Origin of the sequence: Kitasatospora sp. SC0581 (assembly GCF_048159585.1) — a bacterium.
Taxonomy (GTDB): domain Bacteria; phylum Actinomycetota; class Actinomycetes; order Streptomycetales; family Streptomycetaceae; genus Kitasatospora.
Genome location: NZ_JBLRWA010000001.1, coordinates 568227 through 625897 on the forward strand (window position 1 = coordinate 568227; position 57671 = coordinate 625897).

The window sequence follows — 57671 nt, forward strand, 5'->3', positions numbered from 1 at the left end:
GGCGCAGGAGTTGGACCGCGAGGTGTCCGATCCCGCCGGCCGCGCCGACCACCACGGCCGATCCGCCCCCGGCGTAGCCGAGGCGCTTGTACAGGAACTGGAAGGCGGTCAGCCCGGCCATCGGGACGGCGGCGGCCTCGACGTGCCCGAGGGCGGCCGGCTTGCGCGCCAGGTCGGCGGCCGACGCGACGACGTACTCGGCGTAGCCGGACGGGCGGCCGGGGAAGCCGAGGAGTCCGAAGACCTCGTCGCCGACGTTCCAGCCGGTGTCGGGGCCGCCGAGCTCCGCGACCACGCCGGAGACGTCGGTGCCGAGGGTCAGCGGCAGCGGCCAGTCGGGCCGCCGTTCGGCCGGGATGGTGGTGAAGCCGCTCCGGACGTACCAGTCGGGCGGGTTGACGCCCACCGCGTGGACGCGGACCAGCACTTCTCCGGCCCCCGGGACGGGCCTCGGCACCTCCTCGTACCGCAGCACCTCGGGCCCGCCGTAGGCGTGCAGCCGGACGGCTTTCATCGTGTTCTCCGTGGCCATGTGTTCTCCCCCGACGCAGGACGGACGGGCTCCGACTAGAATCCGGAGCGCCGCTCCGGAAAGCTAACCGGAGCAGTGCTCCAGTTGTCAACGGCGAGGAACCCCATGCCCCTTGAACCGCAGACGGCGCCCCGCGCCGACGCCCAGCGCAACCGCGACCGGATCCTGGCCGAGGCGGCCGCCCTGATGGCCGACGAAGGCACCCAGGCCTCCCTGCGGGACGTCGCCCGCCGCGCCGGGGTCGGCCTCGGCACGCTCTACCGGCACTTCCCCACCCGCGAGGACCTGCTGGCGGCCCTGCTCGGCCGCCGCTTCGAACTCCTCACCGCCCGCGCCGACACCCTCGCCGCCGCCGAACCGGCCGGCCCCGCCCTGACCACCTGGCTCCACGAGTTCCTCGACGCCGCCGCCTACCGGGGCCTGCCCGCCACCCTGATGGCCACCCTGCAGGACCCGGAGTCCGCCCTGCACGCGAGCTGCCTGCGGATGCGCCAGGCGGGCGGGCGGCTGCTCGCCGTCGCCCAGCAGGAGGGACTGATCCGCCCGGACGTCACGGCGCTCGACGTCTTCGTCCTCGTCAACGCCCTGAGCTGGACCGCCGACCAGGGGCCTACCCTCGCCGAGCGCCGCGACCACCTCTTCGGGCTGGTCATGGACGGCCTGCGGCCCCGCTGACCCCACCGGCACCGAAGGCCGCGCCGAACTCGCCGTCCCCCGGCCCCGGTTCACACCCCCAGAGTCGCCGCCACCCGCCCGTCGGCGATCGCCGCGACCAGCTCGCCGTGGTCGGCCGCCGTCCGGTCGGCGTAGCGCAGCGCGAAGTCGGCGACCGCCTCGGCGAAGGTGTCGGCGCTGCCGAGGTAGCCGGCGATGGCGAGGCGGTCGCCGGTGCGGGCGTGGGCGCGGGCGAGGGTGCGGCCGCAGAGGTCGGCGTAGGCGCGCAGGCCGGAGGGCCGGAAGTCGGCGATGTCCGCCGAGCCCTTCATGTCGCGCAGTTGGCGGCCGTAGAAGTGGCGCCCGGCGGGGCCGGTGGTCCAGCCGAGGAAGATGTCGCCGGCGGCCTGCATCAGGTGCTGGCCGGTGACGACCCGGCGGCCGCCGTGGTGGGCGAGCACCTCGGCGTCCGCCCGCAGCGGCGGCAGGTGGTCCTCCAGCACCGACCGGCCGGCCTCCTTGAGCTGGAGGAACAGCGGGTCGTGCCCGTTCCCGCCCTCCAGCAGCACGATGTAGCAGCGGGTGCCGACGCTGCCCACGCCGACCACCTTGGTGGCCGCCTCGACGAACCGGTAGCGGTCCAGCAGCACCCGGCGGTCCTCCGCGAGGGTGGCCCGGTAGTCGCTGAACACCTTGCCGACGCCGCGCAGTTCGGTCTTCTTCAGCGGTTCGATCAGCGGCGGCGCGCTGATGATCCGGCGCCGTCCGTCGCGTTCCTCGGTGAGCTTGCCGAAGGCCTGGAGGCTGGTGCGGCGCCGGGCGCGCGCGAACTCGGCCTCGGCCCGCCTGCGCTGCCGGGGCTTGGCGAGCAGCGGCAGCAGCTGCGCGGTGTCCACCCGGGCGTACCAGACGTCGAGTTCGCCCCGGCCCGCCAGCCGCCGCATCGCGGTCGCGTACCCCTGGGCGGCGGCGAGCGCGGCCCGGCGCGCCCGCCGGTCGTCCTGGCCGTTGTCGCGGGCGGCGACGGCGACGCTGGCGGCGAGCCGTTTGACGTCCCACTCGAAGGGGCCGGGGAAGGTCTCGTCGAAGTCGTTGACGTCGAAGAGCAGCGCGCGCTCCGGCGAGGCGTACAGGCCGAAGTTCAACAGGTGGGCGTCGCCGCAGAGTTGGACGGTGAGTCCGGTGTCGGGGAGGGCGCCGAGGTCGGCGGCCAGGACGGCGGCGGCGCCGCGCAGGTAGGCGAACGGGCTCTCCGCCATCCGCCCGTGGCGGATCGGCAGCAGCCGGGCGACCCGGTCCGCGCCCTGCCGTTCCAGCACGCCGAGCGGGTCGGGCCGGTCGGCGGCGGGGATCCACCGGCCGTGGGCGGAGCGGGAGACCCGCTCCCGGGCGGCCCGGCCGTGCCGGCGGCGTTCGGCGGGGGTGGTCATGGCGCGGCTCCGGGCGTCGGCGGGTCCCCTCCTCCCCGCGAGGCTAGGACACGGGTGCCGGAGGGCGCAGCGCGCGCCCTCCGGCGGTCGGCCGTCCGGGTGAACCCCGGCGGCTCAGCGCACCGTGAAGTCCGCCATCATCGCCATGTCCTCGTGCTCCAGGTTGTGGCAGTGCAGCATGTACGCCCCCGCGTAGTCGGTGAAGCGCACCAGTACCTCCACCGCCTCGGCCGGGCGCAGGTCCACGGTGTCCTTCCATCCCGCGTCGTACGGGCCCGGGTCGGCGCCGTTGCGGCCGATCACCTGGAAGTGGTCGAGGTGGACGTGCACCGGGTGGTGCAGGTCGGTGGAGAAGCGCCAGAGCTCGACCGCGCCGAGGGCGGGCGTGGCGATGGACTCCCCCGGCTTGTACGGGCGGCCGTTGATGGTCCAGCCGTCGCCGCGGCTGCGCCGGAAGGTGAAGTCGCGGGTGGCGACGGCGGCGGAGGCGTCCAGGGCCTCGACGGCGGCGAGCCGGTCGGGCACCGTCGCGTCGTCGGTCGGCTGCTTCGCGGTGACGTCGAAGCGCATCACCTCGGCCGTCCGGCCGCTGCCGAAGCGGTTGACCAGCCGGACCTGGGTGCCGGGCTGGTAGCGGGAGAAGTCGACCACGACGTCGAAGCGTTCGGCGGGCGCGATCTCGATGCCGTCGTGCCGGACCGGGGCGGCGAGCAGGCCGCCGTCGGAGCCGATCTGGACCAGGGCGTCGCCGCCGGCCGGCTGCGGGTCGAGTTCGAGCCGGTAGAGCCGGGCGTTGGAGGCGTTGAGCAGCCGCAGCCGGTAACGGGCCCGGTCGACGTCCAGCCGGGGCCAGGGCGCGCCGTTGACCAGGATGACGTCGCCGAGCACGCCGTTGGCGTAGGCGTCGGTGACGCCCGGCTCGGCGAGCTGCGGGTCGACGGCGGGGTAGCGGAAGGAGCCGTCGGCGGCGAAGGAGCGGTCGGTGATCATCAGCGGCAGGTCCCGCTCGCCGCGCGGCAGCGGCAGCGCGTCCTCCTCGTCGTCGTGCACGAGGTGGAAGCCGGCCAGTCCGCGCCAGACGCCGGGGCCGGTGAAGCCCATCCGGTGGTCGTGGTACCAGAGGGTGGCGGCGCGCTGCTTGCCCGGATAGGTGTAGCTGCGCTCGCCGACGGCGGTGCGGGCGGCGGCGTGGTCCGTCCCGGACATCCCCGCCATGCCGGCCATCCCGGCCATGCCGCCGGCCTGCTGGGCGGCGTCCGCCGAGGACCCCACCGGCAGCAGCAGGTCCACCGGGTAGCCGTCGCTGTCCGCCGGGGTGTGCCCGCCGTGCAGGTGGGTCACCGAGGGCACCGGCAGCTCGTTGCGGTGCTTGACCACCGCCGTCCGCCCGGAGCGGGTGACCACGGTCGGCCCGGGGAAGCCGCCGCCGTACGTCCAGGCCTCGGTCCGCACCCCGGGCAGGATCTCCAGCCGGGCGACCTGCTGGGTGATCTCGTAGTGGTCGGCGGTCGCGTCGGTGCGCACCGGTTGCAGCACGGTCGGCACCGGCAGCGCGGCCCGGAAGGCCTCCGGCAGGTCGAGTTCGCTGCTCAGCAGCTGCCCGGGGCGGCCCTCGGCGAGCAGCCGGGCGACGGAGGGGCCGGCCACGGAGACCAGGGCGCCCGCGCCGAGCACGGAGGCGCCGACGCGCAGGAACCGGCGCCGGTTCACTTGACCACCTCGACCGGTCCGCCGGGGCGCGGCAGCCGCCCGGTGCCGTCCGGGCCGCCGACGACCCGCGCCTCCCGGGCCGGCAGCGGCAGCCGCCAGGCGCCGACCAGGCCGAACAGCACGCCGCTGACCAGCAGCACGCCGAGCGTGACGTGCACGCCGAGCGCCCGGGCGTAGCCGGCGGTGATCTGGCCGATGACGGCGACGGTGAGCACGGCGGTGGTCCACAGCGGCCAGAGCGGGCCCCGGCCGGGCCACCGGACGGCGACGGCCACCGCGAGCTGGAGCACCACCACGGTGGCCAGCATCATCGCGTTGCCCTCGTGGTCCTTCAGGGAGTCGTAGGTGCCGTTCAGGAAGCTGCCGGCCAGCATGACCTGGAGCAGTGCCAGCAGGGCGAGCAGGGTGGTGGAGGTACGCAGCAGGATCAGCGGCCAGCGGGGCGCGGGGGCGGCAGGAGGACTGCTCATGGTCGGGCTACTCTCTGCGTCGACGGTCTGGCGGGGCGGGCGCGAGCGTAACTGATGCGACGTCACGATCAGCTCTTGAAAAGGTCATCGGACCGTCATGTGGTCCCCATGACCGCCCGCTCGGGGCCGTCGTTCTCACCCGAAGGAAGGGGGTGCCCTTGAGTCGTCCTCAAGAGCACCCCCTTCCTCGCCTCCCGCGGGCCCGCTACTGACGCGCCGCGCCCAGCCCCGCCGGCCGGGTCCGCAGCAGCGCCCGGACCGGCACCCCGGTCGCCGCGAGGCAGAGCAGCACGGCTCCGGCGGCCAGCGGCAGGGCCAGCATCGGCGGGACGTACGGGGCGGAGTTGGCCACGCCCCGGGCGACCGGCACCAGGGTGACCGCGGCGATCACCGCGCCGACCGCCAGCCCGGTCGAGGCCACCAGCAGCGCCTCCCAGCGCATCATGCCGCGCACCTGGCGCCGGGTGGTGCCGGCCAGCCGCAGCAGCGCGACCTCGCGGCGCCGGTCCAGCACCGTCATCACCAGGGTGTTGGCGGCGCTGACGGCGGCGAACCCGCCGAGCACGGCGGCCATCACGGTGTTGGCCCAGCCGTTGACCTCCATCGCCTTGTCGGACTGGGCGACGAACCCGGCCCGGTCGGTCACCGCGGCCCCGGCCAGCCCGCCCAGCCCGGCGGCCACCGCCGCCCGGTCGGCGCCCGGCGCGTCGGCGACCAGCACCTGGCTGTCGTACCCGGCGGTGACGTGCGCGGCCACCGCGGCCCGGGGCAGCAGCGCCTGGCCGACGCCGAGCCCGCGGTCGTACACCGCGACCACGGCGGGCCGGACGGCGGTGCCGTCGCCGAGCCAGAGCGGGACCCGGTCGCCGACCTTGGCGCCGAACGCCTCGGCCAGGGTGGAGCTCAGCGCCACGGTGTCGGGGGCGCGGCCGAGGTCGGCGAGCGCACCGCTGCGCACGCCCAGGTCGAGCACCTTCGGCAGCCGGGCCGGGTCGCCGTCGACGCCGAGCACGGGGGCGGAGCTCAGCTGGTCGCCGTTGCGGTAGACGACGCCGGTGCGCAGCACGCCGACGGCGGTGTCCACGCCCGGCACCCGGCCCGCCCGCTCGGCCGTCCCGGCGGGCAGGCCGGGGCCGGTGGCGCCGACCACGTGGTCGGCGGTGACGCCGGCCCGGACGTTCTCGCCGCTGGTGTGGCGCACGGTGCTCTGGATGATCAGCAGGGTGCCGCAGAAGGCGGTGACCAGGACGATCGGGGTGATCGCGGAGGCCAGGCGGCGGGCGTTGGCGCGGGTGTTGTCGGCGGCCAGCGAGCCGGGCGCGCCGCCGGCCCGCAGCGGGGCGCCGAGCACCGCGGCGGCGACCCGGGCCAGCCAGGGGCCGAGCAGGGCGACGGCCATCATGAAGCACATCACCACGCCGAGCGCGGTCTGGGCGGCCTTGGCGCCGTCCAGGGAGGTGGCGATGGCCGCGGCCGCGATGCCGCCGGCGGCGAAGACCAGTCCGAGGACGGTGCGCACCGCGCCCGGTCGGGGCGCTTCGACGGCGGCCTCGCCGAGCGCCTGGGCGGCCCGCATCCGGGACGGCCGGCGGGCGGCCAGGAACCCGGCGGTCAGCGCGGCGAGGGTGCAGGCGAGGACGGCGGCGAGCATCGGCAGCGGGCCGACGTCCAGGCGGACGTCCGCGGGGACGGCGCCGCGCTCGACCAACTGGTCGAACCACCAGCGGGCGAGGGCGATTCCGGGCAGGATGCCGAGCGCCGCGGCGAGCGGCGCGACCAGCATCGCCTCGGCGGCGATGGTGCGGCGGATCTGGCGCGGGGTGGCGCCGATGGCGCGCAGCAGGGCGAACTCGCGGGCACGCTGGCCGGTGGCGAGGGCGACGGTGCTCATCACCACGACGACCGCGGTCATGGTGGCGTAGCCGCCGAAGCTGCCGCCGAGGGCCATCAGCAGGGTGCGGGCTCCGCCGAGGTCGGGGTGCTCGACGGCGCCCCGGTCGTCCCCGGTGAGGACCTTGACGGCACCAGCTCCGGCACCGGCGTCGCCGCCGACGGCCTGGCGGACCTGGGCGGCGAGCGCGGCGGTGGTCACGCCCGCGCGGGGCTGGACGGCGATGGCGTCGATCCGGCCGGGGTGGCCGGAGAGGCGGTCGGCGGTGGCGTCGGCAAACCAGGCGGTGGGGCCGGCCTGCTGGGCGGCGGCCAGGCCGGAGACCCGGTAGTCCGCGGTGCCGCCGGGCGCGGTGAGCGTGAGGTTCGCGCCGGGCGCGATGTGGGCGGCGCGCGCCGTGTCGGCGTCCAGCACGACCTCGTTCGCGCCGGGCGCGCGGCCCTCGACCAGGGTGTCGCCCGGCCCGGCGATGCCGAGCGCGGCGAAGCCCCGGCCGGTCAGGGCCGGCGCCCGGCCGCCGGCGGGCAGCGGGAAGGCGGGCAGCGGGAAGGCGGTGTCCGGGCGGGCCGCCGCGACCCCGGGCAGCGCGGCCAGCCGGCCGGCCAGCGCGGCGTCCGTCCGGGCCCGCTCCGGGGTGGCCTCCTCCGTCGTCTCGGTGTCCGTGCCGACCTTCCGCTGGATCTTCACCGCCTGGTCGGCCGCGACCACCACCGGGGTGTCCGCGTACCGGGCCGGCTTGAGGCTCGCGGTCAGACCGGTCTGCAGCAGCACGCCGCAGGCCACCACCACGGCGGCGCCCAGCAGCAGGGCGACCAGGGTGCCCGCGAAGGACGCGGGCCGGAAGCGCACCGAGGAGCGCGCGAGTCCGTTCGTCATGCCGCGGCTCCCACCGGGCGGGCGGTCAGCGCGACCATCCGGTCCGCGACGGTCTGCGGGCTCGGGTGCGGCAGGTCGTCGACGATCGCGCCGCCGGCCAGGAACAGCACCCGGTCGGCGAAGGAGGCCGCCACCGGGTCGTGGGTCACCATCACCACCGTCGCGCCGAGCGAGTCCACGGCCTGCCGCAGCAGCGCCAGCACCTCGTGCGCGGTGCGGGTGTCCAGCGCGCCGGTCGGCTCGTCGGCGAACACCACGTCCGGGCGAGTGATCAGCGCGCGGGCGATCGCCACCCGCTGCTGCTGGCCGCCGGAGAGCTGGCCGGGCCGCCGCTTGGCGTGCTCGCCCAGGCCCACCCGGGCCAGCAGCTCCCGTGCCCGGGCCCGGTCCTGGCGCTCCCCGGCAAGGCGCTGCGGGAGCAGCACGTTCTGCTCGACGGTCAGCGAGGGCAGCAGGTTGAAGGCCTGGAAGACGAAGCCGATCCGGCTGCGGCGCAGCTTGGTCAGCCGGTTCTCGCTCAGCGCGGTGATGTCCTCGCCGCCGAGCCGGACCTGCCCGGAGTCCGGGCGGTCCAGGCCCGCCGCGCACTGGAGGAAGGTGGACTTGCCGGAGCCGGACGGGCCCATCACCGCGGTGAAGCTGCCGTGGGCGAGCGCCAGGTCGACCCCGCGCAGCGCGTGCACCGTCGCCTCGCCGCGGCCGTAGGTGCGGCGCACCCCGCGCAGCTCGATCGCGGGGGCCGCCTGCGGGGCCGGGGCGTACCCGCCGTGACCGTCGGCGCCGTAGCCCTCGCGGCCGTATCCGTCGGGGCCGTACCCCTCGGCAGCGTGGCCGCCGGGGCCGTACTGATCCGTCCCGAACTCGTCGGTCCTGCGGCGGTCTTGGCGGCGTGCCATGGGTGGGCCTTCCTTCGGTTCTGCGTCGCTCGTCGTCAACGTGCTCCAACCTAGGGACGACGGGCTCCGCGAACCATGCAGGCCACCGGCGGAACGGCGGTGGGGTTATCCCCCCACCGCTTCGGCGGGAATCCCCAGGTAGGCGGCGCGCAGGACGGCGAGCGCCGGGTGCGCGGGGTCGAAGGCGGTGCCGTCCACGGCCGCCAGCGGGCGCACCCCGACCCCCGCGTTCACCGCGAAGGCGGCGGTGAAGCGGTCCAGCCCGTCGGCGGGCAGCGGCTCGCGGGACTGCGGGCCCCGGTACGCGCCGGACAGCAGCGCCTCCGTCACCCCGGGCAGGCTCGGGCCCTGCGGCCAGACCAGCCGCTCCCCGGCCAGGAAGCCGACGTTCCAGGTCGCGCCCTCGACCACCAGGCCGTCCTCGCCGACCAGCAGCACGTCGTCGTAGCCCGCCAGTTGGGCCTGCCGACGGTGGTGCACCAGGCCGAACAGGCCGACGTGCTTCACCTCCGGCAGCTCCCGCCGGTACGCCGCGGTGCGGACCCGCAGCGGGGCGGGCTCGGCCGCCGCGGCCGGACGGGTGGTCACCAGCAGGGCGGGCGCGGCCGGGGCGGCGGGGCGCTCCAGGCCGAGCGCCGGGTCGTACACGGTGACCCGGACGATCACCGGCGCGCCGTCGGCGGGCAGCACCGCGCCGATCCGCTCCCGCACCGCCGCCCGGTCCAGCTCGGCGCCGAACAGCACCCGGCAGTCCCGGACCAGCCGGTCCAGGTGCAGGGCCAGACCGCGCACCCGGCCCGCCTCGGCGCGCAGGGTGGTGAAGTGCCCGTAGTTGAGCAGCCCCAGCGCGGCCAGCCGCGCCGGGTCGGCGGGGGCGCCGTCGATCTCGATCTCAGCCATCCCCCGAGTCTGCCAGCTGCGGGGACCCGGGCCGCGGCGCGGAACCCGGCAGCGCGGACCGCGGGGGCACTGACTGCGGCGGGACGGACTCCGGCAACGCGCCCTCCGGCAACGCGCCCTCCGGCAGCGGCACCGGGCGGTACGGGCTCACCACCCGCCGGCCCGCCGCCCGGGCCACCCGCTCGAACTCCTCTATCCGGTACGCCAGGCCCTCCGGCTCCCCGGCGTCCGACCAGCGCCACGCCTCCGCCCACCACTGCGGGCCGCGCACCAGCGGTCGGCCGGCCAGCGCCAGGTACAGGGCCAGCGTGGAACGGGCGTACTCGTGCACCCAGCCGTCGCAGCCCCGGTAGTCCGCCGTCTCGTCCAGCCGCAGCCAGCGGCCCTCCTGCCCGGCGGCCAGTATCGGCACCCAGCCCCGCAGCCGGTCGGCGACCAGCAGGAGCAGCCGGCCGTCCTCCTCCCGCACCCGGTGCAGGGGGAGTTGGGGCATCCGGGCGAAGGACAGCGAGTGCTTCCAGCCCACCACCCACAGGCCCCGGCGCAGGTAGTAGCGGACCGCCGGCTGCCAGGTCCAGTGCGCCTCCAGCCGGAACCCCGGCAGGCCCTCGGCGGTGGCCGCCGCGTACACCTCGTCCAGCGCGGCGGCGGCCAGGCCCCGCCCGCGCGCGGCCGGGGTCACGTAGAGGGAGGAGACGGCGAGCTGGCTCGGGCCCTTGGTCCAGTTGTCCACGGCGACGGTGCCCACCACGGCGCCGTCGTCGTCCTGGATCCAGTAGCGCCGCCGGTACAGCTCACCGCCCGGCCACTCCCGCCCGCTCTCCCCCAGCCGCTCCCGCCAGGCGCGCTCCGCCGGCGGCGCCAGCCCGTCCGGGTCCACCAGCTCGCCCAGCCCGCCCTCCACCAGGGACGCCAAGTCCCAGAGCGCGAACCGCCGTTCGTCCCCCGGCCCGGCCGCCCGCAGCCGCGGCCCCGCCGCCAGCCGGTCCTGCGCCCGCTCCACCGCCGCATCCCACGACCTCACCACAGGGCGAGGATAGCGGCGCGGTGGGGACGATCAGTAATCCGGCCGCCACCGAATGTCAGTGCGGGGAGCGGGAGGTGGCGCCGACCCCGCCCCGCCGCCGGGCCGGCCCGGAGGACGGCGCCCGCCGCCGGCGGCCGTCGGGGCGGGGTAGGGAAAACCCGACCACGAGACTCGACCTGGCCGTGATGACCCCGCCGAGCTGCGGCGATGCAATGAAGCGGTGACGAAACGGGCGTGGTGGTGGTGCGGCGGGTGGCTGGTCGCGGCGGGGTGGGCGGGGGCGTTCCCGGTGGTGTCCGGGCTCGGGCCGCACCGGAGTTGGGGCGCCTGGGCGGCCTGCGGGTACCTGCTGGCGGCGCTCGCCGTGGTGCTGGTGCGGCGGCGCGGACGTGAGGTCTCGGTGGCGGTCGCGGCCCTCGGGGCGGTGCTGGTGCCGCTGCTCCTGCTGGTCCTGGACGGGCGGGGGCAGAGCGAGGTCGGGGTGATCGAGCGCTCCGGGTCGCTGCTGCTGCACACCGGCACGCCGTACCTGGCCGAGCCGCGGACCGTCGAGGAGTACACCCCGTACCTCCCCGGGATGGCCCTGCTGGGCCTGCCCCGGGCGCTGCTGGACGGCACCCCGCTGGGCGGCTCGCCGCTGGGCGACGCCCGGCTGTGGTGCGCGGCGGTGTTCCTGGTCTGCGTGCTGCGGACGGTGCCCGCCGGGCGCCGGCTCGGCGCCGCCGCGCTCACCGCCTCGCCGGTGGTCGCGCTGCCGCTCTGCGTCAGCGGGGTGGACCTGCCGCTCACCGGCCTCTGCTGGCTCGCCCTGGTCCGCGCCGCCGAACGGCGGCCGGTGGCGGCCGGGTTGGCGCTGGCCGCCGCCTGCGCGCTGAAGTGGACGGCCTGGCCGGCGCTGGCGGTGGTGGCGGCCCTGCTGGCGGCCACCGCCGGACGGCGCGCGGCGCTGCGCGGGGTAGCCGTCGCGGTGGGGGCAGCGGCGCTGGCGGTGCTGCCGGTGGCGCTGCGCGCGCCGGGGCCGCTGGTGGAGCAGGTGTTCGCCTTCCCCACCGGGCGCGGCGGCCTGCCGACACCGGCCGCGAGCCCGCTGCCCGGGCGGCTGCTGGCCGACCTCGGCCCGGCCGGCTGGTGCGCCGCCGTCGGCCTGCTGCTGCTCGCCGGGCTCGCCGTCGGGGCTTCCCTGGCCGTCCGGCCGCCCCGCACCGCGCCCGCCGCGGTGCACCGGCTGGCCCTCGGGCTGACCGCGGCCTTCCTGCTGGCGCCCGCCGGGCGGTTCGGCTACCTCGCGCTGCCGCTCGTCCTGGTCCTGCTGTCCCTCTCGTCCGCCGTCTCGCCCTCCCTCCCGTCCTCCGTTCCGCTCTCCCTCCCGTCCTCCGTTCCGCTCTCCGTTCCGAAAGGCCTGCCATGGGCACCACCCTCGTCGTCACCAACGACTTCCCGCCGCGCCAGGGCGGCATCGAAACCTTCGTCAAGGCCATGGCCGACCGCGTCCCCGGTCACGACGTCGTGGTCTACACCTCGGCCGAACCGGGTGCGGAGCTCCACGACGCCGCTCTCCCCTACCCGGTGATCCGCGACCGCGCCCGCACCCTGCTGCCGACCCCGCGGGCCACCCGCCGGGCCGCCGAGATAGCCCGGGCGCACGGCTGCGACCGGGTCTGGTTCGGCGCCGCCGCGCCGCTCGCCGCGATGACGCCCGGCCTGCGGCGGCTGGCGCCCGGCATCCGCCGCACCGTCGCCACCACCCACGGCCACGAGATCTGGTGGGCCCGCACCCCGGGCGCCCGCGGCCTGCTGCGCCGGATCGGCCGCGGCACGGACGTGGTCACCTACCTCGGCGCCTACACCCGCGCCCGGATCGCGCCCGCGCTCGGACCGGACGCCCGGCTGGCGCGCCTGGTGCCGGGGGTCGACCCGGCGGTCTTCCGGCCGGCCGCCGAGGACTCCGTCGGGGAGGCGTCCGCCGCCCCGGTGGTGCTCTGCGTGGCGCGGCTGGTCCCGCGCAAGGGCCAGGACGTGCTGATCCGCGCGCTGCCCGCGATCCGCCGGGCCGTGCCCGGGACGACCCTGGTGCTGGTCGGCCGGGGCCCGGACGAGGACCGGCTGCGGGGCCTCGCCCTCCGCCTCACCGAGCCGGGCAGCGTGGTGTTCACCGGCGGCCTCGACCACGCCGCGACGGCCGTCCACTACGCGGAGGCGGACGTCTTCGCGATGCCGTGCCGCACCCGCCGGCTGGGCCTGGAGGCCGAGGGCCTCGGCATCGTCTTCCTGGAGGCGGCCGCGGCCGGCCTCCCGGTGGTGGTCGGCCGCTCCGGCGGCGCCCCGGACACCGTCCTGGACGGCGTCACCGGCGCGGTCGTCGACGGCCGCGCGCCCGCCGAAGTGGCCGCCGCCCTGACCCGGATCCTGCTCGCCCCGCCCGCCGAGCGCGCCCGGATGGGGGCGGCGGGGCGGCGCTGGGCGGAGGAGCACTGGACCTGGGAGGCCTCGGCGCGGCGGCTCACCGAGCTGCTCGACCCCGCCGTGCCCCTGCCGGACCCGGCCGACCCGGCCACCGCGGTCAATCCCGCCACCGCGGTCGATCCGGCCGCCGCGGTCACTCCGGCTGCCCCCGCAGGTGCCTGACCAGCCGGGCGATCGCGGGCGCCCCGCCGTTGGCGCCGACCGCCGCCACCCAGTTCCGCGCCTGGCCCGGCAGGTCCTCCCGGCTCGGGCAGGAGAAGCTGAACAGCCAGACGTGGGCGGACAGGTCGCGTTCCGGAAGTGCTCGCCACTCCTCGCCCCCGGCGGCCGTCAGCATGTCCTGGCAGGCCGCCAGCGCCTGGTCCCCGTCCCCGGCCCACTCCTGCCGCAGCCACAGCAGGAAGTTGGTCTGGGCCGTCGTGGTGTCGTCCCTGGTCGCCTCGCCCTTGAGCATCCGGTTGACGATCGCGCTCTGCGGTTCCCGTGTCCTCGCCATGCCGCCATCGTTCCGGCACCGCGGCCGCCCTGACAAGGGCGTCACTCAAAAGCCGTACGGCGCCCGCCCGTTCACTCACCGCGCAGGTGGGCCAGCACCGCGAGGACCCGCCGGTTGCCCTCCGTCGGGTCCAGGTCCAGCTTCATGAAGATGTTCCCGCAGTGCTTCACCACCGAGGCCTCGGTGATGCTCAACCGGCCTGCCACAGCCTGGTTGTTGAGGCCCTCGGCCATCAGCGCGAGCACCTCGCGCTCGCGCGGGGTGAGCCGGGCCAGCGGGCGGTCGGCGGACCGGCCGCGCAGCAGCACCCGGACCACCTCGGGGTCGATCAGCGTCTCCCCGTCGGCGACCCGCCGCAGCGCGTCCAGGAAGTCCGCGACGTCGCCGACCCGGTCCTTCAACAGGTAGCCCAGACCGGCCGGTTGGGCGCCGGCGGCGGCGAGCAGCCGGGTCGCGTACGGGGTGGCCACGTACTGGGAGAGGACCAGGACGGGCAGGCCCGGGTGGCGCTCGCGCAGGGCGAGGGCGGCGCGCAGGCCCTCGTCGGTGTGGTCGGGGGGCATCCGGACGTCGGTGACCACGATGTCCGGCCGCTCGGCGTCGACGGCCGCGGCCAGCGCCTCCGCGTCGCCGACGGCGGCGGTCACCCGGTGGCCGCCGAGGGTGAGGAGTTCGACCAGTCCGGCGCGCAGCAGCACCGCGTCCTCGGCGATCACGACCCGGAGCACGGGACCTCCAGCCGCAGCGTCGTCGGGCCGCCCGTCGGGCTCGTCACCATCAACCGTCCTCTCAGCAGTGCCACCCGGTCGGCGAGTCCCGCCAGCCCGGCCCCGGCGGCCGGGTCCGCCCCGCCCCGGCCGTCGTCGGTCACCTGGACGACCAGCCGGCCGGCCGCGAGCCGCCCGTGGACGGTGATCGCGGTGGCGCCGCTGTGCTTGGCGGCGTTGGTGAGCGCCTCGGTGACGGTGAAGTAGGCGGTGGTCTCCACCGGGGCGGGCAGCCGCTCCGGGAGCTCGATGTCGGTGGCCACCGGGATCGGGTGGCGCTGCGCGACCTCGTCGACGGCGGCGGCGAGCCCGTGGTCGGTGAGCACCTGCGGGTGGATGCCGCGCACCAGCCCGCGCAGCTGCTCCAGCGCCTGCCGGGCCTCGCCGCGCGCCCGGGTGACGAGCTCCGCCGCCCGGCCGTCCCGGTCGCGCAGCTCGTACTCGGCAAGCCCGAGGGTCATGCTGAGCGCGACCAGCTGCTGCTGCGCGCCGTCGTGCAGGTCGCGCTCGATCCGGCGCCGCTCGGCCTCGAAGGCGTCGGCCAACCGGGCCCGGGAGCGGGTGAGTTCGAGCACCTGGTGGCCGAGGTCGTCCTCCCGGGGCCCGAGCAGGAAGCGGGCCAGCGCGACCTCGGCCCGGACCAGCAGTGCCCCGGCGTAGGCGCAGAGCAGCAGGCCGGCCAGTCCGGCGGCGGTGAACGGCAGGGCGGCGAACGGCCCGGCGACGGCGCGCCCGGGGACGAGCATCACGGTCTCCGGGGCGAGCGCCCAGACCACCAGCGGGGAGACCGTGAACGCGCCGGAGATCACCAGCAGCGCGGTGAAGCCCAGCGAGGCGGCGGCCAGCACGGTCGAGGTGAGCCCGGCGTGGGCGAGTTCGCGCCAGGTGGCCCGCTCGCGCAGCCGGGTGCGGACGCGGGCGCGGCGGCCCGCCCCGGGCAGACTGCGGTGCGGATCGGGCGGCGGGACCGGCTCGACCAGCCGCAGCCGCCACCGGGCCACACCGGCGGCGGGGATGCCCGCGAGCGCCAGGGCGAGCAGCACCGGCAGTCCGAGGCCGACCACCGACAGGCCCGCGCCGACCACCAGCAGCACCGCGAGGACCACCAGCAGCACCGGCCCGAACAGCGCCCCACCGAGCAGGTACGCCCAGCAGCGCGGCACCCAGCGGGTGAACGGGAAGCTCAGCGGGTGCGCCCGCAGCGCCTCGCGGACGGACGTCGGCCGCCGCTCCCCGTCCGTCACCGACCCCTCGTTCACCCGGTCCACCCTAACCGACCGGCTGACGGTCCTTCGGGGCCCGGGCGCGGGCCGCGCGCGGCCTGGTCAGCGCGACGGCGGCGACCACCAGCGCGCCGCCGGCCAGGGCGTTCCAGCCGACCGGCTCGGCGAGGAGGGCCGCGCCGAGCGCGGTGGACCACAGCGGCGTCACGTACGTCACGGCCGAGGCCACCGTCGCCCCGGCGCCGCGGACCAGCGCCAGGTTGAGCAGGTACGCCACGCCCGTGCCGAGCGCGCCGAGCACCAGCAGCGCGCCGGCCGCGGCGGCGCCCGGCCAGCGCGGGAGGCCCGCGGCGAACGGCGCCACCAGGGCCAACTCCACCGTGGCGCAGGTGATCTGGAGCGTGGAGAGGGTGGTCACCGACTCCGGGCGGCCGGACAGGAAGCGGCGCAGGTAGGCGAAGCCCGCGCCGTAGCAGCAGGCGGCGGCCAGGCAGGCCAGCGCACCGGCGGTCGCACCGGCGCCCAGGCCGCGCCAGACCCCGAGCACGGTGAGCACACCGACGAAGCCGAGCCCGAGACCGGCCAGCCGGCGGGTGCCCGGGCGGCGCTCCTCGGGGACGGTCAGCACCGCGAACAGCAGGGTGAACAGCGGGGTGGTCGCGTTCATCACCCCGGCGAGCACCGAGCTGACCCTGGTCTCCCCGAAGGAGAAGAGGGTGAACGGCACGCTGTTGAGCAGCACCGCGACCACCGCCGAGTGCCCCCACAGCGCCCGGTCGCGCGGGGCCCGCTCGCCGCGCAGCAGCAGCACCGCCCACAGCGTGGTGGCGCCGAGCAGGCAGCGCCACAACGCCACCCACAGCGGCGGCACGCCCGCCTCGACCGCCACCTTGATCAGGGCGAAGCTCGCGCCCCAGATCGCCGACAGTGCCACGAAGCCCGGCAACCAGCGCCTCACCCCGACCACCTCCGTCCTCCCGTCGCGTCTTCTGGACAGAGCGTGGCCCGGCGCCGCAGCATGAGTCCAACAAGTGGCAGTGCACTCGCGATGAGGAAGTCTCATGACCCCGGACGTCAACCTGGCCCAGCTCAGGGCACTGGTCGCGGTCGCCGACGCCGGCGGCTTCAGCGCGGCCGCCGACGAGCTCGGCATCAGCCAGTCCGCGGTCTCGCACGCCGTCGCCGCGCTGGAGCGCAGCCTCGGCGCGCCCGTGCTGTGGCGCGGCAGCCCGTGCCGGCCCACCCCGCTGGGCGAGCAGGTCCTGCCGCACGCCCGGACCGCCGTCGCCTCGGCCGCCGCCGTCCGCGCGATCGCCACCCGGCACTCCGGCGGCCCGACCGGCACCGTACGGCTGGCGGCGCCGACCACCGTCTGCCAGGCGCTGCTGCCCGGGCTGCTCAAGGACTGGCGGGCGGCCTACCCGCAGGTGACCGTCCGGGTCTTCGAGGGCGAGGACGACGAGCTGGCGGCCTGGCTGGAGGCGGGCACGGTGGACGCCGCCGTCCTGGTGGACGCCGGGCCGCTGCCGCCCGGGGCGGTCTCGCTCGGCGCCGACTCGATGCACGCGCTGCTCCGCCGCGACCACCCGCTCGCCGGCCAACCGACCGTCCATGTGGCCGAGTTGGAGGACGACGACTTCCTGCTCTCGGAGGGCGGCTGCGAGCGCCACATCCGCGAGGCCTACCGGCGGGCCGGCACCCGTTTCACGCCCCGGCACCGGATCCGCGACCTGAACAGCCTGATCGGCATGGTGCACGCGGGCGTCGGGGTCTCGGTGATGCCCGCGCTGGCGCTGACCATGCTCCCGGCCGACTGCGTGCTGGTCCCGATCCGGCCCGCCGTCCACCGGACGCTGTCGCTGACCGGGCCGACCGGCCGCCCGTGGTCCCCGGCGGTCGGCTCGCTGCTGGCGGGGATGGCGCCGGGAGTGGTGGCCGGGGCGGCGGCCGGAGTTCCGTCCCGGTGAGCCGACTCCAGGGCCCGTCGGCCGACCGGTGCGCCTTGACCTCTTTGGGGTTGACCGCCCTTCCCTGACAGGTCTATACCAGTGAGGACCTTCGGCAACCACCCGCCGCCGCAGGCCCGTTCGGCCGCCACGCCACCCCCACACCCGGCGTGAGCAGGCCCGCCTCCCCCACTGCCGTGTCCTGGAAAGGCTTCCGATGGAACGCGCTCTTCCCCCACAGCACACCGCACGTCCCCCCTTCAGGCGCCGCGCCGTACTCGCCGTGGCCGCCGCGCTCGGCCTGGTCGCCGGCGGCGTCGCCGCCCTGGCCGGCACCGGCTCCGCCGCCGCGGACACCACCGGCACCGGGGCCGCCGGGGCCGCCGGAGGGCTCGGCAGCAACTGGTACGCCTCGGCGCCGTACCTGATGCCCGAGGACAACAGCCCGCCGGACGCCGCCGCCGTCATGGACGCCACCGGCCAGAAGGCCTTCCAGCTGGCGTTCATCCTGGCCCAGGGCACCAGCTGTTCGCCCGCCTGGGGCGGCACCTCCCCGATCGACACCGACACCACCATGCCGAGCGTCATCCAGACCGTCCGCGGCAAGGGCGGGGACGTCTCGGTATCGGTCGGCGGGTACGGCGGCACCAAGCTGGGCCAGGTCTGCGGCACCCCCGAGGCGACCGCCGCCGGGTACCAGAAGGTGATCACCAAGTACGGCCTCAAGGCGATCGACTTCGACCTGGAGGAGCCGGAGTACGAGAACACCGCGGCCATCCACAACGAGATCGGCGCGGCGCGGATCCTCCAGCAGAACAACCCCGGCCTGTACGTCTCGATCACCACCGCCGGCACCAACGCGGGCACCGGCTGGTTCGGCACCCAGATGCTCAACGAGGCCAAGTCGCAGGGCTTCACGCCCGACAACTACTCGATCATGCCGTTCGACGGCGGCTTCAGCGGCGCCGCGGCGCAGACCGACGCGCTGGTGAAGTTCAACCAGATCCTGCAGACCACCTTCGGCTGGAACGAGGCCACCGCCTACGCCCACGAGGGCGTGTCGATGATGAACGGCCGCACCGACGCCGCCGAGTACTTCCACCAGTCCGACTTCCAGACCGTGCTGGACTTCGCCACCGCGCACGGCCTGGCCCGGTACACCTACTGGTCGGTCAACCGGGACCGCCAGTGCGCGGGCAACGTCGACCCGGGGCTGTCCGGCTCCTGCTCCAGCGTGGTGCAGAACGACTGGGACTTCACCAGGTTCACGGTGAAGTTCGCCGGGGCGACCCCGCCCACCACGCCGCCCACCACCCCGCCGACGACTCCCCCGACCACGCCGCCGACCACCCCGGGCAGCTGCGCCGCCCCGGCGTGGAGCGCGAGCACCACGTACAACGGCGGCGCCAAGGTCTCGTACAACGGGCACGCCTACCACGCCAAGTGGTGGACGCTGAACGAGGTGCCGAGCGCCAGTGGCCAGTGGGGCGTCTGGGCCGACGACGGGCCCTGCTGACGGCCGTACCGGCGACCACCGGTGGGGGGCGGGCGCCATGAACGCCCGCCCCCCGCCGGTCAGTTCGCGAACCGCTCCCGCAGCTCCGCCAGCACCTCCGCCGCCTCCGGCAGCCCGGCCGCCTCGCAGCGCGCGATGCCGGCGGCCAGCCGGGCCACCGCCGCGTCGGTACGCCCCAGGTCGCTGCCCTCGATCAGCGCGGCCAGCCGGACGGCCTCCGCCCGCGGGGACTCGGCCCGCACCCCGCCCGCCTCGTACTCCGCGATGGCCCGTTCGACCTCGGCCAGCGCCTCCTCGTGCCGCCCGGCGACGGCCAGCGAACGCGCCCGCTCGTAGTGCGAACCACCGCGCAGGTACCAGGAGTTGTACTCCTCGCCGGACCGCTCGGCCGCCTCGCCGACCGCGTCCGCCTCGGCCAGCAGGGCGAGCGCGGCCGCCAGCCCCTCCTCGCCCTTCTCCCGCGTCGTCAGCCGGGCCAGCTCCCGCAGGGTGGCGGCCAGCTGGTCCACCTGCGGGGCCTTCCCGTGCGCCTCCCGGGCGCGGGCCAGCGCCGCCTCGGCGGCGTCCCAGCGCTCGGCCCGGGCGAGCGCCAGGGTGGCCTCGCAGGCGACCATGGTGTGGGTCTCCTGGTCCTCCCACCCGGCCACCAGGTCGGCCAGCCGCAGGTACTCCTCGGCGGCGTCCCGGTGCTCCTCCAGGTCGGACAGGCCCCGGGCGAGGTCCAGCCGGCCCTGGGCGAGCATCCGGACGTCCAGCCGCGCCGCCGACGCGTCCAGCAGCACCGACTCCAGGACGGCCACCGCGTCCGCCGCCCGGCCGGTGTCGCGCAGCACGTCGGCCAGCTGCAGGCGCACCCGGGCGGCCTCCTCGACCGCCTCGGCGCCCTTGCGGTCGTAGCGCGCGGCCGCCTCCGACAGCGCGCGGACCGCGCCGCCGAGGTCGCCCACCTGGAGGCAGGAGTGGCCGAGCATCATGTACGTCGGCGCGTACGGGTAGGAGTCGTCGCCCCAGCGCACGGCCTCGGCCAGCGCCCGGTGGAAGACCTCGACCGCCTGGCCCGGCTCGTGGCCCTGCAGCAGCACCTGGCCCAGCAGGCCGAGCACCCGCGGGGTGTGCCAGGGCAGCTCGGCCGCGTCCAACTGGGCCAGCACCTCGCGCAGTTCGGCCTCCGCCTCGGCCAGTCGGCCCTGCCGGGCGGCGATGTCGGCGGTGTACTGCCGGGAGGTGGCGGCCCGCCGCTCGGAGCCCAGCTCCACGGCGGCCCGCCGGTAGCCGCCGACCGCCGCCTCGAAGCGCCCGGTCACCTCGGCGGCGGGCTCGGGCAGCGCCTCGGAGAGGTCGTGGTGGGCGGCGTAGGCGCGGGTCTGCAGCACGATCAGGTAGTCGTCGTCGGTCAGTTCGCCGCCGGCGCGCAGCTCCTCGGCCCGGGCCAGCGCCGCGTCGAGCGCCGCCCAGTCGGCCCGCCGGCCGCCGCGCCCGGCGCCCTCGCCGTCCGCAGCGCCCTCGGCCTCGGCGCCCTCGTCGCTCTCGTCGCCCTCGTCGAGGTCCGCGATCAGCGTCCGGGCCCGGCACATCAGCGCCGACCCGGCCAGCCCCGCCTGCTCGAACAGCTCGGCGGCGGCCAGCAGCCCGGCCTTGCCCTCCTCGCACGCGTCCCGCTGGAGCGCCTCGTGCGCCCGCTGCTCGGCGAGTTCGGCGCGCAGCCGCTCGGGGCCGCCCAGCTCGGCGCTCTCCGGGTGGACGAAGTCCGCGGCCTCCGCGCGCTCGGCGACCCGCTTCCACAGCCGGTCGGCGTCCGGGTGGCCGAGCACCTCCAGCTCGCGGGCCCGCAGCACCAGGGCGGTGAAGTCCTCCGGCTCCGCCTCGACCGTCCGGCGCGGCGCGGGCGCGGCCGCCGGGGCGGCCGACAGCCCGGAAGCGGCGGCGGCCCGCACGCCCAGCGCCAGCGGCTCGGCGAGCAGCGGCTCCACGGCCAGCCGGGCGCGCCGCCCGGCGCCGACCGCGTCGGTGCCGTTGCGGGCGTCGAAGCGGCCGGCCAGCGCGTCGCCCTCGGCGCGCAGGTGGGCGAGCAGGGAGTCCACCGTCCAGGCGGTGCCGACCGGGCCGCTGACCGCGAGCTCGCCGTGGCCGGCCCGGGCGAGCCGGGCGACCAGCACCTCGGCTCCGGTCAGGAAGTCCAGCCGGGCGGCCGGATCGCCGGTGACCGCGAACAGGGCGCGGTTCTCGGCGAGCAGCTCCAGGCCGCGCGGCTCGTTGCCGGACAGCGCGCAGAACTCGATGTGCAGGCCGACGGCGCTCAGCATCGAGGCCTTGCCGCGGGCGTGGCGGTAGCCGGCGAGGTGGCCCGAGCGGGCCTCGTCCGACCGGCCCTGGCGCAGCTGCGCGAGCAGCGCCGTGGCCTGGCTGAGGTGGGGCTCCTGCTCGCAGCCGCTCCGGCCGTCCAGCACCGGGGCGAGCGCCTCCAGCGCCCGGGCGTCGTCCCCGGCGGCGAGGTGGTGCCGGGCGCGGGCGCGGGTCTCGCAGGCGTGGCAGTCGCTCAGCTCGGCGCGCGGGCGGGCCGCCCACAGCTCGTAGGCGTCCTGCACGTCGATGCCGGTGTGCGCGGCCAGGTGGTAGCGCTGGGCGTAGTACGGCTGGAGGTCCTGGCCGGCCGCGCGGTAGCGGTCGCGCAGCTCGGTGTGCCAGCGCCGCACCGCCGCGAGCGGGACGTCCGGGTTGTCCTTGAGCGTGTCGGCGACCCACTTGAAGCGCCAGAGCACCTGCTGCCGGGCCCACTCGCCGAAGCCGTCCGGGTCGGTGTCCCAGAGCCTGAGGACGCGGGCGAAGACGACCGGGCCCTTGCCGCGCTCGCCGTCGTACTCGTAGGCCTCCATCAGCTCCAGCAGGGCCATCGAGAGGACGCCGGTGTCGTCGAACTGCTCGGCGGCGTCGACGAGTTCCTCGGCGGTGACGGTCCTGGTCCGGCCGTACGGGCGGGCGTCGTTCTCACGCAGCGCGGCCATCACCGCGTCGGGGGTGTCCAGCATCACGCCCCCTCCCCGCCCTCGGGGAAGCCGCCCGCCCCGTTCGCCCCGCCCGCCCCGCCGGCCTCGTGGCCGAGCATGGCGTGGTCGAGCAGGCTGATGAACGAGCGGTTGAGCAGCGCGGACTCGCTGGCCTTGAGCGGGCGGCGGGTCATCAGCACGGCCTGCCCGTACAGCGCCTCGACGGCGGTGACGGCCAGCTCGCGGCTGGTGACGGTGGCGGCGCGGCGCACCAGCGGGTTGAGGTGGTTGAGCACCAGCTGGGCACGGGGCGCCTCGGCGCGCAGCGAGCCGAGGATGTCCGCCCACAACCCGTCGGCCTCGTCGGCGAGTTGGGCCCGGGTGCGCTCGTGCCGGGCCTCCCGGTTGTCGAGCAGCAGGGCGGGCGCGTTGGTGGGGTGGAAGCTGCGCAGCGCGACGTCGCAGTCGAACCGGCCGACCACCTCGCGGGCGATCGCCAGGAAGGCGTTGGCGGCCAGCTCGGCGGCCGGGTCGACGGTGTCCAGGTGCGCGGTGACGGTGCCCGGGTCGAGGTCGGAGACGGAGACTCCGGGGCGGATCTCGGGCAGCCGGTGCACCAGGTCGTGGTCGTAGGTGTAGCCGCCGTTGACCACGCCGAGCCCGGCGGCGCCGGCGATCGGGGCGACCTGGCGGAACTCCTCGACCGTCCTGGTCACCAGCACCGCCGGGTGGCTGCGGGCGAACTCGTCCAGGGTGACGTTGCCGTCGGTGGTCTCGAACGGCAGCCACGGCAGCATCATCCGCAGCAACTCGTCGTCGTAGCGCGCGAGTTCCTTGACGGCCAGGTGGTGGACGGACAGGAAGCGGTGCAGCAGCGCCGGGTCGCTCGCGGACAGGCCGGTCAGCCAGTCGCGGATCCGGGCGCCGAGCGCGTCCCGCACGGCGGCCAGCGTCTCGTCGGCGTACAGGCCCTCGCGGGAGGCGGTGGGGCGCAGCCCGTCGGTGTCGACCACGCAGCGGACGAAGAACGCCCAGTCCGGCAGCAGTTCGTCGGCCTGGTCGGAGAGCAGCATGCCCTTGAGGTGCACCCGGTGGCCGTTGCGGCGCGAGGGCGGGGCGGCGTCCGGCAGGACGTACGCGACACCGCGCAGGCCGACCAGCGGCAGGTCCAGCTCGATGGTGTCGAGCGGGGTGAAGTCGAAGGCGGCGCGGCAGTACTCGGCGAGCGCGTCACGCCTGGCCAGCGGGGAGGCGTGGCGCTCGGCCCACGGCGGGGTGCGGTTGACCCGGTGCTCGGTTCCGTTGCCGTCGACCACCGTGACGTCGTGGCGCAGCAGGCTGCCGAAGTCCCGGGCGAGGGCGAGGACCCGGCCGGCGCGGGTCCACTCGGCGGCGTCGGCGCGCGGGACCAGCGTGACGGTGGTGCCCGGCTCGGGCTTGGCCGAGGCGGGCAGGGTGCGGATGGTGTAGCTGCCGTCGGAGCTGCCGCGCCACTCGATCGCCGGGGCGTCCGGGGTGGCGGCGGAGCGGGTGACCACGGTGATCTCGTCGGCGACCACGAAGCAGGCGAGCAGGCCGATGCCGAACTGGCCGATGAAGTCGCCGCGGGCCCGGGCCAGCCCGGCGCCGTCGAGCCGGCCGTCGGCGTCGCGCTTGGAGCTGCGGCCGATGGTGGCGAGGAAGGTGTGGACGTCCTGCTCGGTCAGGCCGATGCCGGTGTCGGTGACGGACAGCTCGTCGTCGGCCCGGACGGTGATCCTGGCCGGCGCCCCGGGGTCGAGGGCGCGGCGGGCGGAGATCGCGTCCACGGCGTTCTGCAGCAGCTCGCGCAGGTAGACCCGCGGGCTGGAGTAGAGGTGGTGGGAGAGCAGGTCCACCAGGCCGCGCAGGTCCACCTGGAAGGTGTGCGCACTCGTCGGGTTGTCGGTAGGGGACACCGGAGGCTCTTTCGATCGCGGGGTGGATGGCGGTGGTGGGATGCGGGTCGGCGGCGGCGCCCGTACGACTCGGCGCCGGGTGCGCGTCAGCGCCAGTACGAGGTGCAGCGGTCGCGGTGGGCGCGGAAGGCCTTGACCGGATCGCCCGACAGGTAGTGCCAGGGCGCCTTGGTCACGAGGCCGTCCAGCGCCTCGAACAGCAGGCGCGCGGTCTTGGGCTGGTCGGCGAGGGAGAAGGCCATCGCGAAGGTGTTGAAGGAGCCCTGCCAGCCGCGCGCCGGCTCGAAGGCCGGGTGCAGGACGGACCGGAAGGCCGCCTCCTGCAGCCCGGCCACCACGGCCGGACTGGTCAGGTAGGCGCGGTCCTCGCCGTCCGGGAGGGCCAGCCAGTGCTCCAGGTGCGCGACCGCGACCAGCTCGCCGAGGTGGCTGCCCTCCGGGGCGGCGAGCATCGTCGAGCGGGCGAACGCGTGCATCTCCTCGTGCGAACCGCCCCACTTGGCACTCAGCTGCTGAAGCCTGACCCAGTGCGAGGCGGAGCTCCCGGGCGCCCGGCGCACCGCGGCCTCGAAGCGGCAGGTGGCGACCTCCGGGCCGAGCGAGGCCCCGAGGGCGCTGGTCTGCAGGAACCGCCAGGGGGCGTGCCAGGACGGCTCGCGCTCGGCGACCTCCAGCAGCTGCTCCTCGGCGGTGTCCAGCCGCTCGTGGAACGCCTTCCAGCGCTCCTCGGTGACGTCCTTGGCCCGGGCGCCCGTCCGGGCCTCCCAGCCCCAGGCGATCTGCCGGGCGCCGGACAGCAACAGCAGCAGCGTGTCGTCCGGGGCGTCGGCCAGCGCGCGGGACGTCCACTGCTCGACCCGGGGCACGTCGGATATCGCCCCGACGAGGAAGGTCAGCTCCTCGCCCTCGGCGGCGGCCAGCGCGGGGCGCAGCGCGGCCCAGTCCCCGGCGGAGGCCTGCCGGAGCATCAGGCGCAGCGACTCGTCCCCGTACGCCGGGTCGAGCCGCGGCTCGCCGCCGCCGGCCGGCGCGGGCGCTCCGGCTCCCCGGCGGCCGAACCCGAACCCGAACCCGCGCCGCTCGGCCCGGTCCTCCGCGCCCTCCCCGCCGGAGCGGCGTCGGAACAGCGGCATGTCTGGCCCCCTCGAACGTCATCGGTATCTTTCGCATGGCCGCACTATGGCCACGAGATAGGTACATATCACGGTCGACTGACATCCGTTTGCCCAGCCCAGCGCCCTGCCCGCCCGGCGAGGGGGTTCCGTCAGGCCGCGCCGAGCCCGGCGTCCGGCGTCTTCCCGGCCTGCGCCTGCTCGATCCGGTTCACCAGCATCACCGCGAACCTCCGCGTCGCGGGCACGTCCACCGGACCGCCCTCGCTGGTGACGCTCGCCACCACGGTGCCCGAGCGCACCACGATGCCGACGCCCTCGCCCTCGGCCAGCGGCCCCTGGAAGGCCTGGCTCTCGCTGCCCAGCGCCGGGGTGTCGACCTTCTTGAACGGCCCGGCGGAGTACGAGGCGTAGTTCTCCTTCAGCCGCTGCGCCGCCGCGTCCCGGCTGGGCAGGGTGTCCACCAGGAAGCGGACGACCACGTCGCCCGAGGAGAACCGGACCGACCCGCTCAGCGGCTTGCCCGCGCAGGAGGCCGCGGCGGCACCAGCACAGGTGACCTGATGGTCGGCGGTGTCGACCTTCCGCTTCTCCTCCTCCCACCCGGTCATCGCCTTCGCGTCCGGCAGCACCTGGCCGACCACCTTGTCGTCCAGCAGCGCCGCCTCCAGGTCCGCGTGCGGGGCCTCGGCAGCGGCCGGGGCCGGTGCGGAGGCCGGCGCCGAAGCCGCCCCGGGGGCGTCGGCGGCCGCCGGCGCGGACGCGGACGCCCCCGCCGTACCGGTCGCCGCCCCCGTCGTGGCCGGACTCGACGCGGACGAAGCCGCGGGCGAGCCCGCGGCCGCCCCGCCCGCGCCCTTCGAAGACCCCCCGGAGGAGCACCCCGTCAGCACGCCCGTCAGCACCCCGGCCGCCGCCACCGCGGCGAGCACCCGCCGACCACCCATCCCGATCACCCTCCCCAGTCCTGTCAGTGATCCCTCAAGATAGCGACCGCCCCGCCCGCGAACGCCGACGGGGCGGCGACCTGTCGGTCACCGCCCCGCCGTACTGCTCCGTCGTCCTGCCCTACCGGTGGATCAGACCGCCGGAACCGGGTAGGTCGGGTACTCGACGCCCGAGATGTACTGGACGACCCGGATCACCTGGCACGAGTAGCCGAACTCGTTGTCGTACCACAGGTAGAGGATCGCGTTGTCGCCCTCGACCTTGGTCGCGCCGGCGTCCACGATCGAGGCGTGGCGCGAGCCGATGAAGTCGCTGGAGACGGCGTCGGGCGAGTCGGTGAAGTCGATCTGGCGCTTCAGCGGCGAGGTCAGCGAGACGTTCCGCAGGTACTCCAGGACGTCCTCGCGGTTGGTCTCCCGCTTCAGCTGGAGGTTGAGGATCGCGATGGAGACGTCCGGCACCGGGACGCGGATCGAGCTGCCGGTGATCTTCGCCTGGAGGTCCGGCAGGGCCTTGGCGACGGCCGAGGCGGCACCGGTCTCGGTGATCACCATGTTCAGCGGCGCCGAGCGGCCGCGGCGGTCGGCCTTGTGGTAGTTGTCCAGCAGGTTCTGGTCGTTGGTGAACGAGTGGACGGTCTCCACGTGGCCGCGGACCACGCCGTACTCGTCCTCCATCGCCTTCAGCGGCGGGACGATGGCGTTGGTGGTGCACGAGGCGCAGGACAGGATCTGCTCGTCCGGCTTGATCGTGTCGTGGTTCACGCCGTGCACGATGTTCGGGACGTCGCCCTTGCCCGGCGCGGTCAGCACGACCTTGGCGATACCGGGGCGCAGGTGCTTCGACAGGCCCTCGCGGTCGCGCCAGCGGCCGGTGTTGTCGATCAGGATCGCGTCCTTGATCCCGTACTCCGTGTAGTCGACCGTGGTCGGGTCGTCGGAGTAGATCACCGTGATCTCGTTGCCGTTGGCGATGATCTTGTTGTTCGCCTCGTCGACGGTGATCGTGCCCTGGAACTGGCCGTGGATGGAGTCACGGCGCAGCAGCGAGGCGCGCTTGACCAGGTCGTCGCCGCCGCTGTTGCGCACGACGATCGCCTTCAGCCGCAGGCCGTTGCCCGAGGCCTTCTCGACCAGCAACCGGGCGACCAGCCGGCCGATGCGGCCGAACCCGTACAGCACGACGTCCTGCCCGGACCGGCGCTCCAGCTTGTTCTCACCGGTGGCGCCGACGACGGCCTGGGCGGTGAACTCCGCCACCGACAGGCCGCGGTCGTCCGCCTTGTACGTCGCGGCGAGCATGCCGAGGTCGATCTGCGAGGGGCCGAGATCCAGGGCGGTCAGGGCCTCGAGGAACGGCATCGTCTCGGTGACCGAGAGCTCCTCGCCGGCTATCTGCCGGGCGAAGCGGTGCGTCTTGAGGATGCTGACCACCGACTTGTTCACCAGGGACCGGCTGTGGAGCAGAACGGTGACGTCCCGCTCCCGGTGCAGCCGCCCGATGATCGGGATCATCGACTCCGCGATCTCCTCGCGGTTCTTCCAGTCCGTGAACACGTCGTCGTTGACAGTCACAAGTCCATCTTTCGAGCTGAGGGTGTTGCCCACATGGTAGCTTCGCCCGCCCGCGCCCCGACCGCCGGTCCCTCCCCCACCCTCCCCACCCGAGCCCCCGACCTGCGCTTTCCCCCCACCCCCACCCCCGAAGGTGATCACCGCCACCCTCGATCCGACCACCCGTCGGGCGGCCCGGCGTGAGTGATCATCCGGGCCAGTACAGTGAAACGCACGGCCCGGGCGGACGGGCACGGGCACGAGGGGGCCGGGGTGGCGACGCTGGGCATGCACCGGGACTTCCTGATGGAGTTCGCGGCGCTGGAGAAGCCGGTGCAGCGGCGGGTCTTCGAGACCTTCGAGAAGTTCACCGAAGCCACCCACACCGGCGTGCACCTGGAGAAGCTCACCAACCAGCGGGACCCCCGGATCCGGACCATCCGGATCACCGACTTCTGGCGGGGGGTCGTCCTCAAGGCCGACCGGGGCGACGGCTACCTCCTGCTGAAGGTCCTTCCACACGACAAGGCCAACGACTGGGCGGTCAAGCACCGGGCCTCGGTCAACGCCGCCACCCAGGGCGTCGAGATCCGCAACGACGTCGCGCTGGAACGGGCCTCCCGGTCGCTGAAGGCGCTGGCCGCCGACGAACCCCGCAGGCTCTTCGCCGACCGCTCCGACAAGGTCCTGCGCAGCCTGGGCGTCGACGAGGAGATCCTGCCGATCATCCGGCTGCTCCCCGACGAGGCGCACCTGGAGGCGCTCCACCGCGTGCTGCCGGAGCAGCAGTTCGACGTCCTGGTCGGCCTCGCGAGCGGGATGGAGCCGGCCGAGATCGATCGTGAGATCGTCCGGGCGTACGCCCGGGCGGCCGCGCCCACGAGCGTCGACCAGCCCGCCGACGGGCTGGTCTCGGCGATGGCCCGCGCGCGCGGCCGGGTCGCCCTGGTATCCGGGCCCGACGAACTGCTGGAGATCCTGGAACGCCCCTTCGACGCCTGGCGGATCTTCCTGCACCCGGCCCAGTACCGGGTCGCCTACCGGGAGTCGTACAGCGGGCCGGCCCGGGTGACCGGCGGCCCCGGCACCGGGAAGACGGTGGTGGCCCTGCACCGGGCCTACCACCTGGCCCGCCGGTTGCCGGCGGACGCGCCTGACGGATCGATTCTGCTGACCACCTCCTCCGAGGACCTCGCCGCGGAGCTGGAGCGCTGCCTCGCCCTGCTCGTGACGGACGGACGGATCCGGGCGAAGGTCCGGGTGGTCACCGTCGACGCGCTGGCCGCCGAGGTCCTGCGGCGCTCCCCCGGCGGCGCCCCGTCGAAGGTCCTCTTCCAACAGCACCCGATCCTGGCCCGCTGGGGACGGGTCGCCCGCCGGCTCGGCGTCGGGTTCACCGACCTGTTCCTCGACCAGGAGTGGCGGCAGGTCGTACTGGCCCAGTCGATCGGGAGCCGGGAGCAGTACCTGAAGGCCCCGCGGACCGGACGGGGCAAGGCCCTCGGAACGCCGGAGCGGACCGAACTGTGGCACGCGGTGGCCGCGTTCGAGGAGGAGCTGCGCAAGGCCGGGGAGTTGACGTACCTCCAGGTCTGCGCGCGGGCCGCGCGGATGCTCGACGAACAGGGCGACCGCCCGTTCCGGCACGTGGTGATCGACGAGGCGCAGGACCTGCACCCGGTCCAATGGCGCTTCCTGCGCGCGCTCGTGGCCACCGGCCCGGACGACCTGTTCCTCTCCGGCGATCCGCACCAGCGGATCTACGGGAACAAGGTCTCGCTGCGCTCGCTCGGCATCCAGGTGGTCGGCCGCTCCTTCCGACTCCGGATCAACTACCGGACGACACAGGAGATCCTCACCTGGTCCGCGTCCCTGCTCACCGGCGAACGCCCGGACGACATGGACGGCGGGGAGGACTCGCTGGCCGGCTACCACTCGACCCTGCACGGCGCCCACCCCGACGTGTCCGGCCATCCCGACCGGGCCGAGGAGTTCCGGGCCCTCGTCGCCCGCGTCGAGGAGTGGACCGCCTCGGGCGTGAGCCCGGAGGACATCGGCGTCGCCGTACGGACCGGACGGCTCGGCCGCGAGGCCGCCCACGCCCTGGGGCAGGCCGGGATCCCGACCCACGTGCTCGGCGACGCGCCGTCCCCCGGCATACGGGTCGGCACCATGCACCGGATGAAGGGCCTGGAGTACCGCTGCGTCGCCGTGGTCGGCGTCAGCGACGGCACGGTCCCGCTGCGCAGCGCGATCACCCCGGCGGACACCGACCCGCTGCAGCACCAGGAGGACCTCACCGGCGAGCTGAGCCTGCTCTTCGTGGCGTGCACCCGCGCCCGCGAAGCCCTCAGCGTGTCCTGGCACGGCACACCCAGCGTCTTCCTCGAACCGATCGTCCCGGCCCGGCTGCTCACCCGCTGACCCACGGCCCCGCGGGGCCCGCTCCGGGTGGTCGACCAGCCCGGGAGTTGCCCGGGGGTGCGGGTGGTGGGGTAATGGGAGACGGCCGGTGTTCGAGTGTGTGACGAGCAGCCCCGGGAGCTTGGGATGAGCGGTGGGCCGGAACCGATCAGTGCCGAGGGTCTGCGTGCGGTGCGGGAGGAATTGGCGCAGCTGCGGGTGGAGCGGGGGGAGGTGGCCGCGACGCTGCGCGGGGTGGATCCGGTGGGGGACCGGGCGGACGCGGCGGACGAGTTGCAGCGGGCGTCGGAGGTGGCGCGGCTGGACCGGCGGATCGTCGAGCTGGAGGCGCGGCTGCGGGAGGCCGAGGTCGCCGGGGAGCCGTCCGCGCGGGTGGTCGGGGTGGGGTCGACGGTGAACGTGCGGTTCGACGACGGCACGGAGGAGACCGTCGAGATCTCGGAGATCGCGGAGGAGCGGGACCTCACCCTGGTGACCTTCGACAGCCCGCTCGGGAAGGCGCTGCTCGGGCGGCACGCCGGGGAGACCGTGAACTACGACACCCCGGCCGGCGCGGCCAGCGCGATGGTGCTGTCGGTGGGCGCCGACGCGGGCCCGCAGACGGGCTGAGGCGGCGCGGGGCGGCACGGCACAGCGCCGGCACGGTCGAATTCCGGTCGGAATTCCGGGGGAAACGGGCCGGGATATCGGCGGGATATCGGCGGGATATCCGCGGGGCTGTTGATAGGCGGGGCCTATCGGTTCAGTCGCGTTGCCTCTTTGACGTGCCGCGATGGCCTGCCGGACACTGGACGGGAATCGGGGAACCGCGAATTCCCAGCGAATTCCCGCCCCCGGAAAGCACCCGAGAGAAACCGAGCAGAGCGCGCGCATGCCCCCGTCCCGCACCGCCCGCTGGCTCCCGGCGGCCGCCGCCGTCGCCGTCGCCGCCTGGGGCGCCAACCAGTTCACCGCCCTGGCCACCGTGTACCGGGCGCGCACCGACTGGTCGGCGCTCTCGCTGTCCGCGATGTTCTCGGTCTACCTGGTCGGCCTGGTGCCCGGGCTGCTGCTGGGCGGGCCCGCCGCCGACCGGTACGGCCGGCGGCGGACGGTGCGCGGCGCGCTGGGGCTGTCCGCCACCGCCAGCGTCGTGCTGGCGCTGCCGGACGAGCCGTCCGTGTACGCCGCCCGGCTGGCCACCGGCTTCGCGGCCGGGCTGGTCTTCCTGGCCGGGACGGCCTGGCTGCGCGAGCTCTCCGGGCCCGCCGTCCCGCCCGAGCGGGCGGCCCGCCGGGCGATGTACGCCACCGGTACGGGCTTCGCGGCGGGCGCGCTGGCCTCCGGGGTGCTCGCCGAGTGGCTGCCCGGCCCGACGGTGCTGCCCGCCCTCGCCCACGCGCTGGGCTGCCTGCTGGTGCTGCGGGCCACCCGCGGGCTCCCGGAGACGAAGCCGGAGGCCAGGGCAGGGGTCAGGGCAGGGACCAGCGCGGCGGGCGGGCCGGAGAGCGCCCCTGGCCGCGGCACGCCCCCGCACCGCACGGCGGCCGTCCGCCACCCCCGGTTCCGCTACGTCGTGCTGCCCGCCAGCCCGGCCGTGCTCGGCGCCGCCACCGTGGCGTACGTGGTGCTGCCGCCGCTGGTCGCCGACCGGGTGCCCGGCTACGCCCCGCTGTTCAGCGGCCTGGTCGCGGCGCTGACCCTGGCCACCGGCGTGGTCGCCCAGCCCTTCGCCGCCCGGCTGGACGACGCGGACAGCGCCCGGGCCACCCTCACCGCGATGGCCACCGTGATCGCCGGGCTGCTGCTCGGCGCCGTCGCCGCGGCCCGCGACTCGGTGGGCCTGGTGGTGGCCGCCGCCGTGGTCCTCGGCACCGGGTACGGGCTGACGCTCGGCGCGGGGCTGCACGAGGTGGAGCGGCTCACCCGGCACGCCCCCGACCCGCACGCCTCCGGCCCGACCTCCGCCTCGCTCTACCAGAGCACCACCTCCAGCGGCTTCCTCACCCCGCTGCTGCTCGCCGGCACCGCCGGCCACGCCTCCTACCCGGCGCTGCTGGCGGGCATGGCGGCCGTCGGCCTGCTCTGCCTGGCGGTCACCGCCGCCCACAGCCGCCGCCACCTGCCGGCCGGGGAGCACCCGGAGCCGCCGACGCGCGAGGATGCATCCGTACAGTCCGTCGCCAGCACACCACCGAGGAGCCGACCGCCATGGGCCGAGTGACCGTACCCCGCAGAGTGCTGCGCCTGCGCCAGGGCGCGCCCTCGTACCGTCCCGACACCCTGGCCGCCGAGGAGCCGATGGAGATCCGGGTCGGCGGGCGCCCGCTGACGGTGACCATGCGCACCCCGGGCAGCGACTTCGACCTGGCGGCCGGCTTCCTGGTCAGCGAGGGCGTGGTGCACGCCGCCGGGCAGGTGGCCGGCATCCGCTACTGCGCCGGCGCGACCGCCGACGGCGGCAACACCTACAACGTGGTGGACGTCCAGCTCGCCGCCGGCGTGCCCGCCCCCGACGCCTCGCTGGAGCGCAACTTCTACACCACCTCCTCCTGCGGCCTGTGCGGCAAGGCCAGCCTGGACGCGGTGCGCACCACCGCGCCGTGGAGCGTCGCCGAGGACGGGCTGCGCGTCACCCCCGCGCTGCTCTCCGCGCTGCCGGACCGGCTGCGCGCCGCCCAGAAGGTCTTCGACAGCACCGGCGGCCTGCACGCGGCCGGGCTGTTCGACGCCGACGGGCGGCTGCTCTGCCTGCGCGAGGACGTGGGCCGGCACAACGCCGTGGACAAGGTGGTCGGCCACGCCCTGCGCGAGGGGCTGCTGCCGGCCCGCGGCACGGTGCTGATGGTCAGCGGCCGGGCCTCCTTCGAGCTGGTGCAGAAGGCCGTGATGGCGGGCGTTCCGCTGCTCGCGGCGGTCTCCGCGCCGTCCTCGCTGGCCGTGGACCTCGCGGAGGAGACCGGGCTGACCCTGGTCGGCTTCCTGCGCGGCGAGTCGATGAACGTCTACACCCGCGCGGACCGGATCGACGTCGGCCCGGACGTCCGAACCGACGCCGAGGCCGCCGTCCGGGAGGAAGGCCGGTAGATGCTCTTCCGCCAGCTGGAGTACCTCGTCGCGCTCGCCCGCGAGCGCCACTTCGCCCGCGCCGCCCAGGCCTGCCACGTCTCCCAGCCCGCGCTCTCCGAGGCCCTGCGCAAGCTGGAGGACGAGCTGAAGGTGCTGCTGGTGCGGCGCGGGCGCAGCTACGAGGGCCTGACGCCCGAGGGCGAGCGGATCGTGCTGTGGGCGCAGCGCATCCTGGCCGACCGGGACGCCCTGCGGGACGAGGTGGACGCGCTGCGCACCGGCCTGGCCGGACGGCTGCGGATCGGCTCGGTGCCGACCGCCTCGGGCGCCGTCCCGCTGCTCACCGGACCGTTCTGCGCCGCCCACCCGCTGGCCGCCGTGGAGCTGTCCACCGACCTGCGATCCGACGAACTCCTGCGCCAGGTGCGGAACTTCGAGATCGACGCGGGCATCACCTACCTGCCCGGACCGGGCACCGACGACCTGCGCGCGCTCCCGCTCTACGAGGAGCGGTACGTCCTGCTGACCGGTCCGGCCGACGAGTTGGCCCGGCACCCCCGGGCGACCTGGGAGGAGGCCGCCCGGCTGCCGCTGTGCCTGCTGCACCCGGGCATGCAGGGCCGCCGGGTGCTGGACGAGGTGTTCGCGGGCCTCGGCCTCGAGGCCGCACCCCGGGTCGAGACCGACTCGGTGGCCTCGCTCTTCGCCCACGTCCGCACCGGCCACTGGGCGAGCATCGTGCCGTACGCCTGGCTGCACGTGTTCGGCGTACCGCACGGGATGCGGGCCGTCCCGCTGGCGGAGCCGGTGCACAGCGCGCCGATCGGGCTGGTGACCGCCGCCCGGGAGCCCGGCTCGGTGATGGCCCGCGCGCTGCTGGAGGTCGCCCGGCGCACCGAGGTGGCCGCCGTCCTCGGCAGCCTGCCGGGCGGCGCCTGACCACCGGGCGCACGGGTCGGGCGTACGGTCCTGCCGCACGCGCCCGGCACCCGCGGCCGCTCGACGCGCGCGCCTGGACCGCCCGGCATAGCCTCGACCCAGCCCCGGTTGTCCGACCCGTGCGACGGAAGGCGAGTACCGTGACCACCTCCGACGACGCCGCCACCACTCCCCCGCGGAAGCAGCCGCAGGAGCCCCCGCGGGAGCCGCGGGAGGACGTCGGCCCCTCCCCCGCCGGGCCGCCCCACGTCGCGCCGTACCACCACCCGGCCGCCGGCTGGGGCGCCGCCAAGAGCGTCACCCGCTTCCTGGCCCGCGAGGGCGCGTACCTGGACGGGCCGCGGGCGGTGATGCGGATGAACCACGAGAACGGCGGCTTCGACTGCCCCGGCTGCGCCTGGCCCGACGACACCAAGGGCCTGCACCTGGACATCTGCGAGAACGGCATCAAGCACGTCACCTGGGAGATGACCCGCAAGCGGGTCGGCCGGGAGTTCTTCGCCGCCCACTCGGTGACCGAGCTGTCCGGGTGGAGCGACTTCGCGCTGGAGGACCAGGGCCGGCTCACCGAGCCGATGGTCTACGACCCGGACACCGACCACTACGTCCCGATCGGCTGGAAGGACGCGTTCGCCCTGGTCGGCCGCACCCTGCGCGGGCTGGACGACCCGAACCGGGCGGCGTTCTACACCTCCGGCCGGCTCGGCAACGAGGCGACCTTCCTCTACCAGCTGCTGGCCCGCGAACTGGGCACCAACAACCTGCCCGACTGCTCCAACATGTGCCACGAGGCCAGCGGCCGGGCGCTGCAGGCCTCGCTCGGCACCGGGAAGGGGACGGTCGACCTCAAGGACTGGGAGGTCACCGACGCGCTGTTCATCCTGGGCGTCAACGCGGCCTCCAACGCGCCCCGGATGCTCACCTCGCTCGCCGAGGCGTACAAGCGCGGCGCGCAGGTCGTCCACATCAACCCGCTGGTCGAGGCGGCGGCGACCCGGACGATCATCCCGCACGACTTCACCGACATGGCGCTGAACCGGGCCACCCGCACCAGCACCCTGAACCTCCAGCCGCGGATCGGCGGCGACATGGCGCTGCTGCGCGGCATGGCGAAGGCGATCCTGGAGCAGTCCGCGGCCGACGACCGGGCGCTGGACCGGCTGTTCATCGACCGCCACACCACCGGCTTCGAGGCCTACCGCGACATCTGCCTGGCCACGCCCTGGGAGGAGATCGAGCGCCAGAGCGGGCTGGAGCGGGCCGACATCCTCGGGGCGGCCCGGGTCTACCGGGAGGCCGACCGCTCGATCTTCAGCTGGTGCCTGGGCGTGACCCAGCACGAGCACGGCGTGGACACCGTCCGGGAGATCGTCAACCTCCTGCTGCTGCGCGGCAACCTGGGCCGCGAGGGGGCGGGCCCCTCCCCGGTGCGCGGGCACAGCAACGTCCAGGGCAACCGCACCTGCGGCATCGACCACCGGCCCGCCGCCGGGTTCCTGGACCGGCTCGCCGAGGTGTGCGGGATCGAGCCGCCGCGCGAGCACGGGCTGGACACCGTCGGCACGATCGAGGCGATGCGGCGCGGCGACGTCACGGTGTTCGTCGGCATGGGCGGCAACTTCGCGCTCGCCGCGCCGGACACCCCGTACACCCGGCAGGCCCTGGAGACCTGCGAGCTGACCGTCCAGGTGAGCACCAAGCTGAACCGCAGCCACCTGGTGCACGGGCGGGCCGCGCTGATCCTGCCCTGTCTGGGCCGGACCGAGAAGGACCACCAGCGCGCCGGGGTGCAGTCCACCTCGGTCGAGGACTCGATGAGCATGGTGCACCTGTCGGTCGGCATGAAGCGCCCGGCCTCGCCGCACCTGCTCTCCGAGCCCGCGATCGTCGCCGGGATGGCCCGCGCGGCGCTGCCGGACAGCGCCACCCCGTGGGAGTGGTACATCGAGGACTACGACCGCATCCGCGACACCATGGCCCGGGTCCTGGACGGCTTCGAGGACTTCAACCGCCGGGTGCGGCTGCCGCTGGGCTTCCGGATCAAGCAGCCGGCCCGCGAGCTGGTCTTCGACACCCCCTCCGGCAGGGCCGAGTTCTCCGCCGCCCCGCTGCCCGACGTCGTCCCCGGGGCGGGCACCCTGGCGCTGGGCACGATGCGCTCGCACGACCAGTGGAACACCACCATCTACTCGGACGACGACCGCTACCGGGGCGTGAAGAACCTGCGCACCCTGGTGTTCATGAACCGGGACGACATGCGCGAGCGCGGGCTGGCCGAGTTCGACCGGGTGGACGTCACCAGCACCGCCCGGGACGGCAGCACCCGCTCGGTGCACGGCTACCTGGCCGTCCCGTACGACATCCCGCGCGGCTGCGCGGCCGGGTACATGCCGGAGCTGAACGTGCTGTGCGCGATCGGCGACTACAGCACCCAGAGCGACCAGCCGATCATGAAGCACCTGAAGGTGACGATCGAGAGGTCCTGAAGCGGAGGACCGGGACGAGCGCCGCGGAGCGACCGGAACGCCCGGAGCACCCGGAGCACCCGGAGCACCCGGAGCACCCGCCAAAGGTAAAGGTTTAACCAAGTGCGCAAGTATCACCTCCGGACGGGACTAAGCTCTGACGAGTTGGGGTGAACCGGCGGTCGCGTTGCGCGGGCCGGTGAACTCCTTGCCGCGTCGATGACACGCACCACGGGGTGCGCCGGCCGGGAGGAGGCGAGAGACATGGATTGCAGTAGTCCGGGCCACAGTTGCCCCTACCCCCGCTTGCCCTCGTACACCTCCGGCATGCGGTAACAACCTTCCCTGCACCACGTCCTGACGATCCGTCAGCCACGACGTCCACGCCACGTCCGCACGCGGCTCCGCCGTGCCCGCACACCTCCGTACGGGCCGCGCAGCCGCGCGCCGATGCGCCGTGTCCGCTTGCAGGGAGCGCTGCCGCCTGCCTCCGAACCGCCCCGCCTGTCCGGGGCCCAGGGAGGAAACCACCATGACCACCCACGCCACACTCAACTCCACTGTCCCCGAGCCGCGTTCGGCCGTCCTGGACGACGCCCACCTCGGCGACATCAAGGGTGCGCTCGGCACCATCCGGCTCGACGACACCACGCCCCGCCACGGCCTGTCGGCGCGGCTGAAGACCCTGCTCGCGATCATCGGGCCCGGCCTGATCGTGATGGTCGGCGACAACGACGCCGGCGCCTTCTCCACCTACGGGCAGGCCGGGCAGAACTACGGCACCCAGCTGCTGTGGACGCTGCTGATGCTGGTCCCGGTGCTCTACGTCAACCAGGAGATGGTGCTGCGGCTCGGCGCCGTCACCGGGGTCGGGCACGCCCGGCTGATCCTGGAGCGCTTCGGGAAGTTCTGGGGCGCGTTCAGCGTGATCGACCTCTTCCTGCTGAACGCGCTGACCCTGGTCACCGAGTTCATCGGGGTCACGCTCGCGGCCGGGTACCTCGGCCTGCCGAAGGCCGCCTCGGTGGTGCTGGCGGCCGGAATCATCATCGCCTCGGCCTTCACCGGCTCGTTCCGGCGCTTCGAGCGGGTCGCCGTGGCGCTCTGCCTGGGCTCGCTGCTGCTGGTGCCGATCTACTTCATGGTGCACCCGAAGACCTCGCAGATGGCGCACGACTTCGTCGTCCCGAGCATGCCGGGCGGGTCCGGTCAGCTCGCGGCCGTGATGCTGGTGATCGTCTCCATCGTCGGCACCACCGTGGCGCCCTGGCAGCTGTTCTTCCAGCAGTCGTACGTCATCGACAAGCGGATCACCCCGCGCTTCATGAAGTACGAGAAGGCCGACCTCTGGATCGGCATCGTGATCGTCATCGTCGGTGCCGCCGCCATGATGGGCCTCACCGCCGCCGCCTTCGCGGGCACCGACGGCTTCGGCCAGTTCTCCGACGCGGCCGCCGTCGCCCGGGGCATCGAGGACAAGGCCGGGCACCTGGCCGGCGTGCTGTTCGCGATAGCCCTGCTGGACGCCTCGATCATCGGCGCCTTCGCGGTGTCGCTGTCCACCGCGTACGCGATCGGCGACGTCTTCGGCATCAAGCACTCGCTGCACCGCGGGGTGAAGGGCGCCAAGGGCTTCTACGGGATCTACGCGGGCCTGGTGGTCGCGGCGGCGGCGATCACGCTGCTCTCCACCGACTACACCCAGGGCCTGATGACCCAGTTCGTCCAGGTGCTGGCCGGGGTGCTGCTGCCCTCCGCGACCGTCTTCCTGCTGCTGCTCTGCAACGACCGCGCCGTACTGGGGCCCTGGACGAACGGGCCGAGGACCAACGCCTTCACCTCGGCGGTGGTCGGCGTCCTGGTGATGCTCTCGCTGATCCTCACCGCCGCCGTGGTCTGGCCGGACATCAGCTCCGACGCGATCCTGTGGATCATGGCCGGCTGCGGCGTCGCCGGTGTGCTCGTCGCCGGGTACTTCTTCACCTTCGGGCGCCGCGGCACCAAGGAGGACCCGGTCGACCGCACCGGCCGGGAGAACTGGCGGATGCCCCCGCTGGAGACCCTCGACAAGCCGGTGCTGTCCACCGCCCGCAAGGTCGGCATGGGCGCCCTGCGCGCCTACCTGCTGATCGCGATGGCGATGGTCGTCGTCAAGATCGTCCAGACCGCGCTGAACCACTGAGCCGACCGGCTCCGCGCACGCCCTGCCCGTTGTCCTGTCACGGAGGTGACCTGCCATGACCATCGTCGCCGTCTTCCGGCCCACCCGTCCGTCCACCGACCGGGGCCGACTGCGCTCCACCCTCGCCGCCGTCGGCCGACGCCTGGCGGCGAGCCCCCTCGACAACAGCGTCCTCCGGGCCGCCCCGGCTCCGGCCGCCGGCCCGGCGGGCGGGGGCGGCGGCCCGGCGGCCGCGGGCACCGGCGGGCTGCGGGCCCGCTGGCGGACCGTCCCGGCGCCGGACGGGACGGCCCGGCTGGAGGCCACCTGGCACCCCGGCCGCTGAGCGGGCGGAGCGGCGCTCCCGCTCCGCCCGCACCCCCGCTCCGCCCGCACCCCCGCCCCGTCCGCGCCGCCCGTCCCCGTCCACCCCGGTCGCCCCGGCCGCCCAGACCTCGAAGGAGCCCTCCGCCATGGCCCTGCGCTACCCCAGGCTCGACGCCCTCTTCTCGGACCACCCCGCGCCCGCCCGGCGCCCGGCCCCGCGGCCGGCTCCCGCGCCCGGCCTGGTGGTGGACACCGAGCAGCGCACCGTCACCGTCGAGGGCCGCCCCGTCACCATGCCGTACCTGGAGTTCGAGCTGCTCGCCCACCTGGTCGGCAACCCGCTGCGGGTGCACTCCCGGCGCCAGCTGATGGAGAACGTCTGGGGGCGCCCGGACAGCGGCGACTCCCGCACCGTCGCCACCCACATCGCCCGGATCCGGCGCAAGCTCGGCCCCGGGCACCGGGAGGCGATCGCCACCGTCCGGCAGATCGGCTACAAGTACGACCCCCGGCTGGCCCGGACCGCCTGACGCCACCGGCCGGACCCGACCTGACCTGACCTGACCTGACCTGACCTGACCGCCCGACCCCACCACCGAAGGACCCGACGACCGTCCGAAGGAGGACCCCCGCGATGACCCGAACCGCCCTGTTCCCCAGGACCGGCAGAGGGACCGCGCTGTGCGGCGTCCTACTGCTGATCACCGCCGAGGGCCTCGCCGTCGCCCTCGCGCCCCACCCCCTGCGGCTCTTCCTGTCCGGCACGCTCATCGGCGCCTCGACCGCCGGGCTGCTGCTCGCCCTGCTGCTGGCCACCAGCCGGCGGCGGGCGGGCGCGGCCGCGGCGGCGGGGGCCCGGCCGTTCCGCGACGACGCCCAGTGGTTCAGCGCCCGCTCGCTGGACGGCTTCCCGATGGAGCAGGTCCGCCCGCTGCTGCTCGCCCCCGGCGCGCCCGGCCTGAGCCGGCTCTACACCGCCTGGGTGTTCGCCACCCACGGGCACGACCCCCAGTGGATCGCCCGGCACCTGGACCTGCCCGTCCGCACCGCCCGGCTGCTGGTCACCGCGGCCCGGCGGCACACCGGGGCCGCTCCCACCCGGTAGCGACCGGCGGGGCCCGGGCAGCGGTCCTCGAAACGCGGGACGGGTTTGCGTACGGACGTACCGAGGGAGCAGACTGCCCGGGTTTGCGCCGGAGGTACCGCCATGACCCTGCCGAAGTCCGTCCCGGCCCTGTCCCGGGGCTCGCTGCCCACCCGGACGGCGAGCCGCCTCGGCGGTCGGGTGTGGGTGGACCTGGTCGTCGCGGCCGCCGTGCTGGTGCTGCTCTACCTGGGGCTGCGCCTCGGCCAGGGCGGCACCCTCCGGTTCTCCACCGCCCGGGACGCGGCCGTCGACACCGACCCGGCCCGGCTGCCGTACGACGCCCTGCGCTCGCTGCTGCGGATGTTCACCGCGCTCGCCGTCTCGGTCGTCTTCACCTTCGGCTACGCCTACGCGGCCGCCCGCAGCCGCCGGCTGGAGCGGGTGCTGATCCCGGCGCTGGACATCCTCCAGTCGGTGCCGGTGCTCGCCTTCCTGAGCGTCGCCGTCTCCGGCTTCCTCGCGCTCTTCCCCGGCTCGATGCTCGGCCTGGAATGCGCCGCCGTGTTCGCCATCTTCACCTCCCAGGCCTGGAACATGACCTTCGCCTTCTACCAGGCGCTGGTCTCGCTGCCGCCCGAACTCGACGAGCTGTCCCGCTCGTTCGGGTTCAGCCGGTGGACGCGGTTCTGGAAGGTCGAACTGCCCTCGGGCATGATCGGCCTGGTCTGGAACGGCATGCTCGGCTTCGGCGGCGGCTGGTTCTTCCTGGTCGCCTCCGAGGCGATCACCGTGGACGGCCAGCGGTACGCGCTGCCCGGGGTCGGCTCGTACGCGGGCGCGGCCATCGCCGCCGGGGACCTCGGCCGGGTCGGCTGGGCGATCGCCACCATGGTGGTGCTGGTGGTCGGCGTCAACTTCCTGTTCTGGCGGCCGCTCACCGCCTGGGCCGAACGGTTCAAGAACGAGCAGTCCGAGGCCACCGAGGTGCAGCGCTCGGTCGTGCTGGACCTGCTGCGCCGCTCCCGCCTGCCCACCGCGCTCGGCCGGGCGCTGCGGCCCGTCGGGCGGGCCCTGAACCGGGCCGGGCGGGTGTTCGGCACCGCCGAGCGCCCGCCGGCCGTCCACCCCGGCCGGCGGCGGGCCGGGGACGTGGCCTTCGGCCTCGTCTCGGGCGGCATCGTGCTCTGGGGCCTCGTCGACCTCGGCCGCTACCTCGCCGACCGCACCGGCCTCGGCGTCTTCGGCGAGCCGCTGCTGCTCGGGCTCGCCACCCTCGCCCGGGTGGTCGTGCTGGTCGCGGTGGCCACCGTGGTCTGGGTGCCGATCGGCGTGCGGATCGGCTTCTCGCCCCGGCTGACCAGGATCGCCCAACCCGTCGTCCAGGTGCTGGCCGGCTTCCCGGCCAACTTCGTCTTCCCGCTGGTGGTCTGGCTGCTGCTGCGCACCGGGGTGTCGATCGACCTCGGCGGCATCCTGCTGATGGCCCTCGGCTCCCAGTGGTACATCCTGTTCAACGCCATCGCCGGGGCCATGGCCGTCCCCGCCGACCTGCGCGAGGCGATGGACGACCTCGGCGTGCGCGGCCGGCAGCGCTGGCGGCGGCTGATCATCCCCGGGATCTTCCCGGCGTACGTCACCGGCGGCATCACCGCCTCCGGCGGCGCCTGGAACGCCTCCATCGTCGCCGAGGTGGTCACCTTCGGCTCCACCACGCTCACCGCGACCGGCCTCGGCGCGTACATCGCCCGGGCCGCCGAGCACGGCGACCACCCGCGCCTGCTCGCCGGGGTCGCGGTGATGAGCCTGTACGTCGTCGTCCTCAACCGTCTGCTCTGGCGCCGGCTGTACCGGCTGGCCGAGCGCCGCTACTCGCTGTAGTCCGGAGTCCGCCGATGCGCTTCCCCTTCCGCCGCCGCCCCGCCGAGCCCGCGCCCGTCCCGCGCGGGGACGTCCCGCACGACGACGCCCCGCGCCCGGACGACGAGGTCCTGCTGGAGACCGTCGGCCTGACCAAGGCCTACGCCGGGGCCGCCGGCGAACTGCCGGTGCTCTCCGGCATCGACCTGACCGTGCGGGCCGGCGAGATCGTCGCCGTGCTCGGCCGCTCGGGCTCCGGCAAGTCCACCCTGCTGCGCTGCCTGGCCGGCCTGATCCCGCCCAGCTCCGGCACCGTCCGCTACCGTGGCACCCCGCTCACCGGCGCCAACCCCGGCACCGCGCTGGTCTTCCAGACCTTCGCGCTGCTGCCCTGGCTGACCGTCCGGCAGAACGTCGAGCTCGGCCTGGAGGCCCGCGGGGTGCCGCCCCGGGAGCGCGCCCGGGCCGCCGCCCAGGCCATCGACCTGATCGGCCTCACCGGCTTCGGGTCCGCCTACCCCAAGGAGCTCTCCGGCGGCATGCGCCAGCGGGTCGGCTTCGCCCGGGCGCTGGTCGTCGAACCGGACGTGCTGATGATGGACGAGCCGTTCTCCGCCCTCGACGTGCTCACCGCCGAGAACCTGCGCGGCGAGCTGATGGAGCTGTGGGACTCCGGCCAGTTCCCGACCCGGGCCGTCGTGCTGGTCACCCACAACATCGAGGAGGCGGTGCTGATGGCCGACCGCGTCGTGGTCCTCGGCGCCCGCCCGTACGGGACCATCCGGGAGACCGTCGAGGTCGACCTGGAGCGGCCGCGCGACCGCAACTCGGCCGCCTTCGACGAGCGGGTGGACCGGGTGTACCGGATCATGACCGGCCGCCCCAAGGACACCCGGACGCCCGGCCGCACCGACCAGCCGGGCCCCGACCCCGACCGCCGCACCGTCGCCAGCACCCCGCTGCCCACCGCCGGCGTCGACGGCCTCTCCGGTCTCGCCGAGACGATCGCCCACCGGGGCGGCGGCTGCGACCTGGCCGGCCTCGCCGACGAGCTCGGCCTGGACATCGACGACCTGCTCCCCCAGGTCGACGCCCTCGACCTGCTCGGCTTCGCCGAGGTCCACGGCGACGACCTGCTGCTCACCGACGCCGGCGCCGCCTACACCGGGGCGGACGCCCAGGACTCCCGCGCCCTCTTCGCCGCCGCGGCCCTGGAGGTCCCGCTGATCAAGCTGATCGCCAACAGCCTCGGCGACCGGCCCGGCGCCACCGTCCGCACCGGCTTCCTGCGCGACCTGCTCGGCCGCCACTACACCGTCGAGCAGACCGACCGGCAGCTGGAGACCGCGACCGACTGGGGCCGCTACGCGGGGCTCTTCGCGTACGACGCCGACCGGCAGGAGTACCGGCTGGACGCCCCGGAGCGCTGAGGGCTCAGCCCGTCGCCGGGCGGCGGCGCACCGCGCGGGCCGCGCGGGCGAAGGGCTGCGGCGCGGTCGCACCGGCTGGGGCGGCACCGTCGTCGCCGCCGTCGCGGCGGTCGGGCAGGTCGTGGGCGATCAGCGCGGCCTCGGTGAGCAGCCCGCGCACCTCGGTGGCCCGGTAGAAGATCCGGGTCCCCTCCCGCCGTGCCACCACCAGCCCGGCCGCCCGGAGCTTCGCCAGGTGCTGCGAGGTCGCCGCGACGTGCGCCCCCAGCAGCTCGGCCAGCTCGCTCACCGGCAGCTCCCGGCGGCTCAGCGCCCACAGCAGCCGGTACCGCGACGGGTCGGCCACCGCCTTCAGCACCGCCACCGCCCGCTCCGCCGCATCGGCGTCCCAGGCCTCTTCCCGCGCACCACCCATACAGGGATCGTACCGATCCGTACCCGGGCACCCGGAGCCGGGAATCCCCGCCGCCCGCGCCGACGGCGGCCGCCGGGTGAATGAAGCGCGACAGAACCGGGGGTACGTGCCGCCGCGGCGCCTAGCCTGGGCCTGGGCCCGGCCGGAACTGCGCACCGGCCGGGCGGAGTTGGTCCTGTCCGCCGCGAGGAAGGGTCGGCCGTGGCTGCCATCAGTGTGATCCCGGGCGACGGCATCGGCCCCGAGGTGGTCGAGTCCGCGCTGGGGCTGGTCGACGCGTTCGGCCTGGGACTGGACGTCGACGTGCTGGACCACGTGGGCGCGGAGCGCTACCGCCGGGAGGGCGTGGCACTGGGCGAGGCGGACCTGGCCCGGGTGGCGGCGAGCGGCGCGGTGCTGCTCGGCGCGATCGGGCGGCCGGACCTGGAGCACACCGGGTACGTGCGCGACGTTCTGCTGGAGCTGCGCTACGCCTTCGACCTGTACGCCAACTACCGGCCGGTGCGCCTGTGGCACGACCGGCTCAGCCCGCTGCGGGACCCGGCCCGGCGCGCCCTGGACTGCGTGATCGTCCGGGAGAACACCGAGGGGCTCTACAGCGGCATCGGCGGGAACCTCCGCGCCTCCTCCGACCACGAGGTGGCCGTCGACGCGGACGTCAACACCCGGCACGGCGTCTCCCGGATCCTGGACTTCGCCTTCGCCACCGCCCGCCGGGAGGTCTGCCTGGTGGACAAGGCCAACGCGGTGCGGGCCGGCGGCCGGCTGTGGCAGGAGTGCTGGCGGCGGGCCGCCGAGCGGCACCCCGACACGGCCACCCGGCACCTGTACGTCGACGCCGCCGCGATGAAGCTGGTCACCGAGCCCGAGCGGTTCGACGTCATCGTGGCCAGCAACTCGCACGGCGACATCCTCAGCGACCTCGCGGCCGCGCTGGCGGGCGGCATCGGGCTGGCGCCCTCGGCGAGCCTCAACCCGGAGAGCGGCTTCGGGATGTTCGAGCCGGTGCACGGCTCGGCGCCGGACATCGCGGGCCGGGGCGTCGCCAACCCCTTCGCCTGCCTGCTGACCGCCGCGCTGCTGCTGCGCCACCTCGGCCACGACACGGAGGCGGCCGCGACCGAGGCGGCTGTCGCCGGATCGATCGCGGCCGGACGGACCACCCCGGACCTCGGCGGCACGCTGAGCACCCGGGAGGCGACGCGCGCGGTCCTCGCCGCCCTGTGACGGCGCCCGCCGGGGGCCGGGACAGCGGGCTCAGGGCGCCGGGTACGCCTCGGGCTCCAGGGTCGAGCTGGTCCGGATCACCTCGGCGACGGTCAACTCGTAGAAGGCGTACCACTTCTCCTTCCCCTGCTGCTGGGCGTTGTGGTGCTCCACGTCGGCGCGCCACCGCGCCAGCGTCTCGGGGTCGCGCCACCACACCAGGGCGAGGCGTTCGCCGTCCTCGGTCTCGTAGTTCTTGACCTGGACGAGGTCGTCCCCGTAGACCGCCCGCACCTTCTTGGCGAGGTAGTCCTCCGTCGTCTCGTACTCGTGGTCGTACTGCTCCGAGAAGCGCGACCTGAAAACGACCAGAATCATCGTTGATCTCCCGTCAGTTCCGGCTGGTGACACGACAGTTCACGCGACTCGTGCAGATCGGGCGGACCGGGCAGGCGGAGCGGGCCGTGCTGACCGCGCGGCTCAGCCGGCCCCGGCGAAGGCCCGCAGCTGCGGGTCGGGCAGCTCGGCGGCGCCGGCGCCGTGCCGGCTGAGGATCCGCCGGGCCAGCTCGCGCAGCCGGTGCTCCTCGGTGAGCGCCAGGGAGTAGCTCTCCTCGCTGAACGCGCAGCGCTCGTACAGGGGCCGGAACCGCTCCGGCATCAGGTCGACCAGTCGGCGCGCGATGGCCTCCTCCGCCTCGTGCCGGGGGTCCGGCAGCCGGGACATCGTCCAGTAGTGCCGGTAGGAGATGTCCGCGATCGCGTCGCCGTCGCCCTTGCGGATCCGCTCGTACGCGGCGAAGGCCCGTTCCCAGTCCCGCTCCCGGTCCAGGCAGGCGACCAGGGTGCGGACGTCCTCGAAGGCGGCGTTCATGCCCTGGCCCATGAACGGCGCCATCGCGTGGCAGGAGTCGCCGACCAGCGCGGCCGTGCCGCCCAGGACCCACCGGTCGCACCGGGTGAGCCGGACGGCGGAGACCGGCTTGGCGCCCAACTGCTCCTCCAGGTCCGGGATTCCGGCCGCCAGCCGGGGGAAGACGGCGGCGAACTGCTCGGCCAGGGCCCGCCCGCCGACCGCGGCCCGGTAGGACGGGCGCGGGCCCTCCCGGCGGAAGAACACCGAGCCCGCGAAGCGCCGGCTGGACACCTGCGGGAAGGCCCCGAACAGCGCGTCCCCGGCCGGCCAGTAGTGCATCACCCCGCGGTCGCAGTCGGGCAGGTCCAGGACGATCTCCTGGTAGGCCAGTTCCAGGGTGCTCACCCGCGCCCGGGCGCCCCGCTCGACGAGGGCGCCGCGCACCGCCGAGTGGACGCCGTCGCAGCCGATGACGTGCCGGCACCGCACCCACCGCTCGGCGCCGCCCGCCCCGACCAGCAGCGCGGGCGCCGCCGGGTCGACGGCCAGCACCGGGTGGTCGAAGCGCAGGTCGACCCCCGGCTCGGCCTCGGCCGCGTCCAGCAGCAGCCGGTGCAGCGCCTGCCGCTCGACCGCCCAGATCGCCGCGCCGTCCCGGCTGTACGGGGTGACGGCGGTGCTGCCGTCCGGCAGGTGCCCGCACCTGCCGGTGATCGGCGCGCAGATCCGCCGCACCGCCGCTTCCAGGCCGAGTTCCCGCAGCACCCGCCGGCCCCGCTCGGAGAGAATCACCATCAGCGACCGGCCCTGTCCGGCCGGGATCCGCCGGGGGTCCGCGTGCCGTTCCAGGACGGTCACCCGGCCGTGGCGCCGGGCCAGGTAGAGCGCGGCGACCGGGCCGGCCAGCCCGGCCCCGACCACCACGATGCCGCCGCCCGCCGTCGCGGGCCCGTACGAGTCGCTCATCGGGGCCTCCCGCCGCTACCAGGTGACCGGGAGCTCGCGGACGCCGTAGGCCACGCCGTCGTACTTGAACGGGACGTCGGCGAAGTCGATGGCCAGGCGCAGCGTCGGGATCCGCCGGTAGAGCGTGCCGTAGACGGTCTGGAGTTCTAGGACGGCCAGCGGGCGGCCCAGACAGTGGTGGGGGCCGAAGCCGAACGCCAGGTGGTGCGCGGCGTCCCGGGTGATGTCGAGGCGGTCCGGGTCGGGGAAGTTCTCCGGGTCCCGGTTGGCCAGTTCGCTGGTCAGGATGATGCCCTCGCCGGCCCGGATGACGACGTCGCCGACGGTGATGTCCTCCAGGGCGACCCGGCGGCGGCCGGAGTGCGAGATGTTGAGGTAGCGCAGCAGCTCGTCGACGGCGCGGTTGACCACGCCCGGGTCGTCGGTCTCCCGCAGCACCGCCAGCTGCTCGGGGTTGCGCAGCAGGGCCAGCGTGCCGAGGGCGATCATGTTCCCGGTGGTCTCCAGGCCGGCGACCAGCAGCGTCATGGAGATGTACGACAGCTGTTCGGGGCTGAGCGCGCCGGGGCGGACCTGGGTCTCGATCACCTCGGAGATCAGGCCGTCGGCGGGCTCGCGCAGCTGGCGGTCGATCAGCTCCCGCAGGTAGCCGCGCAGCGCCTCCTGGGCGCCGACCACCATGTCGGGCGAGCTGTCCCGGTGCAGCATCCGGGTGCTCTCGTCCTGGAAGAACTCGTGGTCGGCGTACGGGACTCCGAGCATCCGGCAGATCACCTTGGTGGAGGTCGGGAAGGCGAGGCCGCCGACCAGGTCGGCGGGCCGGGGCCGGGTGAGGAACTCGTCGATGAGCCCGTTGACGATGTCGGCGACCTCGTCCTTGAGCGCGTCGATGTTGCGGATCGCGAAGGGCGGGGAGACCATCCGGCGCTGGCGGGCGTGCTCGGGGTCGTCGAGGGCGACGAAGGAGCGGCCGTCCTTGCGCCGTTCGCGGCTGCCCAGGTCGAAGTGCGGGTAGCCGGACCTGGTCGAGTCGGCGCTGACCCGGGGGTCGACCAGGAGCTTGCGCCCGAGGTCGTAGCCGGTGACCAGCCAGGGGGTGCTGCCGTCCCAGAGCCGGACCCGGACCGGGCCGGCGCCGAGCTCGCGCATGGCGGAGGGCGGGTCGAAGGGGCAGGCGGGCTCCTTCAGGATGGGGAAGCGGGTGAGCTGCCCGGTCGCGGAGCCGCCGGCGGGGTCGCCGGCGGAATCGGTTGCGGACCCGGTCGCGGAACCGGTCGCGTCGTCGATGGTCACGGAATCTCCCTTCCTCGCCGCGCCGCGCGGGGTCCCGCCGGGCGGCCCTTCGTGGTCTGTCACCCGTGCAGGGCCCGGGCGATCTCCCGCAGGTCCTGTGCCGCGAGGACCGAGCGGATCGGCACGCGCACCCCGAGCTCCTCGCGCAGCGCGCCGATCAGCCGCCCCGCGAGCAGTGAATTGCCGCCCAGGTCGAAGAAGTTGGCCTCCGGCTCGACCCGCGGCAGGTCGAGCAGCCGGGCGATCGTGCGGTACAGCCGCTCCTCCCGGGAACCGGGGTCCGCGCCGCCATCGGATCCGGTCGCACGGTCCGAGGCAGGACGGTCCGGCGCGGTGCGGTCCAGGGCGGCGCGGTCGATCTTCCCGTTCGGGGTGGTGGGGAAGGCGTCGAGCACCTCGATCCGGGCCGGCACCATGAACTCCGGCAGCACGTCGGCGAGTCGGGCGCGCAGCGCCGCGGGGTCGAGGGCGGCGCCGGGGCTCGGGGTGACGTAGCCGACCAGGCGCGCGTCGGCCTGTCCGCCCCGCACCAGCACCGCGGCCAGGTCCACGTCGGGCTGCCGGGTGAGCCGGTCCTCGATCTCGCCCAACTCGACCCGGAAGCCGCGCAGTTTGACCTGCCCGTCGGCCCGGCCGGCGAAGTGGAACCGGCCGTCGGCGGTGCGCCGGCCGCGGTCGCCCGAGCGGTACATCCGGGCGCCGGGGGGACCGAACGGGTCGGGCAGGAAGCGGGTCGCGGTCAGCCCGGGGCGGCCGACGTAGCCGCGGGCCAGCCCGGAGCCGCCCAGGTAGAGCTCGCCCTCCGCGCCGTCGGCCACCGGCCGCAGCCGCTCGTCCAGCACGTACACCCGCGCCCCGGTCCAGGGGGCGCCGATGTCGACCCCGTCCGCCGCGTCGATCGGCCCGGCGAGGGTGCAGCCGACGGTCACCTCGGTGGGGCCGTAGCCGTTGAACATCCGGCGCCCGGGCGCCCAGGCGCCCAGCAGTGCGGGGGTGCAGGCGTCGCCGGTGGAGGTCACCGTGCCGCCCTGGAGCACGTTCTGACTGTTCGTCACGCTCAGCGCGGCGGGCGGCAGGGTGGCGTGGTCGATCGCGTGCCTGGCCAGCGTCCCGTGCAGGGCGTCGCCCGGCAGCAGGTCCTCGTCGTCGGCGACCACCAGGGCGGCGCCGTGCAGCAGGGCCAGCGAGAGGTCCCAGAACCCGGCGTCGAAGCTGACCGAGGCCCAGGAGAGCACCCGCTCGCCGGGGGCCGGGCGCAGGTGCTCCGCCTGGGTGGCGACCAGGTCGGCGACGCCCTCCTGGGGGACGGCGACGCCCTTCGGCGTGCCGGTGGAGCCGGAGGTGTAGATCACGTACAGCAGGTGGTGCGGCGACAGCGGAGCCAGGCGCTCGTCCTGCCGGACGTTCCCGTCGCCGTACCGGGCACAGGCCGCCGCGCACTCCGCGGAGTCGAGCACGACCTCGTCCAGTTCCACGCCCTCGGGCCGGGCGGCCGCGGTGCGCAGCAGCAGCCGCGGCGCCGCGTCCCGCACCATGAAGGCCTTGCGGGACGCGGGGTAGCGGGGGTCGAGCGGCAGGTAGGCGCCGCCCGCCTTGAGCACGGCCAGCTGGGCCACCACCAGCTCGGGCGAGCGCGGCACGGCCAGCGCCACCAGGTGGTCCGGGCCGACGCCGCGGTCGATCAGCAGCCGGGCCAGCCGGTTGGCCCGGGCGTTGAGCCGGCCGTAGTCGAGCGCGGTGTCCCGGTACAGCACGGCCGTCGCCCCGGGGCGGAGCGCCGCCTGCTCCTCGAACAGTTCGGCGACCGTACGGGCTCGCGCGGCCGCGGGTGCGGCCACCGTACGGACGGGCGCGGTCACGGCGCCTCGCCCAGCCGCGGGCGGACCTCGGTGGCGAACAGCTTCAGGCTGCGCGACATGCTCTCCAGCGACTGCTGGCCGTAGTCGAGCTGGAACAGCACCACGTCAGTCCCCAACTCGGCCTCGATGCGCCGCAGTTGCTCGACAGCGCTGCGCGGGGAGCCGATCACCGCCAGGCCCGCCGCCTCGCTGGGGCCGGCCTGGTGCTTGTCGACCATGGCCTCGCGGTAGCCCTGGTAGGAGGTCGAGCTGCGCTCGCGCCAGGACTCCGCGGCCGCGCCGAAGGTGTCCCAGTGCCGGCGCAGCGCGGCGTTGCCCTCCGCCACGGCCTCCTCGTCGGAGTCGGCCAGGTACAGCGCGACGCTGATCGCGACCTGGGGCCGGCGGCCGGCGTTCTTCGGCGCCGCGGCGAAGCGCTGCCGGTACAGGTCGATCATCTCCCGTACCTGGCCGACCTGTTCGCGACTGGGGGCGGAGGCGATCAGCAGGTTGTAGCCGGAGTCGCCGATCCACTCGAAGCTGGAGCGGGTGATCAGCGCGGCGGCCCACACCGGGGGGTGGGGGTCCTGGGTGGGCAGCGGGAGGGAGTCGGCGTCCCGGTAGCGGAAGAAGAGGGTGTCCTCGCTCACCCGGGACTCGGTCCACAGCCGCACCACCGCGTCCACCACCGCCCGGAACCGGTCCTTGCTGCTGTCCAGGTCGATGCCGAAGGCGTCGAACTCGTACGGCAGGAAGGCGCGGGCGAAGCCGACGTCCAGCCGGCCGCCGCTGAGCGCGTCGAGCTGCGCGGTGCGGGCCGCGAGCTGGATCGGGTGGTGGAAGGAGGCCTGGATGCCGCCGGTCATCAGCCGCACCCGGCTGGTGCGCGCGGCGACGGCGGAGAGGAAGGCGAGCGGGTCGGGGCAGTAGCCGCCGTAGGCGTGCAGGTAGTGCTCGGTCATCTTGACGTACTCGAGGCCGAGGTCGTCGGCCAGTTCGGACACCGCCAGCAGGTTGCCGTAGTACTCCTCGGCGCTGCGCACCAGCGGCGGGGTGTCGGGCAGCAGGGATATTCCGTAGGTCGTCATCTCTGGGCCTCCGTGGTCGGGTCCGGTGGTGCGTCGGGCAGGGCGCCGCGGCCGCCGAGGGACCAGTACGCGCGCAGTCCGTGGACCAGCGGCCGCGGCCGTCCGTCGTCCGCCGCGGCGGCCCGGTAGACCTCGCCGAAGAGCACCACGTGGTCGGCGACGGTCACCGAGCCGGTGATCCGGCAGTCGGCGACGGAGTGCGCGGCCCGGTCGAGGTGCGGGCCGGCCCAGTCCGGGCGGGCGGTCCACCCGACGTGCTCGAAGCGGTCGGGCCCCCGGGCGGCGAAGAGTTCGGCGACGGCGCGGGCCCGGTCGTCGAGCAGGTTCACCGCGAAGCCGCCGCTCCGTTCGAGGACGGCGAGGGTACGGCTGGAGCGCTGCAGGCACACCAGCAGGGTGGGCGGGTCGGCCGACACGCTGGAGATCGCCGTGCAGGTCGTGCCGTACGGCCGGCCGGCCTCGTCTGCGGCGGTGATGACGGCGACGCCGGCGGGGAAGCCCGCCATCAGGGTTCTGAACGCGGTCGCGGAGACCGGTCCGGCCGTCGTGCGGCCGCCGGCCCCCGTCATGGGCGTGGGGGGCATGGGGAGGAACCTCCTGGCGTCCCGTCGGGAACCGACGGTCGCGCTGTCCTCGGTCACGGTGTACGTCCTGGTCACGGCGTACGTCCTGGTGCGCGGCCTGGTCCTCGGCCGCCGCACACCGACTCTGGCACGGGCCCCGGCCGGGCCGTTCGGCGGAAAAAGATTTGCGAAAGAGGCGCTCCGCCCGCGCTGGTCGGGGCGGCCGGGCGGGGGCCGGAGTCGGGGCCGGGACGGCCCGCACCACGTCGGGCGCCAGGGCGGCGGCGATCAGCCCGGTATCCCCGGTGGCGGCCGCGAGCCGGAAGGCCGCCACCGCCTCGCGGTGGCGCTCCGGCTCCACCGGGTGCCGCTCCAGCGGGGACCGCACCTTCTGCCGGGCCCGGCTGGCCAGCTTCTTGGCGGTGGTCCGGCTGCGGTCGAGGAGCGCGCCGATCTCGTCGAAGGGCACCCCGAAGACGTCGTGCAGCACGAACGCGACCCGCTCGGCCGGGCTCAGCGCGTGCAGGACCACCCGCAGGGCGAGGCCCACCGACTCGGCCGCCAGCGCCTCCTGTTCCGGGTCCGCCTCCGCGCCGGGGCCGCAGGTGTGCGTCAACTCCTCGCTCCCGCACCGCTGTTGGCCTCCCGACCGGCTGCGCAGCGCGTCCAGGCAGACCCGGGAGGCGACGGTGCGGATCCAGCCGGGCAGGTTGCGCACCGCCGTGGTGTCGGCGCGGTCCAGCCTCAGCCAGGTCTCCTGCACCGCGTCCTCGGCCTCCTCCCGGGAGCCGAGGATGCGGTACGCGAGCCCCAGCAGCGCCGTTCGGCTCTCCTCGAAGAATTCCGCCAGCAGTTGGCGCTGATCCATCGGTCACCTTCCGGGTTCACGGTCCGTCGTACTGATGACCCGCGCACCGCGGGGCTTGTGACTCACGACCGTTCGAAGGAGAGTTCCGATGACGGAGGCCGTCGCCGAGATCCCCGCGTACACCGCGGGCACCTGGAGCATCGACAAGGCCGACCCGCACATCACCCTGGACGTCCAGGCCTCGCTCGACGCCTGAGCCCGGCCCGGCGGGACGCCCTCTGCCCGTGTGAGGTACGGGCAGAGGGCACCGGCCGCACGCCGGGGTGGCGGCGTGCCGGCTGTACGGCGTACGGGCTTCGCGGTGTGCCGCCCGCGCGGGGTGTCAGCCGCGGTCGGCGCCGCCGGTCACAGGCCGTCCGCCTCCAGGATGTAGCCGCGGCCCCACACCGTCCGGATGCAGAGGCCGACCTCGGAGATCCGCCTCCGCAGCCGCATGATCTGCAGGTCCAGGGCGTTCCTGGAGATCGCTCCGGTGGCCCGGACCACCTGCTGCTCCAGCTCGGCCCGGTACACCACCTCGCCGTAGTGGGCGACGAGTTCCTCCATGATCCCCACCTGGGTGGTGGAGATGGCGACCGAGTTGCCGCCGAAGCAGAGCACCCCGGTGGAGTCGACGGTCGGGACCCTGCGCCCGTACACGCGTTGGGACAGCGCCTGGATGCGCGCCTCGACGTCCCCGCGCGGGGCCGGCGACCTGATCCAGTCCTCCCCGGGGTCGACGCACACGGGAGCGTCATTGCCGGCCTCCACGACGAGCAGGCAGGGAATTCCCGCCTTTCGGCAGTGATTCCGTTTGTCCGCCTCGATGGGCCATCGTATTAACGTGACACCTTTGCTCAAGGGTGTCTCCCTCGTCAGAGAAAAAGGCAGTCTCGGCTTTCCTTGCTTTCTCGTACGAACCGCCCCGAAGGCAGTGGGAATCGACGCCCGGCGCGGCTCACGGCCGGGCCCGCGGCCTCCCGCCGGGGCGGGGCTCCGCAAGGCCCGGTTGCACACGTTCACCGACTGGTAAGCACACGTTTGCTGCTGGGCACTCGGCCCTCGGCAGCGCCGTGCCCGCCCCCCTGGAATCCGGGAGCGGGCGCGACGTACCGGTGGTTCGGACCACCTCCTACCTTGCCCGAGCTCTATCCGCGCACCCGCGTGACATGGGTCACGGACGGGGGCGCAGACCCTTTCCGGCCACCGTCACCTCGTCGGCGGACGAACCGCCCGCCGGTCGGGGTCCGGCCGGCTCCGGAGTACTCGACTCCGGGGTGGTCGGCTCCGGGGCCGGCTCCGGGGCGGCCGGCAGCTGTCCGGCGCGCTGCCGGAACCCGGCCCAGGCCAGCACCGCCGCCACCGCCGTGGCCGCGGCGGCGATCCCGATCGACAGCTGGTAGCCGTGCAGGAAGGAGTCGACGGCCGGCTGCCGGAACGGCTCGCCGAGCGCCTCCACCACCGTGTGCAGCCGGCCGCCGCCGACCTCCCGCGACCGCTCCAGCACCTCGGCCCGCTGGGCCCCGTCCAGCCCGGCCGTCTTCTCCTGCCAGGCGGAGACCGCCGAGTTGACGCCGACGGCGCCCAGCACCGCGAGGCACACCGAACTGCCGATCTGCCGCGAGGCGTTCAGCACGCCCGAGGCGGCACCGGAGGCCCCCGGGGGCACGTCCCGCATGGCCACGTGGGTCACGGCGGGCACGAAGGTGCCGAACCCGCCGCCGTACAGCACGTACCCGAGCGCGCTGACCGCGAAGGGCGTGGTCCCGGCCCGGCTGAGCAGGAACACCCCGACCGCGGCCAGCAGGATCCCCGAGACGGCCACCGTCACCGAGCGGAACCGCGAGTCCAGGCGGCCGCCGAACTGCGCCATGGTGAGGAACGGGATGTTCATGAACAGCCACGACAGCCCGGTGCGCAGCACCGACCAGCCCGCCACGTCCTGGAAGTACAGCGTCACCCAGAACAGCGCGCCGCTCATGCCGCCGTAGCACAGCAGGTAGATCCCCGAGGCGCTCGCGAAGCTGCGCGCGCGCAGCAGGGCGGGCGGCATCATCGGGTGCGGGGCACGGCGCTCCCACCCGAGGAAGGCCAGCAGCAGGACCACCCCGGCCGCCAGCGGGAACGCCACCACGGCCGAGCCCCACGGGTGGTCGGCGGACTCGACGAAGCCGAGCGTGAGGCAGACCAGCCCGAGCGCGCTGAGCACGATCCCCGGCACGTCGAGCCGGCGGGCCTGCGGGTTGCGCGACTCCCGCACCGCCAGGAAGGTGCAGGCGATGCCCAGGGCGGCGAACGGCAGGTTGATCCAGAAGACCGACTGCCAGCCGAAGAAGGTCAGCAGGATGCCCCCGCCGACCGGGCCCGCGCCGAAGCCGGTGCCGCCGATCGCCGCCCAGGCGCCGATCGCGGAGGCCCGCTGCTCCTTCGGGTAGGTCTCCGTGATGATGGACAGCCCCAGCGCGAGCATCGCGGCCCCGCCCAGGCCCTGCACCGCCCGGAAGGCGATCAGCGAGAGCGCGTTCCAGGCCACGGCGCAGGCGACGACGCCGATCGAGAAGACGACCATCCCGGTCAGGAAGATCCGCTTGCGGCCGTACCGGTCGCCGAGCGCCCCGCTGGCCGGGATGACCGCGGCCAGGCTCAGCGAGTACGCGCTGATCACCCACTCCAGCTCGGCGGCGCCCATGTGCAGTTCGCTCTGCATCGACGGGAGGGCCACGTTCACGATGGTCAGGTCGAGCGAGGTCATGAACGTGGCCATGCACATCGCGAACAGGGTCAGCCGCCGGCGTCGCGACTCCGTGAGGGAGAGGGTCATGGCCTCTCGCCCCTCCGGAGTCGTGTGATATGTGTGATACCCAGTGTGATCATCCCGCGCTCCAAGTAAGGTCCACGAACGACGGGGGCGGCTCGCCGCCCCCGTAGTGATGACCCCTCCCGACCGAGGAATGTGACCGTGCCCGACCACGATCGGCTGGCAGAGCAGTTCGAGCGGCACCGGCCGCACATGCGGGCCGTGGCGTACCGCATGCTCGGCTCGCACGCGGAGTCCGAGGACGCCGTCCAGGAGACCTGGATCAGACTCAGCCGCAGCGACGCCGACGAGGTGGCGAACCTCGCCGGCTGGCTCACCACGGTGATCGGCCGGATCTGTCTGAACATCCTCCGCTCCCGCGCCGCCCGGCCCGAGGACCCGGTCGGGGTGCACCTGCCGGACGTCGTCGTCGGGCAGGAGCCGTCCAACGGCCCGGAGGACGAGGCGCTGCTGAGCGACTCGGTCAGCCTCGCCCTGCTGATCGTGCTGGACACCCTCGCCCCGGCCGAGCGGGTCTCCTTCGTCCTGCACGACATGTTCCACCTGCCCTTCGACGAGATCGCGGCCGTCGTCGGGAAGACCCCGGCGGCGGCCCGCAAGCTCGCCAGCCGGGGGCGCCGCCGGGTGCAGGAGGAGCGCGAGGCGGACTCCGGCGGCGACTTCGCGACCCGCCGCACGCTGGTGAACGCCTTCTTCGCGGCGGCCCGGGACGGCGACCTGGACGGGCTGGTGGCCGTCCTCGACCCGGACGTCGAGCTGCGCGCGGACGGCGGGCCCGCCCTCGCCGCCGCCACCGCCTCGATCCGCGGCGCCCGGCCGGTGGCGGGGCGCGCCTCGCTGTTCCGCCAGGGCGGGGTGGCGGTCTTCCCGGTGCTGGTCAACGGCGTCCCCGGCGCCCTGGTCACCCGGGACGGCGCGCCGACCTCGGTCATGGGCTTCTCGGTGCGCGGCGGGCGGATCACCCGGATCCAGATCCTGCTGGACCCGGAGCGGGTCGGCGCGGTCGACTTCGCCGCCTTCACCGCGTAGCGGGGGCGGTCCGGGAAGGGTCCGGGAACGCCGGTGGGGCGCCTCCCTCGGGGGCGCCCCGGCTCGCTGCGCGCGCTACCGCTCCACCTCCGGCCCGACGCCGACGGTGATCGCCCGCGAGGGGCAGAGGTGGGCGGCCTGCCGCACCCGGTCCCCGAGTTCGTCCGCCACCTCCGCCCCGAGCAGCCGGACGGTGCCGTCCTCGTCCCGCTGGGCGAAGACCTCGTCCGCGGTGATCACGCACATCCCCGAGCCGATACAGCGCTGTCGGTCGACCGTCACCCGCATGGTTGTCCCTCTTCTCCGTTCGTTTCCGGTTCCCGGGCCCCGCCCGGGATGCTCAGCGCGGGAGCAGCCGCACCGGCAGGGAGCTGTAGCCGTTGAGGAAGGCGGACCGGATCCGGGTGGCCGGCCCGGTCACCTCCACGCCCCGCACCGCCTCGGCCAACACGCCCAGCAGCGCCCGCAGTTCGACCCGGCCGAGGAAGGCGCCCAGGCAGAAGTGGGCGCCGTGGCCCAGCGCGACGTGCTTGTTCGGGGAGCGGGAGAGGTCGAAGGAGCGCGGCTCGGCGAACGCCCGCTCGTCGTTGTTGGCCGAGATGTTCCACAGCGACACGATGTCCCCCGCCCGCACCTCCTGGCCGCCGATCAGCTGGTCGCGGGTGGCGGTGCGGGCGAAGTGGAACGCCGGGGTGGCCCAGCGCAGGGCCTCCTCCACGGCGGAGTCGAGGTCCACCCGGCCGTCCCGGAGCGCCCGCCACTGCGCGGGGTTCTCGGCCAGCGCCTTGACCGTGCTGACGGCGGAGACCCGGGAGGACTCGTCGCCGCCGATGATCAGGCTGTAGCAGTTGAGCGCGATGTCGTCCAGGCTCAGCGGCTCGCCGTCGACCAGGCCGGTGGCGAGCGTGCTGATCACGTCCTCGCCCGGGGACTCGCGCCGCTGCTGCGCCAAGTCCATGAAGTACAGCACCAGTTCGTTGCGGGACTCGAGCGAGTCGAGCTCGTCCGCCCCGGTCAGCGCGCCCTTGCTCCAGTGCAGCAGGTCCGGCCGGTCCGCCTCCGGGACGGACAGCAGGTCGCAGATGGTGTTCATCGGCACGTGCTCGGCGACGTCGGTCGCGAAGTCCACGGTGTCGGCGTCGAGCGCGGCGCCGACCAGGCCGGCGGTGCGCCGCTCGACCTTGCGGGCCACGGTGTCGAGGACCTTCGGCGACAGCGCCCGCCACAGCAGCGCGCGCAGCCCGCGGTGGCGGGGGCGGTCGGTGACGGCGAGCATCCGGCCGCCGGCCGAGTCGTCGCCGCGCAGGAGCACGTCGAGCACGGTGCCGCGGCCCGAGGCGAGCGCGCCGGCGGCGCCGTAGCAGGCGACCACGTCGGCGTACCCGGCCACCACCCAGAAGCCCGGCCGGTCGGCCGCGGCGGCATGCCAGTACACCGGCTCGTTCGCCCGTACCCCGGCGAAGAACTCGAAGGGATCGTGCGCCAGGAAGGTGCGTGAGTCGGTCAGGTCGAGCGAGGCGGTCACGGTTCGGCTCATCGTCCACAAACCCCACGGAAGACGGGAAACGCACTGCGTGCAGTGCTCGGCACGGGCCCGGTGACCGGATCCTCACAGAGGCCCGAACCGGCCCGCGCCAGTTGTGTCGGATCTCTTTCAGTTGTGTCAGAACTCTTTCGTGGCCGG

47 protein-coding genes and 1 pseudogene (1 of these 48 only partly in view) are annotated in these 57671 nt (G+C 75.0%); 19 read left to right on the plus strand and 29 right to left on the minus strand.

Annotated elements, in window-relative coordinates:
• Window positions 1-532: the 5' portion of an NADP-dependent oxidoreductase gene (locus tag ACLWS4_RS02425; RefSeq protein WP_416873213.1), read on the minus strand. 446 nt of this gene lie to the left of the window's left edge; only the first 532 of its 978 coding nucleotides appear in the window; it begins with the start codon at window positions 530-532; its stop codon lies off the left edge, out of view.
• Window positions 533-637: 105 nt separating this feature from the next.
• On the opposite strand from ACLWS4_RS02425, the gene ACLWS4_RS02430 reads away from it, so the two are divergent.
• On the plus strand, window positions 638-1207 hold the full coding sequence (locus ACLWS4_RS02430) for a TetR/AcrR family transcriptional regulator (RefSeq protein WP_416873214.1): 570 nt from the start codon (window positions 638-640) through the stop codon (window positions 1205-1207).
• A 50-nt stretch (window positions 1208-1257) separates the two neighbouring features.
• On the opposite strand, the gene ACLWS4_RS02435 is transcribed toward ACLWS4_RS02430, so the two are convergent.
• The 7 genes from ACLWS4_RS02435 to ACLWS4_RS02465 form a co-directional block, all read right to left on the minus strand.
• A complete protein-coding gene (locus tag ACLWS4_RS02435; protein WP_416873215.1) occupies window positions 1258-2616 on the minus strand; it encodes a DUF2252 domain-containing protein in 1359 nt (452 codons plus the stop codon).
• A 114-nt stretch (window positions 2617-2730) separates the two neighbouring features.
• The gene (locus ACLWS4_RS02440) at window positions 2731-4326 is read right to left on the minus strand and encodes a multicopper oxidase family protein (RefSeq protein WP_416873216.1); all 1596 of its coding nucleotides are present in this window, start codon (window positions 4324-4326) and stop codon (window positions 2731-2733) included.
• Window positions 4323-4796 carry a hypothetical protein gene (locus ACLWS4_RS02445; RefSeq protein WP_387966536.1) on the minus strand — a complete coding sequence of 158 codons (474 nt, stop codon included), beginning with the start codon at window positions 4794-4796 and terminating at the stop codon, window positions 4323-4325. Before ACLWS4_RS02445 ends, ACLWS4_RS02440 begins: the two co-directional genes overlap by 4 nt.
• A gap of 205 nt (window positions 4797-5001) precedes the next feature.
• Window positions 5002-7563: an FtsX-like permease family protein gene (locus tag ACLWS4_RS02450; protein WP_416873217.1), complete on the minus strand. Its 2562-nt coding sequence runs from the start codon at window positions 7561-7563 to the stop codon at window positions 5002-5004.
• Entirely contained in the window at window positions 7560-8459 is a 900-nt protein-coding gene (locus ACLWS4_RS02455; protein ID WP_079272403.1) for an ABC transporter ATP-binding protein, read from the minus strand. The genes ACLWS4_RS02450 and ACLWS4_RS02455 overlap by 4 nt, the downstream gene beginning before the upstream one ends.
• A 105-nt stretch (window positions 8460-8564) precedes the next feature.
• Window positions 8565-9359: an aminotransferase class IV gene (locus tag ACLWS4_RS02460; RefSeq protein ID WP_074004100.1), complete on the minus strand. Its 795-nt coding sequence runs from the start codon at window positions 9357-9359 to the stop codon at window positions 8565-8567.
• Window positions 9352-10383, minus strand: coding sequence for a GNAT family N-acetyltransferase (locus tag ACLWS4_RS02465; RefSeq protein ID WP_416873218.1), 1032 nt, complete (start codon window positions 10381-10383; stop codon window positions 9352-9354). Before ACLWS4_RS02465 ends, ACLWS4_RS02460 begins: the two co-directional genes overlap by 8 nt.
• Before the next feature lie 223 nt (window positions 10384-10606).
• Here ACLWS4_RS02465 and ACLWS4_RS02470 point away from each other — a divergent pair, with 223 nt between their 5' ends.
• Entirely contained in the window at window positions 10607-11956 is a 1350-nt protein-coding gene (locus tag ACLWS4_RS02470; protein WP_416873219.1) for a glycosyltransferase 87 family protein, read from the plus strand.
• Window positions 11863-13011, plus strand: coding sequence for a glycosyltransferase family 4 protein (locus tag ACLWS4_RS02475; protein WP_416873297.1), 1149 nt, complete (start codon window positions 11863-11865; stop codon window positions 13009-13011). The genes ACLWS4_RS02470 and ACLWS4_RS02475 overlap by 94 nt, the downstream gene beginning before the upstream one ends.
• On the opposite strand, the gene ACLWS4_RS02480 is transcribed toward ACLWS4_RS02475, so the two are convergent.
• The 4 genes from ACLWS4_RS02480 to ACLWS4_RS02495 all read right to left on the minus strand — a co-directional run bounded on the left by ACLWS4_RS02480 (window position 12983) and on the right by ACLWS4_RS02495 (window position 16293).
• Window positions 12983-13345 (minus strand): hypothetical protein, encoded by a 363-nt coding sequence (locus ACLWS4_RS02480; protein ID WP_416873220.1) that lies wholly within the window; start codon window positions 13343-13345, stop codon window positions 12983-12985. The two genes, ACLWS4_RS02475 and ACLWS4_RS02480, sit on opposite strands and share 29 nt — an antisense overlap.
• 71 nt (window positions 13346-13416) lie before the next feature.
• Entirely contained in the window at window positions 13417-14073 is a 657-nt protein-coding gene (locus ACLWS4_RS02485; protein ID WP_049660614.1) for a response regulator, read from the minus strand.
• Complete coding sequence (locus tag ACLWS4_RS02490) at window positions 14058-15371, minus strand: sensor domain-containing protein (RefSeq protein ID WP_416873221.1); 1314 nt, start codon at window positions 15369-15371, stop codon at window positions 14058-14060. The genes ACLWS4_RS02485 and ACLWS4_RS02490 overlap by 16 nt, the downstream gene beginning before the upstream one ends.
• A 10-nt stretch (window positions 15372-15381) precedes the next feature.
• Complete coding sequence (locus ACLWS4_RS02495) at window positions 15382-16293, minus strand: DMT family transporter (RefSeq protein ID WP_416873222.1); 912 nt, start codon at window positions 16291-16293, stop codon at window positions 15382-15384.
• 103 nt (window positions 16294-16396) lie between these two features.
• Here ACLWS4_RS02495 and ACLWS4_RS02500 point away from each other — a divergent pair, with 103 nt between their 5' ends.
• On the plus strand, window positions 16397-17302 hold the full coding sequence (locus tag ACLWS4_RS02500; RefSeq protein WP_416873223.1) for a LysR family transcriptional regulator: 906 nt from the start codon (window positions 16397-16399) through the stop codon (window positions 17300-17302).
• 196 nt (window positions 17303-17498) lie between these two features.
• Window positions 17499-18797: a chitinase gene (locus tag ACLWS4_RS02505; protein ID WP_416873224.1), complete on the plus strand. Its 1299-nt coding sequence runs from the start codon at window positions 17499-17501 to the stop codon at window positions 18795-18797.
• A gap of 59 nt (window positions 18798-18856) precedes the next feature.
• On the opposite strand, the gene ACLWS4_RS02510 is transcribed toward ACLWS4_RS02505, so the two are convergent.
• From ACLWS4_RS02510 to ACLWS4_RS02530, 5 genes are all read right to left on the minus strand, one after another.
• The gene (locus ACLWS4_RS02510) at window positions 18857-21823 is read right to left on the minus strand and encodes a hypothetical protein (RefSeq protein WP_416873225.1); all 2967 of its coding nucleotides are present in this window, start codon (window positions 21821-21823) and stop codon (window positions 18857-18859) included.
• Window positions 21823-23718, minus strand: coding sequence for an HSP90 family protein (locus tag ACLWS4_RS02515; RefSeq protein WP_416873226.1), 1896 nt, complete (start codon window positions 23716-23718; stop codon window positions 21823-21825). Before ACLWS4_RS02515 ends, ACLWS4_RS02510 begins: the two co-directional genes overlap by 1 nt.
• A gap of 86 nt (window positions 23719-23804) precedes the next feature.
• Window positions 23805-24851: a hypothetical protein gene (locus ACLWS4_RS02520; RefSeq protein ID WP_387820431.1), complete on the minus strand. Its 1047-nt coding sequence runs from the start codon at window positions 24849-24851 to the stop codon at window positions 23805-23807.
• Between the two features lie 131 nt (window positions 24852-24982).
• Window positions 24983-25777 carry a hypothetical protein gene (locus ACLWS4_RS02525; RefSeq protein ID WP_416873227.1) on the minus strand — a complete coding sequence of 265 codons (795 nt, stop codon included), beginning with the start codon at window positions 25775-25777 and terminating at the stop codon, window positions 24983-24985.
• Window positions 25778-25909: 132 nt separating this feature from the next.
• Entirely contained in the window at window positions 25910-27352 is a 1443-nt protein-coding gene (locus ACLWS4_RS02530; RefSeq protein ID WP_049660894.1) for a glyceraldehyde-3-phosphate dehydrogenase, read from the minus strand.
• Between the two features lie 252 nt (window positions 27353-27604).
• Between ACLWS4_RS02530 and ACLWS4_RS02535 the strand changes: the two genes are divergently transcribed.
• From ACLWS4_RS02535 to ACLWS4_RS02590, 12 genes are all read left to right on the plus strand, one after another.
• Complete coding sequence (locus ACLWS4_RS02535) at window positions 27605-29755, plus strand: UvrD-helicase domain-containing protein (RefSeq protein WP_416873298.1); 2151 nt, start codon at window positions 27605-27607, stop codon at window positions 29753-29755.
• A gap of 126 nt (window positions 29756-29881) precedes the next feature.
• Complete coding sequence (locus ACLWS4_RS02540) at window positions 29882-30364, plus strand: GreA/GreB family elongation factor (protein ID WP_416873228.1); 483 nt, start codon at window positions 29882-29884, stop codon at window positions 30362-30364.
• Between the two features lie 262 nt (window positions 30365-30626).
• Window positions 30627-31958, plus strand: coding sequence for an MFS transporter (locus tag ACLWS4_RS02545; protein ID WP_416873229.1), 1332 nt, complete (start codon window positions 30627-30629; stop codon window positions 31956-31958).
• A complete protein-coding gene (gene fdhD / locus ACLWS4_RS02550) occupies window positions 31946-32821 on the plus strand; it encodes a formate dehydrogenase accessory sulfurtransferase FdhD (RefSeq protein WP_117490563.1) in 876 nt (291 codons plus the stop codon). Before ACLWS4_RS02545 ends, fdhD begins: the two co-directional genes overlap by 13 nt.
• Window positions 32822-33742 (plus strand): LysR family transcriptional regulator, encoded by a 921-nt coding sequence (locus ACLWS4_RS02555; RefSeq protein ID WP_380777881.1) that lies wholly within the window; start codon window positions 32822-32824, stop codon window positions 33740-33742.
• 140 nt (window positions 33743-33882) lie between these two features.
• Window positions 33883-36228 carry an FdhF/YdeP family oxidoreductase gene (locus ACLWS4_RS02560; protein ID WP_416873230.1) on the plus strand — a complete coding sequence of 782 codons (2346 nt, stop codon included), beginning with the start codon at window positions 33883-33885 and terminating at the stop codon, window positions 36226-36228.
• 511 nt (window positions 36229-36739) lie between these two features.
• Entirely contained in the window at window positions 36740-38389 is a 1650-nt protein-coding gene (locus tag ACLWS4_RS02565) for an NRAMP family divalent metal transporter (protein WP_074004085.1), read from the plus strand.
• A 55-nt stretch (window positions 38390-38444) separates the two neighbouring features.
• The gene (locus tag ACLWS4_RS02570) at window positions 38445-38714 is read left to right on the plus strand and encodes a hypothetical protein (RefSeq protein WP_117490555.1); all 270 of its coding nucleotides are present in this window, start codon (window positions 38445-38447) and stop codon (window positions 38712-38714) included.
• A gap of 127 nt (window positions 38715-38841) precedes the next feature.
• On the plus strand, window positions 38842-39225 hold the full coding sequence (locus ACLWS4_RS02575) for a winged helix-turn-helix domain-containing protein (RefSeq protein ID WP_049656267.1): 384 nt from the start codon (window positions 38842-38844) through the stop codon (window positions 39223-39225).
• A gap of 104 nt (window positions 39226-39329) precedes the next feature.
• The gene (locus ACLWS4_RS02580) at window positions 39330-39800 is read left to right on the plus strand and encodes a hypothetical protein (RefSeq protein WP_053112287.1); all 471 of its coding nucleotides are present in this window, start codon (window positions 39330-39332) and stop codon (window positions 39798-39800) included.
• 102 nt (window positions 39801-39902) lie between these two features.
• Window positions 39903-41660, plus strand: a complete 1758-nt coding sequence (locus tag ACLWS4_RS02585; protein ID WP_387966518.1) for an ABC transporter permease — start codon at window positions 39903-39905, stop codon at window positions 41658-41660.
• Window positions 41661-41674: 14 nt separating this feature from the next.
• A complete protein-coding gene (locus tag ACLWS4_RS02590; protein WP_416873231.1) occupies window positions 41675-43069 on the plus strand; it encodes a nitrate/sulfonate/bicarbonate ABC transporter ATP-binding protein in 1395 nt (464 codons plus the stop codon).
• Window positions 43070-43073: 4 nt separating this feature from the next.
• Here ACLWS4_RS02590 and ACLWS4_RS02595 read toward each other — a convergent pair whose 3' ends face one another.
• Window positions 43074-43484 carry an ArsR/SmtB family transcription factor gene (locus ACLWS4_RS02595; RefSeq protein WP_049656270.1) on the minus strand — a complete coding sequence of 137 codons (411 nt, stop codon included), beginning with the start codon at window positions 43482-43484 and terminating at the stop codon, window positions 43074-43076.
• A gap of 201 nt (window positions 43485-43685) precedes the next feature.
• On the opposite strand from ACLWS4_RS02595, the gene ACLWS4_RS02600 reads away from it, so the two are divergent.
• A complete protein-coding gene (locus ACLWS4_RS02600) occupies window positions 43686-44711 on the plus strand; it encodes an isocitrate/isopropylmalate dehydrogenase family protein (protein ID WP_416873232.1) in 1026 nt (341 codons plus the stop codon).
• A 30-nt stretch (window positions 44712-44741) separates the two neighbouring features.
• On the opposite strand, the gene ACLWS4_RS02605 is transcribed toward ACLWS4_RS02600, so the two are convergent.
• From ACLWS4_RS02605 to ACLWS4_RS02645, 9 genes and pseudogenes are all read right to left on the minus strand, one after another.
• On the minus strand, window positions 44742-45068 hold the full coding sequence (locus ACLWS4_RS02605) for an antibiotic biosynthesis monooxygenase family protein (RefSeq protein ID WP_049656274.1): 327 nt from the start codon (window positions 45066-45068) through the stop codon (window positions 44742-44744).
• 102 nt (window positions 45069-45170) lie between these two features.
• On the minus strand, window positions 45171-46511 hold the full coding sequence (locus ACLWS4_RS02610; RefSeq protein ID WP_049656276.1) for an FAD-dependent oxidoreductase: 1341 nt from the start codon (window positions 46509-46511) through the stop codon (window positions 45171-45173).
• Window positions 46512-46526: 15 nt separating this feature from the next.
• Complete coding sequence (locus ACLWS4_RS02615) at window positions 46527-47702, minus strand: cytochrome P450 (RefSeq protein WP_375874565.1); 1176 nt, start codon at window positions 47700-47702, stop codon at window positions 46527-46529.
• Between the two features lie 161 nt (window positions 47703-47863).
• Window positions 47864-49663: a non-ribosomal peptide synthetase gene (locus ACLWS4_RS02620; protein WP_416873233.1), complete on the minus strand. Its 1800-nt coding sequence runs from the start codon at window positions 49661-49663 to the stop codon at window positions 47864-47866.
• Window positions 49660-50730, minus strand: coding sequence for an LLM class flavin-dependent oxidoreductase (locus tag ACLWS4_RS02625; protein WP_416873299.1), 1071 nt, complete (start codon window positions 50728-50730; stop codon window positions 49660-49662). Before ACLWS4_RS02625 ends, ACLWS4_RS02620 begins: the two co-directional genes overlap by 4 nt.
• The gene (locus ACLWS4_RS02630) at window positions 50727-51314 is read right to left on the minus strand and encodes a flavin reductase family protein (protein WP_380739625.1); all 588 of its coding nucleotides are present in this window, start codon (window positions 51312-51314) and stop codon (window positions 50727-50729) included. The genes ACLWS4_RS02625 and ACLWS4_RS02630 overlap by 4 nt, the downstream gene beginning before the upstream one ends.
• A 415-nt stretch (window positions 51315-51729) precedes the next feature.
• Window positions 51730-52161 (minus strand): annotated as a pseudogene (locus ACLWS4_RS02635) (sigma-70 family RNA polymerase sigma factor); the annotation flags it as partial.
• A gap of 345 nt (window positions 52162-52506) precedes the next feature.
• Entirely contained in the window at window positions 52507-52887 is a 381-nt protein-coding gene (locus ACLWS4_RS02640) for a winged helix-turn-helix domain-containing protein (protein WP_198959425.1), read from the minus strand.
• A gap of 427 nt (window positions 52888-53314) precedes the next feature.
• Window positions 53315-54961, minus strand: coding sequence for an MFS transporter (locus ACLWS4_RS02645; RefSeq protein WP_416873234.1), 1647 nt, complete (start codon window positions 54959-54961; stop codon window positions 53315-53317).
• A gap of 138 nt (window positions 54962-55099) precedes the next feature.
• Between ACLWS4_RS02645 and ACLWS4_RS02650 the strand changes: the two genes are divergently transcribed.
• Window positions 55100-55987 (plus strand): sigma-70 family RNA polymerase sigma factor, encoded by an 888-nt coding sequence (locus tag ACLWS4_RS02650; RefSeq protein ID WP_074004396.1) that lies wholly within the window; start codon window positions 55100-55102, stop codon window positions 55985-55987.
• A 75-nt stretch (window positions 55988-56062) separates the two neighbouring features.
• Here the strand turns inward: ACLWS4_RS02650 and ACLWS4_RS02655 are convergent, their stop codons facing one another.
• Complete coding sequence (locus ACLWS4_RS02655; RefSeq protein ID WP_049649205.1) at window positions 56063-56275, minus strand: ferredoxin; 213 nt, start codon at window positions 56273-56275, stop codon at window positions 56063-56065.
• A 52-nt stretch (window positions 56276-56327) separates the two neighbouring features.
• Window positions 56328-57524, minus strand: coding sequence for a cytochrome P450 (locus ACLWS4_RS02660; protein WP_416873235.1), 1197 nt, complete (start codon window positions 57522-57524; stop codon window positions 56328-56330).
• Window positions 57525-57671: the final 147 nt, after the last annotated feature.

Excerpts from the sequence above, each read along its gene's own strand:
- ACLWS4_RS02430 (WP_416873214.1), top strand. The coding sequence starts at position 638 with ATGCCCCTTGAACCGCAGACGGCGCCCCGCGCCGACGCCCAGCGCAAC.
- ACLWS4_RS02435 (WP_416873215.1), bottom strand. The coding sequence starts at position 2,616 with ATGACCACCCCCGCCGAACGCCGCCGGCACGGCCGGGCCGCCCGGGAG.
- ACLWS4_RS02445 (WP_387966536.1), bottom strand. The coding sequence starts at position 4,796 with ATGAGCAGTCCTCCTGCCGCCCCCGCGCCCCGCTGGCCGCTGATCCTG.
- ACLWS4_RS02450 (WP_416873217.1), bottom strand. The coding sequence starts at position 7,563 with ATGACGAACGGACTCGCGCGCTCCTCGGTGCGCTTCCGGCCCGCGTCC.
- ACLWS4_RS02455 (WP_079272403.1), bottom strand. The coding sequence starts at position 8,459 with ATGGCACGCCGCCAAGACCGCCGCAGGACCGACGAGTTCGGGACGGAT.
- ACLWS4_RS02460 (WP_074004100.1), bottom strand. The coding sequence starts at position 9,359 with ATGGCTGAGATCGAGATCGACGGCGCCCCCGCCGACCCGGCGCGGCTG.
- ACLWS4_RS02475 (WP_416873297.1), top strand. The coding sequence starts at position 11,863 with ATGGCCGACCGCGTCCCCGGTCACGACGTCGTGGTCTACACCTCGGCC.
- ACLWS4_RS02480 (WP_416873220.1), bottom strand. The coding sequence starts at position 13,345 with ATGGCGAGGACACGGGAACCGCAGAGCGCGATCGTCAACCGGATGCTC.
- ACLWS4_RS02500 (WP_416873223.1), top strand. The coding sequence starts at position 16,397 with ATGACCCCGGACGTCAACCTGGCCCAGCTCAGGGCACTGGTCGCGGTC.
- ACLWS4_RS02505 (WP_416873224.1), top strand. The coding sequence starts at position 17,499 with ATGGAACGCGCTCTTCCCCCACAGCACACCGCACGTCCCCCCTTCAGG.
- ACLWS4_RS02510 (WP_416873225.1), bottom strand. The coding sequence starts at position 21,823 with ATGCTGGACACCCCCGACGCGGTGATGGCCGCGCTGCGTGAGAACGAC.
- ACLWS4_RS02520 (WP_387820431.1), bottom strand. The coding sequence starts at position 24,851 with ATGCCGCTGTTCCGACGCCGCTCCGGCGGGGAGGGCGCGGAGGACCGG.
- ACLWS4_RS02525 (WP_416873227.1), bottom strand. The coding sequence starts at position 25,777 with ATGGGTGGTCGGCGGGTGCTCGCCGCGGTGGCGGCGGCCGGGGTGCTG.
- ACLWS4_RS02540 (WP_416873228.1), top strand. The coding sequence starts at position 29,882 with ATGAGCGGTGGGCCGGAACCGATCAGTGCCGAGGGTCTGCGTGCGGTG.
- ACLWS4_RS02545 (WP_416873229.1), top strand. The coding sequence starts at position 30,627 with ATGCCCCCGTCCCGCACCGCCCGCTGGCTCCCGGCGGCCGCCGCCGTC.
- fdhD (WP_117490563.1), top strand. The coding sequence starts at position 31,946 with ATGGGCCGAGTGACCGTACCCCGCAGAGTGCTGCGCCTGCGCCAGGGC.
- ACLWS4_RS02555 (WP_380777881.1), top strand. The coding sequence starts at position 32,822 with ATGCTCTTCCGCCAGCTGGAGTACCTCGTCGCGCTCGCCCGCGAGCGC.
- ACLWS4_RS02565 (WP_074004085.1), top strand. The coding sequence starts at position 36,740 with ATGACCACCCACGCCACACTCAACTCCACTGTCCCCGAGCCGCGTTCG.
- ACLWS4_RS02570 (WP_117490555.1), top strand. The coding sequence starts at position 38,445 with ATGACCATCGTCGCCGTCTTCCGGCCCACCCGTCCGTCCACCGACCGG.
- ACLWS4_RS02575 (WP_049656267.1), top strand. The coding sequence starts at position 38,842 with ATGGCCCTGCGCTACCCCAGGCTCGACGCCCTCTTCTCGGACCACCCC.
- ACLWS4_RS02580 (WP_053112287.1), top strand. The coding sequence starts at position 39,330 with ATGACCCGAACCGCCCTGTTCCCCAGGACCGGCAGAGGGACCGCGCTG.
- ACLWS4_RS02585 (WP_387966518.1), top strand. The coding sequence starts at position 39,903 with ATGACCCTGCCGAAGTCCGTCCCGGCCCTGTCCCGGGGCTCGCTGCCC.
- ACLWS4_RS02590 (WP_416873231.1), top strand. The coding sequence starts at position 41,675 with ATGCGCTTCCCCTTCCGCCGCCGCCCCGCCGAGCCCGCGCCCGTCCCG.
- ACLWS4_RS02595 (WP_049656270.1), bottom strand. The coding sequence starts at position 43,484 with ATGGGTGGTGCGCGGGAAGAGGCCTGGGACGCCGATGCGGCGGAGCGG.
- ACLWS4_RS02605 (WP_049656274.1), bottom strand. The coding sequence starts at position 45,068 with ATGATTCTGGTCGTTTTCAGGTCGCGCTTCTCGGAGCAGTACGACCAC.
- ACLWS4_RS02610 (WP_049656276.1), bottom strand. The coding sequence starts at position 46,511 with ATGAGCGACTCGTACGGGCCCGCGACGGCGGGCGGCGGCATCGTGGTG.
- ACLWS4_RS02625 (WP_416873299.1), bottom strand. The coding sequence starts at position 50,730 with ATGACGACCTACGGAATATCCCTGCTGCCCGACACCCCGCCGCTGGTG.
- ACLWS4_RS02630 (WP_380739625.1), bottom strand. The coding sequence starts at position 51,314 with ATGCCCCCCACGCCCATGACGGGGGCCGGCGGCCGCACGACGGCCGGA.
- ACLWS4_RS02645 (WP_416873234.1), bottom strand. The coding sequence starts at position 54,961 with ATGACCCTCTCCCTCACGGAGTCGCGACGCCGGCGGCTGACCCTGTTC.
- ACLWS4_RS02655 (WP_049649205.1), bottom strand. The coding sequence starts at position 56,275 with ATGCGGGTGACGGTCGACCGACAGCGCTGTATCGGCTCGGGGATGTGC.
- ACLWS4_RS02660 (WP_416873235.1), bottom strand. The coding sequence starts at position 57,524 with ATGAGCCGAACCGTGACCGCCTCGCTCGACCTGACCGACTCACGCACC.